The sequence below is a fragment of the Nocardioides sp. genome, assembly GCF_036274455.1.
In the GTDB taxonomy this organism is placed as follows: domain Bacteria; phylum Actinomycetota; class Actinomycetes; order Propionibacteriales; family Nocardioidaceae; genus Nocardioides.
In genome coordinates, this window is sequence record NZ_DASUFR010000127.1 from 1 (window position 1) to 52,391 (window position 52,391).

At 70.2% G+C, this 52,391-nt stretch carries 47 protein-coding genes and 1 tRNA gene; 27 read left to right on the forward strand and 21 right to left on the reverse strand.

The genetic code is table 11. The annotated features are described in order from the left end of the window. Positions 1 to 167 precede the first annotated feature (167 nt). Positions 168 to 257: transfer RNA gene (locus VFV89_RS12045), tRNA-Ser, on the forward strand. Between the two features lie 43 nt (positions 258 to 300). On the opposite strand, the gene VFV89_RS12050 is transcribed toward VFV89_RS12045, so the two are convergent. From VFV89_RS12050 to VFV89_RS12080, 7 genes are all read right to left on the reverse strand, one after another. After that, the gene (locus tag VFV89_RS12050; protein ID WP_329706183.1) at positions 301 to 693 is read right to left on the reverse strand and encodes a hypothetical protein; all 393 of its coding nucleotides are present in this window, start codon (positions 691 to 693) and stop codon (positions 301 to 303) included. 182 nt (positions 694 to 875) lie between these two features. Beyond that, a complete protein-coding gene (locus VFV89_RS12055; RefSeq protein WP_329706184.1) occupies positions 876 to 1,313 on the reverse strand; it encodes a hypothetical protein in 438 nt (145 codons plus the stop codon). Between the two features lie 179 nt (positions 1,314 to 1,492). Next, positions 1,493 to 2,059 carry a hypothetical protein gene (locus VFV89_RS12060; RefSeq protein ID WP_329706185.1) on the reverse strand — a complete coding sequence of 189 codons (567 nt, stop codon included), beginning with the start codon at positions 2,057 to 2,059 and terminating at the stop codon, positions 1,493 to 1,495. A 976-nt stretch (positions 2,060 to 3,035) separates the two neighbouring features. Further along, entirely contained in the window at positions 3,036 to 3,233 is a 198-nt protein-coding gene (locus VFV89_RS12065) for a helix-turn-helix domain-containing protein (protein WP_329706186.1), read from the reverse strand. Then, complete coding sequence (locus VFV89_RS12070; RefSeq protein ID WP_329706187.1) at positions 3,226 to 3,549, reverse strand: hypothetical protein; 324 nt, start codon at positions 3,547 to 3,549, stop codon at positions 3,226 to 3,228. The genes VFV89_RS12065 and VFV89_RS12070 overlap by 8 nt, the downstream gene beginning before the upstream one ends. 96 nt (positions 3,550 to 3,645) lie before the next feature. Continuing rightward, a complete protein-coding gene (gene mobF, locus VFV89_RS12075; protein WP_329706188.1) occupies positions 3,646 to 6,345 on the reverse strand; it encodes a MobF family relaxase in 2,700 nt (899 codons plus the stop codon). 814 nt (positions 6,346 to 7,159) lie between these two features. Further along, positions 7,160 to 7,675, reverse strand: coding sequence for a MauE/DoxX family redox-associated membrane protein (locus tag VFV89_RS12080; RefSeq protein ID WP_329706189.1), 516 nt, complete (start codon positions 7,673 to 7,675; stop codon positions 7,160 to 7,162). Between the two features lie 35 nt (positions 7,676 to 7,710). Between VFV89_RS12080 and VFV89_RS12085 the strand changes: the two genes are divergently transcribed. Together VFV89_RS12085 and VFV89_RS12090 are read left to right on the forward strand one after the other, a co-directional pair. Then, the gene (locus tag VFV89_RS12085; RefSeq protein WP_329706190.1) at positions 7,711 to 8,307 is read left to right on the forward strand and encodes a SigE family RNA polymerase sigma factor; all 597 of its coding nucleotides are present in this window, start codon (positions 7,711 to 7,713) and stop codon (positions 8,305 to 8,307) included. Further along, a complete protein-coding gene (locus VFV89_RS12090) occupies positions 8,304 to 9,497 on the forward strand; it encodes a hypothetical protein (RefSeq protein ID WP_329706191.1) in 1,194 nt (397 codons plus the stop codon). Before VFV89_RS12085 ends, VFV89_RS12090 begins: the two co-directional genes overlap by 4 nt. Here the strand turns inward: VFV89_RS12090 and VFV89_RS12095 are convergent. The 6 genes from VFV89_RS12095 to VFV89_RS12120 all read right to left on the reverse strand — a co-directional run bounded on the left by VFV89_RS12095 (position 9,482) and on the right by VFV89_RS12120 (position 17,761). After that, positions 9,482 to 9,877, reverse strand: a complete 396-nt coding sequence (locus VFV89_RS12095; protein WP_329706192.1) for a hypothetical protein — start codon at positions 9,875 to 9,877, stop codon at positions 9,482 to 9,484. The two genes, VFV89_RS12090 and VFV89_RS12095, sit on opposite strands and share 16 nt — an antisense overlap. A 927-nt stretch (positions 9,878 to 10,804) precedes the next feature. Further along, on the reverse strand, positions 10,805 to 11,302 hold the full coding sequence (locus VFV89_RS12100) for a hypothetical protein (protein WP_329706193.1): 498 nt from the start codon (positions 11,300 to 11,302) through the stop codon (positions 10,805 to 10,807). Between the two features lie 9 nt (positions 11,303 to 11,311). Further along, positions 11,312 to 12,001: a hypothetical protein gene (locus VFV89_RS12105; protein ID WP_329706194.1), complete on the reverse strand. Its 690-nt coding sequence runs from the start codon at positions 11,999 to 12,001 to the stop codon at positions 11,312 to 11,314. 150 nt (positions 12,002 to 12,151) lie between these two features. Beyond that, on the reverse strand, positions 12,152 to 13,420 hold the full coding sequence (locus tag VFV89_RS12110; protein ID WP_329706195.1) for a site-specific integrase: 1,269 nt from the start codon (positions 13,418 to 13,420) through the stop codon (positions 12,152 to 12,154). Positions 13,421 to 13,700: 280 nt separating this feature from the next. Next, positions 13,701 to 14,573: a PhzF family phenazine biosynthesis isomerase gene (locus VFV89_RS12115; protein WP_329706196.1), complete on the reverse strand. Its 873-nt coding sequence runs from the start codon at positions 14,571 to 14,573 to the stop codon at positions 13,701 to 13,703. 14 nt (positions 14,574 to 14,587) lie between these two features. Beyond that, positions 14,588 to 17,761, reverse strand: a complete 3,174-nt coding sequence (locus VFV89_RS12120) for a BTAD domain-containing putative transcriptional regulator (protein ID WP_329706197.1) — start codon at positions 17,759 to 17,761, stop codon at positions 14,588 to 14,590. Positions 17,762 to 17,962: 201 nt separating this feature from the next. On the opposite strand from VFV89_RS12120, the gene VFV89_RS12125 reads away from it, so the two are divergent. Both VFV89_RS12125 and VFV89_RS12130 read left to right on the forward strand, forming a co-directional pair. Further along, positions 17,963 to 18,628, forward strand: a complete 666-nt coding sequence (locus VFV89_RS12125; protein ID WP_329706198.1) for a hypothetical protein — start codon at positions 17,963 to 17,965, stop codon at positions 18,626 to 18,628. Between the two features lie 130 nt (positions 18,629 to 18,758). Then, positions 18,759 to 20,957 (forward strand): MMPL family transporter, encoded by a 2,199-nt coding sequence (locus tag VFV89_RS12130; RefSeq protein ID WP_329706199.1) that lies wholly within the window; start codon positions 18,759 to 18,761, stop codon positions 20,955 to 20,957. A 70-nt stretch (positions 20,958 to 21,027) separates the two neighbouring features. Here VFV89_RS12130 and VFV89_RS12135 read toward each other — a convergent pair whose 3' ends face one another. Further along, positions 21,028 to 21,375 (reverse strand): hypothetical protein, encoded by a 348-nt coding sequence (locus VFV89_RS12135; protein WP_329706200.1) that lies wholly within the window; start codon positions 21,373 to 21,375, stop codon positions 21,028 to 21,030. 83 nt (positions 21,376 to 21,458) lie between these two features. Between VFV89_RS12135 and VFV89_RS12140 the strand changes: the two genes are divergently transcribed. From VFV89_RS12140 to VFV89_RS12195, 12 genes are all read left to right on the forward strand, one after another. Then, positions 21,459 to 22,226, forward strand: coding sequence for a crotonase/enoyl-CoA hydratase family protein (locus VFV89_RS12140; RefSeq protein ID WP_329706201.1), 768 nt, complete (start codon positions 21,459 to 21,461; stop codon positions 22,224 to 22,226). Positions 22,227 to 22,342: 116 nt separating this feature from the next. Continuing rightward, entirely contained in the window at positions 22,343 to 23,209 is an 867-nt protein-coding gene (locus tag VFV89_RS12145; protein WP_329706202.1) for a MoxR family ATPase, read from the forward strand. After that, positions 23,206 to 24,573 (forward strand): vWA domain-containing protein, encoded by a 1,368-nt coding sequence (locus tag VFV89_RS12150; RefSeq protein WP_329706203.1) that lies wholly within the window; start codon positions 23,206 to 23,208, stop codon positions 24,571 to 24,573. The genes VFV89_RS12145 and VFV89_RS12150 overlap by 4 nt, the downstream gene beginning before the upstream one ends. Before the next feature lie 470 nt (positions 24,574 to 25,043). Continuing rightward, positions 25,044 to 26,099, forward strand: a complete 1,056-nt coding sequence (locus tag VFV89_RS12155; RefSeq protein ID WP_329706204.1) for a 5'-3' exonuclease — start codon at positions 25,044 to 25,046, stop codon at positions 26,097 to 26,099. Between the two features lie 12 nt (positions 26,100 to 26,111). Further along, the gene (locus VFV89_RS12160) at positions 26,112 to 27,020 is read left to right on the forward strand and encodes a glycosyltransferase family 2 protein (protein ID WP_329706205.1); all 909 of its coding nucleotides are present in this window, start codon (positions 26,112 to 26,114) and stop codon (positions 27,018 to 27,020) included. Further along, complete coding sequence (locus tag VFV89_RS12165; protein ID WP_329706206.1) at positions 27,017 to 27,943, forward strand: glycosyltransferase family 2 protein; 927 nt, start codon at positions 27,017 to 27,019, stop codon at positions 27,941 to 27,943. Before VFV89_RS12160 ends, VFV89_RS12165 begins: the two co-directional genes overlap by 4 nt. Before the next feature lie 34 nt (positions 27,944 to 27,977). Beyond that, complete coding sequence (locus VFV89_RS12170) at positions 27,978 to 29,345, forward strand: pyridoxal phosphate-dependent decarboxylase family protein (RefSeq protein WP_329706207.1); 1,368 nt, start codon at positions 27,978 to 27,980, stop codon at positions 29,343 to 29,345. Positions 29,346 to 29,393: 48 nt separating this feature from the next. Further along, positions 29,394 to 30,599, forward strand: coding sequence for a UDP-galactopyranose mutase (glf, locus tag VFV89_RS12175; protein WP_329706208.1), 1,206 nt, complete (start codon positions 29,394 to 29,396; stop codon positions 30,597 to 30,599). Beyond that, positions 30,596 to 32,689, forward strand: a complete 2,094-nt coding sequence (locus VFV89_RS12180; protein ID WP_329706209.1) for a glycosyltransferase — start codon at positions 30,596 to 30,598, stop codon at positions 32,687 to 32,689. The genes glf and VFV89_RS12180 overlap by 4 nt, the downstream gene beginning before the upstream one ends. After that, positions 32,686 to 33,645 (forward strand): ABC transporter permease, encoded by a 960-nt coding sequence (locus tag VFV89_RS12185; RefSeq protein ID WP_329706210.1) that lies wholly within the window; start codon positions 32,686 to 32,688, stop codon positions 33,643 to 33,645. Before VFV89_RS12180 ends, VFV89_RS12185 begins: the two co-directional genes overlap by 4 nt. Beyond that, positions 33,645 to 34,433, forward strand: a complete 789-nt coding sequence (locus VFV89_RS12190; RefSeq protein WP_329706211.1) for an ABC transporter ATP-binding protein — start codon at positions 33,645 to 33,647, stop codon at positions 34,431 to 34,433. The genes VFV89_RS12185 and VFV89_RS12190 overlap by 1 nt, the downstream gene beginning before the upstream one ends. A gap of 421 nt (positions 34,434 to 34,854) precedes the next feature. Further along, positions 34,855 to 35,166, forward strand: coding sequence for a hypothetical protein (locus tag VFV89_RS12195; RefSeq protein ID WP_329706212.1), 312 nt, complete (start codon positions 34,855 to 34,857; stop codon positions 35,164 to 35,166). On the opposite strand, the gene VFV89_RS12200 is transcribed toward VFV89_RS12195, so the two are convergent. The 5 genes from VFV89_RS12200 to cofD form a co-directional block, all read right to left on the reverse strand. Then, complete coding sequence (locus VFV89_RS12200; RefSeq protein ID WP_329706213.1) at positions 35,147 to 35,875, reverse strand: TIGR03089 family protein; 729 nt, start codon at positions 35,873 to 35,875, stop codon at positions 35,147 to 35,149. The two genes, VFV89_RS12195 and VFV89_RS12200, sit on opposite strands and share 20 nt — an antisense overlap. Positions 35,876 to 35,888: 13 nt before the next feature. Further along, complete coding sequence (locus VFV89_RS12205) at positions 35,889 to 36,371, reverse strand: adenylyltransferase/cytidyltransferase family protein (RefSeq protein ID WP_329706214.1); 483 nt, start codon at positions 36,369 to 36,371, stop codon at positions 35,889 to 35,891. A gap of 2 nt (positions 36,372 to 36,373) precedes the next feature. Beyond that, a complete protein-coding gene (locus tag VFV89_RS12210) occupies positions 36,374 to 37,138 on the reverse strand; it encodes a DUF3105 domain-containing protein (protein WP_329706215.1) in 765 nt (254 codons plus the stop codon). A gap of 84 nt (positions 37,139 to 37,222) precedes the next feature. Then, entirely contained in the window at positions 37,223 to 38,206 is a 984-nt protein-coding gene (gene cofE, locus VFV89_RS12215; RefSeq protein ID WP_329706216.1) for a coenzyme F420-0:L-glutamate ligase, read from the reverse strand. Beyond that, entirely contained in the window at positions 38,203 to 39,222 is a 1,020-nt protein-coding gene (cofD, locus tag VFV89_RS12220; RefSeq protein WP_329706217.1) for a 2-phospho-L-lactate transferase, read from the reverse strand. The genes cofE and cofD overlap by 4 nt, the downstream gene beginning before the upstream one ends. 240 nt (positions 39,223 to 39,462) lie before the next feature. Between cofD and VFV89_RS12225 the strand changes: the two genes are divergently transcribed. The 3 genes from VFV89_RS12225 (at position 39,463) to VFV89_RS12235 (ending at position 44,092) form a co-directional block, all read left to right on the forward strand. Beyond that, a complete protein-coding gene (locus tag VFV89_RS12225; protein ID WP_329706218.1) occupies positions 39,463 to 39,717 on the forward strand; it encodes a WhiB family transcriptional regulator in 255 nt (84 codons plus the stop codon). Between the two features lie 92 nt (positions 39,718 to 39,809). After that, positions 39,810 to 42,728, forward strand: coding sequence for a glycosyltransferase family 2 protein (locus VFV89_RS12230; protein ID WP_329706219.1), 2,919 nt, complete (start codon positions 39,810 to 39,812; stop codon positions 42,726 to 42,728). After that, on the forward strand, positions 42,725 to 44,092 hold the full coding sequence (locus VFV89_RS12235) for a DUF5719 family protein (protein ID WP_329706220.1): 1,368 nt from the start codon (positions 42,725 to 42,727) through the stop codon (positions 44,090 to 44,092). The genes VFV89_RS12230 and VFV89_RS12235 overlap by 4 nt, the downstream gene beginning before the upstream one ends. Positions 44,093 to 44,102: 10 nt before the next feature. Here the strand turns inward: VFV89_RS12235 and VFV89_RS24855 are convergent, their stop codons facing one another. Continuing rightward, positions 44,103 to 44,528, reverse strand: coding sequence for an EF-Tu/IF-2/RF-3 family GTPase (locus VFV89_RS24855; RefSeq protein ID WP_329706221.1), 426 nt, complete (start codon positions 44,526 to 44,528; stop codon positions 44,103 to 44,105). Next, complete coding sequence (locus VFV89_RS12245; protein ID WP_329706222.1) at positions 44,529 to 44,969, reverse strand: metallopeptidase family protein; 441 nt, start codon at positions 44,967 to 44,969, stop codon at positions 44,529 to 44,531. Between the two features lie 33 nt (positions 44,970 to 45,002). Here VFV89_RS12245 and VFV89_RS12250 point away from each other — a divergent pair, with 33 nt between their 5' ends. The 7 genes from VFV89_RS12250 to ahcY all read left to right on the forward strand — a co-directional run bounded on the left by VFV89_RS12250 (position 45,003) and on the right by ahcY (position 51,701). After that, positions 45,003 to 45,377, forward strand: a complete 375-nt coding sequence (locus VFV89_RS12250) for a DUF3499 domain-containing protein (RefSeq protein ID WP_329706223.1) — start codon at positions 45,003 to 45,005, stop codon at positions 45,375 to 45,377. 30 nt (positions 45,378 to 45,407) lie between these two features. After that, positions 45,408 to 46,781 carry a phosphomannomutase/phosphoglucomutase gene (locus tag VFV89_RS12255; protein WP_329706224.1) on the forward strand — a complete coding sequence of 458 codons (1,374 nt, stop codon included), beginning with the start codon at positions 45,408 to 45,410 and terminating at the stop codon, positions 46,779 to 46,781. A 5-nt stretch (positions 46,782 to 46,786) separates the two neighbouring features. Continuing rightward, entirely contained in the window at positions 46,787 to 46,963 is a 177-nt protein-coding gene (locus VFV89_RS12260; RefSeq protein WP_329706225.1) for a Trm112 family protein, read from the forward strand. 5 nt (positions 46,964 to 46,968) lie between these two features. Further along, positions 46,969 to 48,000 carry an SIS domain-containing protein gene (locus tag VFV89_RS12265; RefSeq protein WP_329706226.1) on the forward strand — a complete coding sequence of 344 codons (1,032 nt, stop codon included), beginning with the start codon at positions 46,969 to 46,971 and terminating at the stop codon, positions 47,998 to 48,000. A gap of 29 nt (positions 48,001 to 48,029) precedes the next feature. Then, positions 48,030 to 49,175 carry an acyltransferase family protein gene (locus VFV89_RS12270; RefSeq protein WP_329706227.1) on the forward strand — a complete coding sequence of 382 codons (1,146 nt, stop codon included), beginning with the start codon at positions 48,030 to 48,032 and terminating at the stop codon, positions 49,173 to 49,175. 23 nt (positions 49,176 to 49,198) lie between these two features. Then, positions 49,199 to 50,131, forward strand: coding sequence for a DUF808 domain-containing protein (locus VFV89_RS12275; protein WP_329706228.1), 933 nt, complete (start codon positions 49,199 to 49,201; stop codon positions 50,129 to 50,131). A gap of 127 nt (positions 50,132 to 50,258) precedes the next feature. Continuing rightward, on the forward strand, positions 50,259 to 51,701 hold the full coding sequence (gene ahcY, locus VFV89_RS12280; protein WP_329706229.1) for an adenosylhomocysteinase: 1,443 nt from the start codon (positions 50,259 to 50,261) through the stop codon (positions 51,699 to 51,701). Positions 51,702 to 52,391 lie beyond the last annotated feature (690 nt).

Here is a 52,391-nt window from a genome sequence, read left to right on the forward strand (position 1 = left end):
CGCCCTCCGCGTCCGGCCCGAGCCCCACCGAGGCGTCCTCGTCGCCGGCGGGCTCGCCGTCGACCAGCCCGAGCGGATCGAGCAACGGGTCCGCGTCGCCGAGCGACGCCGCGTCGACGCCGTAGCGAATTTCAGCGCCCCCGCAGTGCCGGGGTACCCTCTCCGGCGGTGGCGTGTCCGAGCGGCCTAAGGAGCACGCCTCGAAAGCGTGTGTGGGTGCAAGCCCACCGTGGGTTCAAATCCCACCGCCACCGCCAAGTCATTAGTTCGCTGACCTGCAAACATACGGCCCGGGGATGCTCAGGGGTCTAACACGTGCCAGATACGTGCCAGATTGTTCCCTGCGCACGCAGCCCTCCACCTGAGAACGGTTCTCACAACGATGGGGCCGATCGCGCCGGCCAAGTAGAGGTGGTAGGTGAACTCGCCGCCGGCCACGCCGGTGACCTGCAGCTCGCGGCCCGGATCGGTGGCCAGGCCGAGGCCCTGTGCGCGGTCGTCTCCGGGCCGACCGAGGACGAGTTGGCCACACCCGTGCCAACGGTCCCCGTTGTCCGCGCCACCCTCCTGGTCGAACTGGTCCTGCCGCTGCGCGACCTCATCGTGGGCGGTGTTAGCCATCGCAACCACACGCACCGGCCTGCTGGTCAGTCCAGCGATGACGTGTCGGCCAAGCGCATCGAACGCGTGCACGTTTCCTGGGTGAACGACCGGCAGGAATGTGCGCAACTTCGACGGGGCCTGCACCCGAACAAGACCCGATCTACGGCCTGTTGCCGGCCTTCGACGTTGTCGATGCGTCGAGGCACTCGTCGCCAAATCAGGTTTTCAGGGCGCGCCCTATCCACACTCTCGATCGTGAAGGGCCCCTTCAGTCAGTCACCCAGCGGGTTATCCGCGTCGACCGACGTTGGCAAGTTGGGCGCGCTCTTAGCCGTTAGTTTAAACCTTCCCTCCTGCAACTGATACGCGCCGACCTCCCCGGTGATGATGAACTCACCAGTATCGGGCCCCTTTGGGTCGAAGCTAAACGGCTTCAAGAACAGGATGTACTCGTCGCCGGGCACAAGCAATTCTGCAAGGCCGTCGAACACCATTCCCTTAGACCCGCTTTGCCGAATGGTGAGGCTACTGTCCGGTGAACCAACGTAAGTTTCCAAGACCTTGACGGTCGTAAGCGTCGACGCCAACTTGTCGGTGCCCGCTGAGTCCGCACTGACCTCCTTTTGGTCCGCGCTCGCTTGGACCCTCACCACCAGGGTGCTCTCGGAGAGGAGTTCGTCGATGCTGTCGTATGTCTTGACCAAGCTCACCTGTACATGCTGAACGATAGACGGCGTGGTGGACGTGTCAGCGGACTCGCCCGTCGCATCTTGAGCCGACTGGTCACCACATCCAGCAAGCGCGGCAACACAAGTGGCCAGTAGAACGAGTACTGCACTGCGTCCGCTTCGCATCGGATGCTCCTTCCATGTCTCTCTACCTATGACGGCTAGTAGAGGGTGTTGGCTCCCTGAATGTCGTCAGCTTGAACCGTAAATATTCCACACACGTCGTAGCGTCCAAATGTGTCGCCCCACATGATAGAGCGATTGGGACATTGGCCGATGTTGCGGTCAGCGAGGCCCACAACGTGGCCCAGTTCGTGGCCAATCACAGCCCGCTTCTTCTGACCGGAGTACGCGTCCGCGTAATATCCGTTAATTCGGACCAGCATTCCCTTAACGAATATTCCGCCGGAGCAACTGTAATAGGTAATGCCATCCCAACCCGTGTTCCCGAAGCCTCCGTCAGTGATGCTGAAGCCAGGATTGGACCCACCCGCATTGAACGACATGTCGGTCTGGTTGCTCCAATTGACCAGGGCAGCACTAGTCAGGCTTTGGTATGCGCTCGAGGTGTTATTCACGTAGGAGATACCGGGGTGGCCCCAGCTACAGCCCTCGTAGTTCGTGGCTTGCGCGGGAACCGCAGGAAGAGCGGCGACCAAGCCGAAGGCACACAAGATCGCCAGTGCGAAGTGAACCCCTCGACGAAGCAGGGCGCTACGGTGCTCCATATTGAACTCCGCCTATCTCCAATGACTGGCGGTCGCGCCCCGTCGCAACCTGACGACGAGATGATGTTGCACTAGGTTCTTGACTCTGACAAGGCCGGTCTGACGGGCGCCGACGCAACCCGCCGCCTCGCCTCTATCGAGGCGACCAAACCATCGGACGGCGCCCGCCACCGCTCAGACGTCGGGCATCGCGACATCGAGCGCTGGAGAGCCGGGACTCAGTCGAAATCGCGGGTGTCGACGGCCGGCGCCCCGAGCGCTCGCGCATGGGCGAAGTACGGTCGCGACGAGCCGCTCGCGGGCCGGCTAGGACCGCCTGATGGGAGATTGCATTCGCCTCGACGAGATCCGCGCATCCTCCGCCTTGAGCTCGCGTAGGTCCGCGCCCCGGATTGTGCCGACTTCCAGGCCGAGGTCATCGACCAGCTGGCGCGGCGGACGCAGGAGGGCCCAGGCTCGAGTCCTGCCAGCCGATGGCCCAGCGCTTCACTGGAACTGCTCAGGACGGCGGTGTTGGCCATAAGCATCGATAGTGAGGTTCTGTTCGTGGGCTCGTCGCCCACAAGTCGAGTGTCACGCGCCATTTCACCCCATGACCGTCAAGGCGACGTGCCGACCCCTCGGCGAGGGTTGTGACGTCGGCGGCAGCGATGGGCATGCCCAGATTGCTCACCAATTGCCCGGCACATAGAGCGTCCGCACAACTGCAGAGAACCACTGCCGCGACCCCACCGAGCGATGCCGATCGACGTTGAATCGCTGAACACCGCTGAACATTGCTGACTGCTCAGACTTCTGACTCGCACGCCTTTCGACACGCCATTTCGACCCACAAGTCGTCGGGACGCATGCCACGGAGATCGAGCTCGGTTGGGCCGCCTGTCGGGTCGGTAGGGGAGCGCTTGGTGCCGATCGGATGAGGATTCGAGTTTCGGCCGGGGCGCCCGGAGCTCGTATGCGGCAGGCCCGAGCCTCGTCACCACCGCGCGGATGGGATCTTGCGTGGTGTGGCCTCGAGGTCCTCGACTCTGATTCGGATGGCGCGTTTGCCGCAGCGGTAGGCCGGGAGGGTGCCGGCTGCGATCCAGCGTCGGATGGTTTTGACCGAGACGGACATGGTCTCGGCCGCTTCCTCGAGGCTGAGGTAGACCGGGATGGGGCGGCGGTCAGCCATCGGAACGGACCTCCGCCCGGGTGATGGTGGCCGAGGCGAGGAAGCGTCGGGCTTCGGCGACGGTGATGTAGAGCCGGCCGACACCTTGGAAGCGCGTCCAGCGCGGGCCGACGCCGCGTCGGCGCCAGTCGCGGACTGTGCGTTGCGGTGTGCGGATGAGTTCGCAGAACTCCTCGAACAGGATCAGGTTGTGGTCGTCCCAGTCATCCGGGATGCCGATGGGTGTCGCCATCGCTTTGCCTCTCGCCGTGGCCGCCGACGGGTTCGGCGACTCTCTCACCTGGAGAAGCAACATCGCGGTCAGCGGATCGGACACCTGTGACCGCCGCTGTCGAGACCTGACCCCCTGACAACAGATGTCTTCTGGGCCGCTGCGGCGATCCTTCGACGCGAGAAGCTTGCGAGAAGTCGGTCAGCGGCCGATCCCAGGCGTGGTGGTGGGTTTGGGGGCCGGGATCGGTGCGGGTGGGCGCCGAGGACCCCGGCGTAGTGCCGCGGCCTGCAATACGACGCCGGGCGGCCGGGCGCTGGGTCCGTAGCGGTCGATGGCGTCGGCGGCTCGCTCGGCGGCGTGGGTGGGGCCGAGGTCGGCGCGGTCGCGGTTGAAGGTGTCGACCCATTGGCTGCGGGCGTCCTCGATGGTTTCGGCGACCAGGTGGGCGACGTTCCGGTGGCGGCCGCGGGTCATGCCCACGTACGCCGAGGCGGCACCGGTGGTCTCGCCGAGCGCGAGGTGCGCGGTGTCGACGGTCTCGCCCTGGGCCCCGTAGGCGGTGGTGGTGAAGGCGAGCTCCACGTGCTCGCGGACATACTCGGCCGGGAGTGCCCGGTGGCCGGCGCGGCCGGTGACGAGCATGCTGCCGTCCTCGCCGAGCCCGGCCACGGTCCAGGTGTCGCGGTTGGCCACGGCGAGGTCACGGTCGTTGCGTCGGGTAGCGACCCGGTCGCCCAGACCGATCCGCTCACCGCGACGCGTGATGGGCTCACCAGCACGCTCACCAGACCGCTCACCGGGTCGGTTTGGGGCGGCGTGGCGGTTGTCGTGGATGGCTGCGTTGAGCGCGCGGATCTGGTCGCGGGTGTCGGCGATGACGAGCTGGTCCCCCGTGTCAGCACTGTCGGCGCCGCGGGCGCCGATTGCGGCGAGGGCTGCGGTGCGTTCGACGTCGCTGGCGTGGAGGACGATTTGGCCGCGGTCGAGGAGCGCGTCGAAGACCTCACCAGGCCGCTCACCAGTGCGCATGAGGAGGCTGAGGTCGGCGTAGGCGGGGTCGGTGAACCGGTGGACCGATTCGAGCTCGTGGCGGGCTGCGGGTGGCGCCCAGCGTGCGGCGAGGTCGAGGACGCCGCCGCGGCCGACGGCCGGCAGCTGGTGGCGGTCGCCGAGGAGCGCGACGGTGGCGTGGGCCTGGTCGGCGATGGTGAACAGTGCGCTGGCGGTGTCCTGGTCGAGCATCCCGGCCTCGTCGACGAGGAGGACGTCGCCGGGGAGTAGCCGTGCGCGGGCCTCGGGGATCGCGTCGGTGTGTGACCAGTGACCGTCCTGGTCCCAGCGGTGGCCGTGTTGGTGGATGAGCCAGGCGGCCGAGAACGCGTCGGTGCCGACCTGCTGCTCCGCCGCCTGGGCGGCTTTGAGGGTGGGGGTGACGACTAGGAGTCGGCGGCCGGTGTCGTCGAGTGCGTCGCGGGCGGCGGCCAGGGTGGTGGTCTTGCCGGTGCCGGCGGCGCCTTCGATCACCAGCAGACGGGCGTCGCCGGCGAGGGCCGCGACGACGCTTTGTTGAGCGGGGTCGAGGTGGTCGATGCCGTGGACCCGGCGGGCGGGGTTCACGGGTCGTGCGGAGCGTGCCGCGATGCTGTCGATCAGGTCTGCTTCGACGTCCAGCACCCGCTGCGAGGTTAAGGCGCGGACGTGCTGGGGGACGTCATCTCGTTCCAGCAGCGGCACGCAGCGGGTGCGGGCACGGTCGGTGATGTCCTCGACCAGCTCGTGCCGGACCAGTCGCTCGGCGACCACGCCGAGAGAGGCGACCAGTCGTTCGATCTCGCCGCGGATGTCTGCCGCGTTCCAGGCGGACCGCTTCGCGCCGAGCCGGGTGAGCACCAGGTCGGCGGCGACGTCGCGGTTGAGCCGGCCGATCGGCAGGCCGGGCACTGTCACGGTCGCGGTCGCCGGGCTGGCCGGAGGGGTGAAGCCGAGTTCGCGTAGCTGGTGGTTCCAGGCGGCGATGAGGTCCGCGCCGCTGCGTGGTGCGATCTTGTCGGGCCGCGCGTCGGCCCAGGCTCGCCGGTCCCAGGCCTGCCGGAGCCGTGGCCCGGGTTCCTGGCCGGGGTGGCCGGCTCGCCAGGCTGCTTCGTATCGGTCGGTGTTGCGGTTGATCTGTGCGGCGCGGTGGCTGAAGCGCCCGATGTACGGCTTGAGCTGGTCGATCTCTCCGTCGTTGTCGAGGGTGTAGCCGCGGGCAGCCAGAGCGGCCCGGAACTGCGGGTCGCACATCACCGCGGCGTGGCCGATCCCGTTGATCGCCTCGATGCTGTCTCGGACCCCGACCGAGTGCAGCCCGCGCCACGCACCGTGCGCGTAAACGCGTGCGTTGATCTGGACGTGAAGGTGGCGGTGCGGGTCACCGGCCCGCGAGGTGTAGTGACGCACCACCGCCGCTTCGAGCTGTTCGACAGACACCTGCACCTGTCGGCCCTGTGGCCCGAGCCGGGTGGTGGCGTGCTCGGCCACCCACCCGATCACCTCACCCGCCGCCCGATCCATCGCCGCGTCATAGGCCGCCGCGACATCAGGGTGGAGTGCCGCGGCCAGCGACCAAGACTTCGGCCCGTTCACCACGGCCTCGACGAACCGCAACGCCCGCGAATTGTCCTCGCGCCGCCTGTCCTTGGCCGCGCCGGTGGTCACGTCGTAGCCGGCCACCCACCGCTCGTAGGTTGCCACGTCCAGGTCACCGACCCGGCGTACCGCACCCGGGCCGGCGAGGTAGCGCTCGGCGACACCGGAGCCCTCTGCCAAGTAGTAGTCGTCGGCCCGCGAATGATCGGCCTCCACATAGGACCGCGCCGCGGCCGCGGACCCGCTGTAGAACTTGATCCCACCGTGCATCGGCCTCGTCACCGCCCGTCAGCACTCGTCACCTAGCCTTGAAATGCCGCTCGGCCCGCCCCGAGGGGCGGACCGATCTACGGACCTTCGTAGCATGCGTGCCGCTTGGTTCGAGGCCTATGAATCGCATTGCGTTGAGCCGGGCTTTCGGACTTGTCAGCGGCCGTCAACGCTCGTCATCGCGGCTGCTGTGGAGACGACGGCGGGACGTCGACACGGTGACGTCGTAAGGGCCCTAGTAAGTGCGGCCGCAGGTGGCGGTGCACACCTCGCACAGCGGCGCGACTGTCACCCGGTGAAGTCCACGAGCGCGTGGATCGACCATGGGGCCTGGAGGTCTCTTGGCATCCGCACGTGACACACTGCGTAGCGCCCTCTCGGAGGAAGGTTTCGTTCGGCGTTAGCCCGAGTGGCGGAGATGGGAGCGAGGTAGAGGGACCGAACTCGGCCCCGCTTGAGCCTGAGTGACCGCGAACGCGGCGCGCGTCAGTGCCCACCTTCATCGACGCCTCCCGCGTCGCTGAAGTTGAAGAGGGCGTTGCCGAGGGCGTCGTCCTTCAGCCACACGAGAACGTCGATCTCGGATGCTCAGGAGGTTCGTCCACGCCCTCAACCGCCACACACCATGATCGGATCCATACGTCGCGGCGCGGCACCGGCCTTTGCGCTGCGACGGAGTCCTTCCTTTCGCTGCTTCAGAAGACGTCCTTGATCGTCAGCATTGGGGCCACCAGCACTGGAACCTTTCTGGTGGGGCAGGTCAAACCTGTCACCAGCTCGTGCAGCAGACCCGCAGTCAGGCTGACTCTGCTGCTCAAGGAGCCGCGAAGATCAGGCGAGGCAGGGTGATCAGTACCAGGCACTCACCCGCCCCGGCCGCCAGAATGCTGACCGTCGGGACGTCGCCATTGGCGTTGAGCGCGCTCAGGCACATCAGGCCTACTGCGGCGATCAACGTGCGGAAGACGGAGAACCAAGTCAGCGGTTCGGTCGCGCCGAAGCAGTGGCATACCGCCGGCGCGCGGCCGGGCACCAGGACCCGCAACAGGTACGCGGTCATGAGCAAGTAGAGAACGGTCGAGCTCCAGGCGGCCACCCGAAGAGGCCACGCGGTTGCGTCGCCGGCAGTGAAGCCCGCCAGAACACTCGCGCCCAGCATGATTTCCAGACGTGGCAGGTTTCGCGCAGCGAATCGCGCCCGTTCGTACCGCAGGACCCCGTGAGCGAGCAGCGAGGCCATCAGCGTCCTCCAACGCAGGAGTGTCTGGGCTCCGCTGATCAAGAACATCAGCGCGGCCGCGATCCCAACCGTGCCGAGCGCCTGTGTCATCGTCAGTCTCCAAGGATGGTCGGACCTCGCAGAGCGTGAAGTTGGACCGTCATCGTGTCAACCTGAGAGAGCCTTCTCGGGCTCATAGAGGTAACAGACGACCATGGAGGTCCTGGTTGGCCACATCAATCGACGCTGAGTTCACCGACTACGCGAGGACGCGTGCGTCGGTACTCATCGCCACGGCCCTGCGTCTGTGTTCGGGCCGCCGACAGGCGGCCGAGGACCTCGTACAAGAGACGTTGATCCGTACCTATCTATCGTGGACGCGTGTGAAGGATCCGCAGTTGCGGGACGCCTACTCGCGCCGAATCATGGTCCGCCTGGCTCAACGAAAGGCGTTCGCCGAGCCCTCCGACCATGTTCACCGCGACGGCGATCGGCCGGTTATCGACGAGTCCGACCGAGTCGCTGACCGGTCGAGCTTGTGGGAGTTCCTGCAAGTCCTGCCGGCTAGACAACGCGCTGTGGTCGTCCTCAGATTCTACTTGGACCTCAGCGAGGAACAGACTGCCGAAGCGCTCAACATCTCGGTTGGGAGCGTCAAGACACACACCTCTAGAGCCTTGAGTCGGCTCCGAGGCGAGCCATTGATGCGCACCGAAGGTGCCCACAGAGGAGAGCTGCAATGAGCGAAGAGACTCGTCTCCGAGAAGCCCTACAAATGTCAGAGATCGCGCAACCCACCCTGCGTGACGATCAAATCGCCGCCTTGCTGTCGTCTGGACATGCTCGGCGACGCAGGCGCACGAACGTGATCTCCCTGATCGCCGTGGGCTGCGCGATTGCCGTGTCCGCCGGGTCCTTCAGCGTATGGCGACACGTCGGTGATCCCTCGTCGAGTCCACCGGCGGCAGGCCAAACCAGCGAGCACTCCTCCGGGCCATCGACGGACCAAACGACCGACCCGACCGCGGTCCAAGAGCCCTCGGAGAGCGAGTACGAGTGGGCAGAGGCGCTCGCCAAAGGCACAAGCACCCCGTTGGTCTACCTCGCAGGCACGACTCTGGTCACACCCACAGGCTCGGTTTCCTTGCCTGGTACCGGAGCGGGGCTAGTCGGCCAGACCGTCAACGGCATCGTTGTACTCCTAGAGTCCGATCACACCGGAAGCGGCGGCGCTTTCACCAGCAAGTACGTGATTGTGGCACCGAACGGCCACATCGCAGACCTTCCAGCGACGAAGAACTACACGCTGCAGAACGAAGCGATCTCGCCGGACCGCACGCAAATCGCGTACGGGGATTCTGTACGCGATGCCCGAACCATGGAACTGATCGCTCCGGTGCCCGCCAAGGCGGTCAACATCATCTCCTGGACTCCCTATGGGATCATCTACTCGACGATGGAGAGCGACCTCTATCTCTGGGATCCCGGTTCGTCACCCGTGGAGCTTCAGGCAAACCCGGGCGTGTACCCATCCCAGACCTTGTATGGGTTCCGCAACGACAATCCGTGCACCGACATTGTCCGACTCGAGTCGGATGGCAGCGCGACTCGGATTAGCAGCGGCTGCAACGACAAGCCGTTCATCACAGTGTCGCCGGACGGCAGAACCGCCATCGACAACGACCTTGGGATCGTTGACGTTCAGTCCGGTGATTCACGGTCCTTCGCGTCTAACGGAATTCACGACTTGTTCGCATATACGTCGCTCGTGTGGACCAGTGACTCGGTGTTTGAATTCCCCGTTCAGGGACCTCGAGTGGGCAAGAATCGGCCGACCATCATCGTCAGCTGCGATACAGCGGCTCTTAGCTGTGTCCGTGCCGGCGACGCGGTGGACGTGCCAGCCTCTGCCGAGATTCAGCTCACGAGGTAGAGGGCTAGCAGGCCGAGAAATGCAACCAGTCCGGCAAGGGACCACGCCCGCAATCGGTGGAACTGGAAGTCCCAGGTTGTTGCTTCGCCCGACATCACGCTGAGCACTGTCATGAGCGCCCGCCCAACAGCAAATCCGACCGCCGCGTAGATGGCCACGACCAAGCTGCGGGACAACAGCGCGTCGACCAAGAGAATGTAGGGAACGGAGCTGGTTACGAAAGTTCTCATCCCGGTCCCCATCTCAATCCCGAACTGCATCGATCCGAAGACCGGCCCCAGCCGGAACACCGTCTCCGGCACCAGTCGCCTGTTCTCAGGCAACCAGAACTTGAGGACACCGAGTTCGCGCAGGGCCAGGGGAACGGCAACTGCAGCCAAGAGGAGATCCCACGCGCTTTCGCGAGGGCGTGGAAGCCAGCCGATCGCAACGGCTACAGCTGCGCTTCCAACCACAGCGACAAGCACGGCCCCGATCTGGAGCCCGACCGCGAATGACGGGAGAACGACTGCGCGCCGACCTGACGCGCTCAGCACGGCGGCTGAGTTGTGGCTTCAAGTGGAGCCGCTGAGGCTGTAGCCAGCGATCAGTCCAAGTGGCAGCCAGAGGAGCGCCCACCACCCGCGCTCTACCGCCACAGCGCCGCCGACCGTGGCGGCTGCAAATGCCACCGCCCAACCGATTCGCGGATCCGACCAGGCCCGAGCGGACATCATTCGATTCTCAGCGGCGCGGCTAGTCCTTCTTGAAGCGGCAGACCGTGTCGTAGGGTGTCGAACCGCCAGCAGTGATAACGATGACCTTGCCGTCCGAGCATCGGAAGGGATGCTGAGTCCCGCTGCCATTGCGGTTTGCACTGGCCGACCACGTCCACGAATTGTGGTTGTCGCTGGCGGCCCAGCACCGGTCACTTGAGGCGATGTAGTCGTACGTGACCGTAGGAGTGCCTGAGCTATCCTGACGGTGCCACCCATTGACGTTGCAATACTCGCTGCTCCGATACGTACCGCCGTGGCAAGCGTTCTGCCAGTTGTAGTAGAGCCCGCTCGTGTCTCTGACCGGCTGGTAGCCCTGGTGACAGTCGTCCCACCCCTGCAAATTGCCGCCGGGGTTGGTTTCGGCTGCCGCAGGCTCCGCCCTCGTCACCATTCCTAGGAACGATCCCCCGAGGGCGACCGACGCCGTGGCGACAGCCTTAAGGACCGTCCTCCGTTGTGACGGCACGTTGAGGTTGCGCAAGCTTGTGCGGGTGCCAGCGTGCGATGGAGGCTGGGTGCTGGCTGAGACGATTGACCGGACATCCAAGGTCATGACCGAACCTCCGCGTTGTTGGGTAACCACTGTTGAAGTTTGCTTCGAGCGTCCTCGATGCTGACCGGCGCGAAAATCTCGGCGACCTGGCCTGCCGCGCTGACCCGCGCCAGGACTGGCGGCGACAGCGGTGCGAACGAGCTCCAAGCGTCGGCTGACTGGACGACTGGCACACCGGGTGCACCGTCGCGCCACGTCGACTCGGGTTCGTAGGTCAGAATCGCGACCCGACCCGCTGAGATGTTCAAGCCGATCTCGTCAGCGAGTTCCCAGCAATCGCGACAGGTCGAGTCCAGCACAGCGACGACTTCGACCGAGCTTGGCAACGAAGCAGGCAGCCTGGCGTCGGGCTCTGCGGCTCGTGTCTGACTGGCCTGGAGTTGGTGAACCGTTGTCCTCAGGGATCGCACTTCGGTCAAGACGCGGGCTAACCCCAAGTAGAGCAGGAGGAGGAAGATCCACGCGAAGATGAGGAGTCCCGTCGTACTGTCCACGATGTCCCTTTACGCCGCTTCCAACTTCAGCTCGTAGAGCCACTCAGCCCAGTCGGCGCTCGAGTCGTCACCGAAACTGCCGGGGGTGAGCTGCGCGGCTACGGTGTCGAACCCTACGAAGTATTCGTAGCCGGTAGCCTCGTCGTCCGGTGAGAGGTCGAGCTTCCGGCGCCAGACTTCTCCGTATCGGGTCGGTGTGCCCTGCCACGCAGGGAGTGCCGCCAGAGCGCCCTTTCCGACCAACGCGGTCAGTACGCCTCGTCCCTCGACGATGACAGTGGTGTCCTCGGCGATTAGAACGGAATCAGAGCGTGTCGGCTTCATCGTCATGCCGGTGGCCGTGTCGGACACCGTAAAGTCCGCAAACGCCAGGGCCGCCTGCGCTGCCTCAATCGGTGGCCCACCAATGACGGCGATTACGTCGTGATGTGGACCGCGCAGGCCGGCGGTGGTGACCAGGCCGTGATCACCGACAGCCACCAGTAATTCAAGGTCCTTAAGCACCGATCGGCTCTGCAGGGTGGACTTGATCATGTCAGTGCAGGCCGACTCGAAGTAGCCACGGCGCCCGAGCTGGAAACTCAAGGCGGCTTTGCCGTTGGCGAACCGCGCCGACGCATTGACGTTGAGGATGGGACTATCGTCAGTGAAGCTGAAGGTGACGGTCTTGCCAGACGGGCATGTCGATACAAGGTCCATGGGGGCTCCTGCGACGTTCCGAGATTGGTCGCACGGTGTCACTTGGCAAGATCGATGCGCCATGACCTGTTCGACCTATTGACCGGGGATTGCCGTCGCTGTATAGCTCCGCACTTGAGAAACCGCTATGACCGATCAGCCGCTGGCGCGTCAGTCGCCGCTCGCTCGTTCGGCCCTCGCGGACAAGCGGCGTCCGAGCTCACGGTCGCGGTCGAGCCGGCTGTGCTGGTATCTCATCGCCATCGAGGGCGTGGAGTGACCGAGGCGGTACATAAGTTCGGCCATACTGGCGCCCTCCTCGCCCGCCATGGAAGCGCCGGTATGCCGCAGGTCGTGCAGGTCCAGATCCTCTCGTCCCGCCAGTCGCCGTGCTTCTCGCCAGCCGAAGCCCGCCTTGCACACGTTGCCGTCGTTGTCCAGGATGGCGGCTCGGCCGTTGAGGGTCGCCTCGGACAGGTGGGCCTCAGGGTCGCGCTCGGACGAGAAGACCAGGCCGTTCTCTCCTGGCGAGGCGTGCTGAAGGAGATGCTCGCGCACGGTGGGCAGTAGGAAGGTTGGGATGGACACCGTGCGGATGCCCGCATCGGTCTTGGGCCGCCCGACATGCACAGCCGTGCGAGTTCCCCGGGCCGTTTCGCCGGTGCTCGCACGCACGACGCCCCTGCGGACGTGCACCCATCCGAACGGCTCGCCGGCGTCGTCACGACCGAGCACCATGTCAGCACGCCTCAGCTCACGGAGCTCACCAGAGCGGAGAGCGCACCAGGTGGCCAGGAGGAGGAGCAGCCGCCGTCGCGCCGGCATTGCAGCGACCATGATGGCCAGTTCGTCCAGCGTTGCTGGCTTGACGTCTCTGCGGCTTGACCGTGCGCCGGCGCCGCGGATGTAGGCCGGGTTCTTGTCGAGGAGCTCGTCGTCGGTCACCGCGGTGTTGAAGATCGTGCGAAGCGTGCTGTACACATGCGCCTTCGTCACAGGGCTCGCGTCGAGATTCGCGTGCCAAGAGCGGACGGCGGCGCGGGTGACTTCATTGAGGGGGACGTCTCCGAAGGTGGGGTAGATATGCACGCGCAATGCGGACAGGTACCGGTCCCGGGTGGTCGGGCGAAGCGGCTCACCCCTGCTGTTCCGTCGCGATTTAAGCCAGGCTTCGGCGTACTCACGCAGGGTCGGCAGGCGATCGACTTCGGCCGCCCGCCGCGCCAGCTCGAGTCGCGCCTTCGGTGACGCCCAGGTCTCTGGTGCCTCGACGTGGCGCCGCTCGGCGGCGAGCCAAGCCTCAGCGTCGATGCGCGCGGTGAACGTCGCGGGGGCGGTCACGGTCTGTCCGCTGGGACTGGCGTAGCGGGCCTGGAAGCGCCCACTCGGAAGCCTCCTGATGTTGCCGAAACCGCGTCTGCCGGTGCTCTTCGTCGCCATGGCCACCCGCCTCTGCCGTGCCAGATACGTGCCAGATCTAAGCACACTCAAGTCCGGACCTGCCCAGGCAATGCGGGAGCGGAACTCCGTGATACTGCAGGTCAGAGGCCTAGTGGCCCCTTCTGTCCACGCAAGGATGCACTTGTCCAACACGCCTTGCGGGCGCTTCAAATCCCACCGCCACCGCCAGCCTCACGACCGAGCGCAAGCCGGTCCGTCGATGGGCGGAAGGACCCCAGGAGGTGGGTGTCCTTCTGTCCATCGTCCTCGTGCGTCCGGTTCAGCGAGACCACTCGAGCTCGTCGTAGGGCGACAGTGCCAGCCGGGTGGCCGCGCCCGACACCTCGATGTGCTCACCCGATCCGGGGACACCGACCTCGATCCGGCTCGGCGCGCCCATCTCCACCCCTTGGTGGATCGTGAAGCGGCTGGGCCGGGCGACGAGGCCGAGCTCGCGAAGATACCCACCGAACGCCGCGGCCGCGGCTCCGGTGGCCGGGTCCTCCCGCACTCCGCCGGGAGGGAACGCGTTGCGGGCCCGGAACTCCGTGGGCCGCTCGCGCACGAAGGCGTGGACGGTCGTCCAGCCCTCGCGCTCCATCAGCGCCGCGAGCGCGTCGTAGTCGTAGTCGAAGGCGGCCAGCGTCTCCAGGCCCGCCAGGCCGAGCATGAGGTGGTCGTTGCCTGCGTTCGCGACGTGCACGGGGAAGGCCGGGTCGAGGAGGGCCGACTCCCATGCGAAGGCGGCGAGCGTCTCCGCCACCAGCTCGGCGGACGCCTCGCGCGTCGACGCCGGCGGTGAGGTCAAGGTGGCCTCCAGGCCGCGGCCGGTGGTGCGGGTCTCCACCGAGATCCGGCCCGCCGCCGTGACCAGGTCGCGGGTGCCGGTGCCGTCGCGCTCGGCGAGCGCCACCGCAGTGGCCACGGTCGCGTGGCCGCAGAACGCGACCTCGGCGCGCGGGCTGAAGAAGCGCAGCCGTCGCCCGTCAGCGCTGACGAAGGCGGTCTCGGAGTAGCCGATCGCCGCCGCGATGGCGAGCATCTGCTGGTCGGTGAGCCGGTCCGAGTCGAGGACCACGCCCGCGGGGTTGCCGCCGGTCCCGTCGTCGGTGAACGCGGCGTACTTGAGGACCTGGGCGTTCATCGGGTGCATGCCGAGAGCATGCGTCACCTCCCTTGCGTCCGGGTTGCGCCGCCGTTGGGCGCATCCGGGGCGGCCAGGCGCCGGTCGACCACCTCGACGACCAGGCCGCGGTAGGGGCCTGGGACGGCCCGCGCGCGCAGCAGGGAGTCGCGCGCGTCGTCTCGCCGTCCCTGGAGGACCTGGACGTCGGCCAGCAGGAGGTTGAAGACCGCGATGTTACCGCGGTGCCCGCCTGCCACCACCTCGCCCAGCGCGCGTTCGATCAGCTCCGCGGCCGCATCGGGATCGCCGTCGGCGTGGGCGTCCGCCCAGGCGAGGTGGCTCTCCGCGAGCATCGCGAGCCAGCCGAACCCGAACCGCTCGTCCATCTCCAGCGCCGACCGGGCGAGGTCGCGCACACCGGCCGGGTCATGGAGGTAGACCGCGCTGGCCACGCCCAGGGTGCGCGCGACGGCGCGTGGGAACGGCCGGCCGTCTGCGTCGGCCAGGGCGACCGCCGCGCTCACCGCGGCGGCCTGGGCGAGGCGATCGTCGTGCAGGGCTGCCCAGTAGGCCTCGATGAGGAGCAGCATCACGTGCAGGTGCTCGTCGTACGCCGCCAGCTCGTCGTGGGGGGCCGCCTCGACGTGGACCCGAGCCTGGGTGAGATGCCGGCGCGCCGAGGCCCGGTCGTCGCTGTCGAGCTCGGCGAGCACGCTGCCCAGGTGGACGGCGGCACGGGTGGCGTGCCCGACGTGGTCGACGGTCGCGTCCACGCCCTCGAGCGAGGAGGACAGCGAGTGCACGACATCGACGAAGGACGGGTCGTCGCGGTCGAGCAGGAAGAAGAAGAGCGACCACCACAGCTGGGCGGTGTCGTCGGAGATCGCACCTGCTCGGCTCAGCTCGAGCGTCCGGTCCACCACCGCTCGGACCTCCTCGTCGCCCCAGCCCCGGGTGGCCGTGATGACCCTGAACAGGCTCAGCAGCACCGTCAGCTCGGTCGGCGGGTCGGGGGGTGAGGCCGCGCGCGCCAGCTCGAGCGCGCGCCGCAGGTAGAGCTCCGCGCGCTCGTGGGCGAAGACCGCCACGGACGCCTGCGCAGCCGCGAGGTGCGCGGGCACCCCCTGCGCACCCACGGTGTCGCGGGCCGCCCAGAGGTGCTCGGCGAGCAGCTCTGGTGATGCGGTCCCTTCCTCCTCGAGGTGAGCCGCGACGGCAGCGTGCAGCTCGGCGGCGACGCGGGTCGGCAGTCCTTCGACGACCACCTCCTGGACGAGGGAGTGCACGAACCGGCGCGCGCCTGCGGCAGCTGTGGACGGCTCGAGGAGCCCGTGCCGCGCGGCCTCGTCGTACGCGTCGAGGCCCTGCTCGGTCGTGACCCTGGCGCACGTGGCCGCGAGCCGCAGGTCGAAGTCGCGACCGATGACCGCAGCGGCCGCCAGCAGCTCGCGCGTCGGCTCGCGCAGCACCTTGAGCCGTTGCGCAATGACATGCCGGACCCCGGGAGGCAACGGCGTCGTGCTCGGGTCCGCCGTGGAGAGGTCGGCCTCCAGCATGAACCGCGCCAGCTGTCGCACGAAGAACGGGTTGCCGCCCGTGCGTTCGTGGAGGAGATGGGCGAACCGCTGCCGGTCAGCGGGATCCGCCGAGCCCGTCCCGAGCAGGTCCTGGGTCAGCGTCGCGATGTCGACGGGATCCATGCCGGCCAGGGTCAGCTCCACCGCCGCCTCCTCGCGCGACACGGTCGCCAGCGTGTCCGCCAGCGCCTCGGTCCGGTCCGCGGGCAGGTCGCGGTAGGCGGCCACGAGGAGCAACGGGCGAGAACCCAGCGTCGGGGTCAGGTAGGACAGGAGCTCCAGGGACGGCTGGTCGGCCCAGTGGATGTCGTCGAGGGTGATGACCATCGGGCGCTCCCCGCCGGCCTGCCGGACGAACGACGAGACCGCCTCGTAGAGGTGGAACCTGAGCGACTCCAGGTCGTCTCCGGTCATGGGCAGGGGGTGACCTGTGCGTTCGGCCACGCTCGACGAGAGCTGCGCGACGGCTCGAGCGGACCCTGCGGTGGCGCGACCGAGCGCCTCGTCGTCCAGGGTGGCGGCGATCGACGCCACCACCTGCGACCACGGCCAGAACGACGGTGCCCCGGCGGCAGCGGGGGCTCGTCCGCCGTGCACGGCGAAGCCGCGCTCGCGCGCAGTCGTCTCGAGCCACTCGAGCAGCGTGGTCTTGCCGATGCCGGGCTCGCCGGCGAGCAGGAGCAATGCGCCGGTGCCTGCGTTCGAGAGCCTGTCCAGACAGGCGTCCAGCACCTCGAGCTCCTTGCGTCGACCGATGAGGCTGCCGTGGCTCCTCCGGGCCGACCCGGTTGCGGCTTCGCTCACCTCCGACGAGGCATCGCCCTCCGGTTCCGCAGGCGGCACGGCTGGAGCCGGCGCGGCGAGGTCGGGGTGTCGGGCCAGGACCTTCTGGAGGAGGTCGTCCAGCCGGTCCGACGGGTCGATGCCGAGCTCCTCCTGCAGCAGCAGCCGGAACCGGCGGTGCACCTCGAGCGCCTCCGGCGCTCGGCCGGAGCGGTACAGCGCCAGCATCTGCAGCGCTCGAGGCTCCTCGCGCAGCGGGTGTTCGGCGACGAAAGCCTCGAGGCCGGGGATGGCGTCGACGTGGCGCCCCGTCGCCAGAAGCGCCTCGAACCTGCCCTCGACGGCACTGAGGTAGGTCTCGGTCAGCTGAGTGATCGTGCTCTGGACCGCCTCGTGGTCCGCGACCTCGGCGAGGGGATCCCCGGCCCACGAGCGGACCGCACTCTCGAACGCCGTCAGCGCGGCGTCCGGCTCGTTGCGGCGGAGGTGCTCTCGCCCCTTCTCGGTGAGCCGCGTGAGGTTGACCGCGTCCACGCTCTCCGGCGGCACGTCGAGGCAGTAGCCCTGCGCTCTGGTCGTCAGGGCCGCACCCAGGCCGTCCTTGCCGCCGAGCGTCTGGCGCAGGTAGGAGATGTAGGAGCGCAGCGTGACCGCCCCCTGCGGCGGCGGCGACCCGTCCCAGAGCTGGTCGATCAGCCGCTCGGCGGGCACCACGCGCCCGACGTTCAGGAGCAGGAGCACGAGCAGCGCGCGCTGACGGCGGGTCGAGATCTGCACCTCAGTGCCGTCCACCACCACCCGCAACGGACCGAGGATCGCGAAGGACGCCGGTGGGTCCGTGGCGACGGTCTGCACGGTCGGCACCCTCCAAGCCCCCTGTTGAGCGAGCGTTGAACGCAGGTTGCGCACGCTACTACCGGGGTGCCGGCGCGCGGTCGCCCAGGCGAGGCGGTTCCTCATCGTGGACCCGTCCCGTCGTCGCGCCACGCCCGCACAACCCCGGCGCAACGGCGGGTCGGGACGGTCTTGCCTCCACTCACGAGGAAAGGCACGCCCATGAACACCAAGCGCACCGCGCTCCTCTTCGCCCTTGTCGTCGCCGCGTTCGTGGCGATGGCTGCGTCCTCCTCCCGCGACGAGACCCACCCGGTCGTCTCGGACCGCTCCGGCGCGGCCGGACCGAAGCTCCACGTCGGCCCCGGGCCGGTCGTCGTGAGCGACGCCCGAGGCGACGTGGCCAGGCCGAAGCTCGACCTCTGGAGGGTCCGGGTGGTCAACAAGCCGCACAAGCTCAAGGTGCGCGTCCACTTCCCCGGCGTCGCCGAGACCTACGACTTCCCGACCGGCGCCGTCTCGGTGTTCCTCGACACCGACGCGAGCCGGCCCGGCGCGGAGTACGGCCACTTCATGGACTTCTGGAGCGACTACCGCTTCGCGGAGGTCAGCCGCTGGCGGGAGCAGCCCACCGCAGCTTGGGGACACGCGCCCGAGGGTGAGTGCGTCGCCACCGCCGGGGTGCAGAGCGACAAGCGGAGCAGGCTCCGCTGGTTCGAGTACGTCGTCACCCGCGCCGTCGGCTGCTTCGAGGCCGGACCGGTCCGAGTGGCCGTCACGACCATCAACACCGGTGACCTCGACCCGACAGTCCAGTACCCGCGGCCCAGCTACGACCACCTGACCGGCAGGCACGCGTGGACCGGGTGGATCCCGGTCGCGGGCTGACCCGCCGGACGGCCATCGATGAGCGGCCGGTCCACCGAGACGCAACGCCGCACCAACACCGCCGGCGCAACGTGCCGGACGACCCAAGACCCGTGCGGGGACACCCGCACCCCACACCAGGAGCAGCCCGATGTCCACCTTCCTCTTCCACCTCGGCCGCAGCGCGGCTCGGCATCCGTGGCGCGTCGTCGCCCTGTGGCTGGTCGCCGCCATCGCGGCGCTGTTCGTCAACTCGGCGGTCGGTGGTGACAGCGACGACACCTTCCGCCTGCCCGGCGCCGAGTCACAGCGTGGTGCGGACCTGATCGAGGAGCGCTTCCCCGAACAGTCGCTCTACACCTCCAACGTGGTCCTCCACGACGACCGGGGGCTGACCGACCCCGGACGCAGGCAGGACATCGAGCACGCCGTCGCCGTGCTGGGTGCCGGAGCGCACGTCGTGTCGGTCGCCGACCCGTTCGCCACCAACACCTCGGGCGTCAGCCAGGACGGGACGACCGCGCTGGTCACGATCGCCTATGACCAGGAGGTCGTCAGCGATGCGATGGTGCGGTCGGCCGACGACGCGGTGGCGGAGCTCCGGCAGTCCGGCGTCCAGGTCGAGTACGACGGCTCACTCGGCTACGCCACCGCCCGCGAGGGCGGCGGCGACAACGGCGAGGTGCTCGGCGTCCTCGCCGCGGTGATCGTCCTCGCCGTGGCCTTCGGCTCGCTGGTGGCCCTCAGCCTGCCCATCGGCGTCACCCTCCTGGCGATCCTGATCGGCACCAGCACCCTTGGTGTCCTGGCCGGGTTCCTCCCCGTGCCGCAGATCGCCAACGTCATCGGGCTGATGCTCGGCCTCGGGGTCGGCATCGACTACGCGCTGTTCATCCTCAGCCGCCATCGGCAGAACCTCGATGCCGGCCTCCCCGTCCCCGAAGCGGTCGGCCGCGCCAACGCGACCGCCGGGCTGTCGGTGCTGTTCGCGGGGGTCACCGTGGTGCTCGCGATCGCCGGCGTCCAGGTGTCGGGCATCCCGATGCTCGCGATGATGGGCTGGGGAGCCGCGGTGATGGTGGCGGTCACGATGCTGGCGGCCCTGACCCTGCTCCCGGCCCTCCTCGGGATCCTGCGGACCAGCGTCAACAGCCTCCGGATCCCGCTCACCGGGCGACGTCGGGCGGGCGCGAGCCTGTCCGAGCGCTGGGCCGGCAGGGTGGTCGCACGCCCCCGCACGTACACGGTGGCGGCCGCGCTGCTGCTCGTCGCGATGGCGGTCCCGGCGCTGTCGATGCGGCTGGCCTTCCCCGACGCCGGCAACGACCCGCAGCAGTCGACCACCCGGCGCGCGTACGACCTCGTGGCGGACGCCTACGGAGCCGGCACCAACGGCCAGCTCCTGATCGTGCTCGAGAGCCGAGCCGGTGAGCTGCCCGCGGGTGTCGCCGAGCGCGCGGCCGACGGCGTGGCCGCGGAGGCCGGCGTCGCCGCCGTCGGCGAGCCGGTGGTCAACCCCGCGGGTGACCTGGCCGTGATCGCCGTGACGCCGACGACGGCACCACAGGACGAAGAGACGGCCGAGCTGCTGGACCGCCTTCGGCGCGACCGGCTGCCGGGCCTGTCCGAGGACGGTGCCGTGACGGCACACGTGACCGGCGGGACCGCGCTGACCGTCGACGTCTCACGACGCCTGCAGGACCGCATGCCGGTCTTCCTGCTGGTCGTCATCGGACTCTCGTTCGTGCTCCTCACGGTCGTCTTCCGCTCGGTTCTCGTCCCGCTGAAGGCCGCCGTCCTGAACCTGCTGAGCATCGGTGCGGCGTACGGCGTCGTCGTGGCCGTCTTCCAGTGGGGATGGGCCGCGGGCCTCATCGGGGTCGAGGAAGCGATGCCGATCATGCCCTTGGCGCCGATGCTGATGTTCGCGATCCTCTTCGGCCTGTCGATGGACTACGAGGTCTTCCTGCTCAGCAGGGTGCGCGAGCAGTTCGTGCAGCACGGCGATGCGCGCCGGGCCGTCGTCGAGGGTGTCGGGGCCACCGGCCGCGTGATCACCAGCGCCGCAGTCATCATGATCGCGGTGTTCGCCTCCTTCATCCTCGCGGCCGATCCGACGACCAAGCTGTTCGGCGTCGGTCTCGCGGTCGCGGTGCTGCTGGACGTCACGGTCGGCCGGATGGTCCTGGTCCCGGCGGTGATGAGCCTGCTCGCCGAGCGGGCCTGGTGGCTGCCTCGCTGGCTGGAGCGCCGGGTCCCGTCGGTCGACCTGGAGCCAGACGTCTTCGAGCCCGACGTCCTCGACCCGGCCGCGCTGACGGGCGAGACGCGCCTCGAGCACGTGCACTGACCGCGACCGGATCCGGCCGACCGGCCGGGCCGCCGCCGGCGGTGGCCCGGCCGGCGTACGCCCACACAGGTCAGGACCGCAGGCCGAGCGCGAGCGAGAGATCGGAGTCCGGTTCGGAGGCGTCGGCGTCGTCACGCTCGCCGCCCCGCGTGGCGCCCACGACCAGGACGGTCGCCCCACCGACGAGCACTGCGAGCGCCAGGACCAGCCCCGGCGTACGGGGCGCGTCGTCCGAGGCGACCGACAGGCTCTGCTTCGTCTGGGCGCTGACGGCCGAGATCGAGTAGCCACCGTCGTGGTCCGTGCCCTGCGAGCTCATCCCCATGAAGAGCGCACCGAGGACGGCGAGCACCCAGACCAGGCCCACCATGGCCATGGCGTGGACCACCGTCTCCCGAAGTCCCCGAGATTGGTTCATGCCTCCAGTGTCCGGCACGAGCCGGCCCTCGCACTCGGCCTTTCGGACATTTGGCCTGGGCTCGCCTGGTCTAGCGTGCCGCCATGGAAGACCCCGTCTCCATCCACCACGACGGGCCGGTCACCACCGTCGTCCTGCACCGGCCCCACGCGCGCAACGCCGTCGACGGCCCCACCGCGCGGGCCCTGGCCGACGCCTTCCGCGCCTTCGACGCCGACGAGAGCCGCTCGGTGGCAGTGCTCTACGGCGCGGGCGGCACCTTCTGTGCCGGCGCCGACCTCAAGACGATCGGGACCGACGCCGGCAACCGGGTCGACGAGAGCGGCGACGGACCGATGGGTCCGACCCGGCTGCGGCTCGGGAAGCCGGTGATCGCCGCCGTCGAGGGGTACGCCGTCGCGGGTGGCCTCGAGCTCGCGATCTGGTGCGACCTGCGGGTAGCGGCCCAGGACGCGCGGTTCGGGGTCTTCTGCCGGCGCTGGGGCGTGCCGCTGATCGACGGAGGGACCGTGCGGCTGCCGCGGCTGATCGGGACCGGCCGGGCCCTCGACCTGGTGCTGACCGGCCGCGAGGTGCTGGCCGAGGAGGCCCGGCAGATGGGGCTGGTGGACCGGGTGGTGCCGGCGGGCACGACCCGCGAGGCCGCCGAGGCGCTGGCCCACGAGCTCAGCGCACTTCCTCAGGTCTGCCTGCGTCAGGATCGGCTCTCGGTGCTCGAGCAGCACGCCCTGTCGGAGGAGGAGGCGATGGCCAACGAGCTGCGTCACGGCCTGGCCAGCCTGCAGGCGGGTGCGCTCGAGGGTGCCCAGCGGTTCGCGTCGGGCGAGGGGCGGCGCGGCCGTTCGACCTAGGGCCCCGCCCCGGTGCACCGCATCCTGCTGACCTGTCCGGCGAAGTGCGGTGCAGTCGTGGTCTCAGGGCAGACCACCGCGGCTCGGCCGATGGACGGATACGGGAGACTGTCGAGGTGTCCTGGTTCGCCTCCCCCGACGAGGTCACCGAACGGCTCGCCTCGACGGGCTACCTGGCCGACCCGGCCACCTCGACCACGGCCTACCTCGCCGGGGCGCTCGAGAAGCCACTGCTGGTCGAGGGTCCCGCGGGCGTCGGCAAGACCGAGCTCGCCAAGGCGGTGTCCCGAGCGACCGGCGCCGAGCTGGTGCGGCTGCAGTGCTACGAAGGACTGGACGAGGCCCGGGCGCTCTACGAGTGGAACTACAAGAAGCAGCTGCTCCGCATCCAGGCCACCCAGGGTGACGACCACTCGTGGGCCGAGACCCACGACGACATCTTCACCGACGAGTTCCTGCTCACCCGGCCGCTGCTGACCGCGATCCGTCGCCAGGAGCCGACGGTGCTGCTCATCGACGAGGTCGACAAGACCGACGTCGAGGTCGAGGGGCTGCTGCTCGAGGTGCTGTCCGACTTCCAGGTGACGATCCCCGAGCTGGGCACGCTGGCCGCCGTACGCCGCCCCTACGTCGTCCTCACCTCGAACGCCAGCCGGGAGCTCTCGGAGGCGTTGAAGCGGCGCTGTCTCTACCTTCACCTCGACTACCCCGACGAGGAGCGCGAGCGCGAGATCGTGCTGTCTCAGGTCCCGGACCTCGAGGAGCGGGTCGCCGGGCAGCTGGTCGCCACCGTCGCCCGGCTGCGCGACCTCGAGCTGAAGAAGCCGCCGTCGATCGCCGAGTCGGTCGACTGGGCCCGCACCCTGATCGCGCTCGAGGTCCGCGACCTCGACGACAAGGCGGTCGACGACACCCTCGGTGTCGTGCTCAAGCACGCCTCCGACCACGAGCGCGCGGTCCGAGAGCTGCGGCTGCGCAAGTGACCGCCAGCGGCCTGGTCGAGCGGCACGTCGCCTTCCTGGAGGCACTGCGCGGAGCCGGGCTGTCGGTCTCGCTCGCCGAGGGGCTCGACGCGGTGGCCGCGCTGAGCGCGCTGCCGTGGGACCAGCGCGAGACCGTGCACGCGGCGTACGCCGCCACGCTGGTCAAGAAGCAGAGCCAGCGGCCCACCTTCGACGCGCTTTTCGACGTCTACTTCCCGCGGCTCGTCGGCGAGGGCGCGGCGCGCGAGGAGACCGACGAGACCGTGCGGGACAACGGGCAGGCCCTCGGCGAGTTCCGGGAGCGGCTGGCCGAGGCCCTCGCGGCCGGCGACCAGCAGGCGCTGCTGCGGCTGGCCGTCGAGATGGTCGGCCGCTTCGGCGCCATGCCGGGCCGCGGTCCCGGACTGTCCAGCTGGTCGGCCTACACCGCGCTGCAGCGGGTCTCGCCCGCGGAGCTGACCGAACGGATCGTCCAGAGCCTGCTGGCCGAGGGCCGGAGCGAGGAGGAGGCCGCCCGCGTCGCGGGCCGGAGGATCGGCTCCTTCACCCGGCAGGTCGAGGACGACGCCCGCCGGCGGATCGCCGAGGAGAAGGGCCCCGACCACGTCGCCGACGTCGCGGTCCGGCCGACCATCGACCGGCTCGACTTCACCGCGGCGCGCAAGAGCGACCTCGAGGAGATGCGCCGGGAGATCTACCCGCTGGCTCGCCGTCTCGCCACCCGGCTCACCCAGGAGCACCACTCGCGCAGGCGCGGGCCGCTGGACTTCCGGCGTACCGTCCGCGCCTCGATCTCGACCGGCGGCGTACCCCTCGTCACCCACCAGCGTCCCAAGCGCCCGCACCGCAGCGAGCTGGTCGTGCTCTGCGACGTGAGCGGCTCGGTCGCCAGCTTCGCGCAGTTCACCCTGCTGCTGGTCTTCGCGCTGCGCGACCAGTTCCAGAAGGTGCGCGCGTTCACCTTCATCGACCACGTCCACGAGGTCACCGAGAACTTCACGCCCGGTGCGGACGCGGCAGACGTGATGGCCGAGCTGGCCGCCAGCACCGCGCACGCCGCCCTGTGGGGGCGCACCAACTACGGACGTGCGTTCACCAAGTTCATGGAGCAGCACGCCGACGCGCTCGGCCCCAAGTCGTCGTTGCTGATCCTCGGCGACGCCCGGTCCAACTACTCCGACCTGGCGCTCGACTCCCTCCGTGCGATGGAGCGCGACACCCGGCACGCGTGGTGGCTCAACCCCGAGGCCCGCCGGCACTGGGACACCGGCGACTCCGTGGCCGGGAGGTACGGCGAGATCGTGCCGATGGTCGAGTGCCGCAACCTGACCCAGCTCGGGGAGTTCGTGCACGACATCTTGTGAGTGGGTCGGTGCGAGGTCGCCTCCGGGTTGCAGGGGTCACCTGATATCCGGCTCGTGTGACGTGTCCGTGGGTGGGCGGCCGCGCGCGTAGCACGCCGCGCGTGTTGCGGGATGTGCACCGCATATTGGCCAGCCAGGACGCCGAGATGTGCTGCATATCCGCTGGACCCGGGCTTTGCCGAAGATCTCCGGCACCAGGTGCCGATTTCCCTCCGCAAACCCACCGTCCGGTGGGCGCGCGGGCACCCACGGGAAACGTCGGGGTCACCGGATATCCGGTGACCCCTGAGCTTCTGTACCGAGATCTCGGCACAGAAGCGGATGGGTCGCTACAGAACCCCGGCCCTGCTTCTGGCGCGGGTGAAACGAGCAGGTGCCTTCGCCGCGGCGGGGCCGGCCGGGTGCGTCGCTGCCGTGAGCCGGGGTGGGTCCGTCATGTTGTCGCCGCGCGGACTTAGGGTGGTCGAAGCATGTCCGACCTGTCCGCTCCCACCGTGCTCGCCGTCGACGGCAACTCGCTGCTGCACCGCTCGTTCCACGCCCAGGCCAGCACGATGTACCGCACCCCCGACGGGGTGCAGGGGTGGGCGGTCCGCGGGCTGCTGAGCCAGCTGTTGACCGCGGTCGACCGGGTCTGCGCCGACGTGGTGGTGGTCGGGTTCGACGACCGCGGCAACAGCAGCCGCAAGAAGCGGTGGCCGCACTACAAGGCCCAGCGGGCCCCCAAGCCGGAGAGCCTCGAGCGCCAGCTCGACCTGGCCGTCCAGGTGCTGCGCGAGCTCGGCGTGGTGGTCGTGGTGCCCGAGGGGCTCGAGGCCGACGACGTGCTGGCCAGCGTGGCCGCGCAGGCACCGGCCTGGGGCGCGCGGACCGTGGTGGCGACCTCCGACCGGGACAGCTTCGCGCTCATCGACGCCAACACGAAGATGCTGCGGATCCTCAACGGTGGGGTCGATGCCTCCCCGCTGCTCGACCCCGAGCGGCTCGCCATGGTGACCGGTGTCCGTCCGGAGCAGTACCTCGACCTGGCCGCACTCCGCGGGGACAGCTCGGACAACCTGCCCGGCGTGACCGGCTTCGGCACCAAGACCGCGGTCAAGCTGCTGCAGGCACTCGACACCGCGCAGGCCGCGTTCGACGACGCGGAGTGCGGCGGTGGGCGCTGTGCCGCGGCGGTCGGCAAGGCCCGCGCCAACGCGCTGGCGGCCCCCGGTGCCCGGGACCGCTGGAGCCACAACTGCGAGGTGATGGCGATGGTCACCACCGCCGACCTGGGCCTCGACGCGTCCCTGAGCCGCGGCCGGCTGCCGCTCGACGAGGACGCCGTCCGGTCGACCTACTCCCGCTTCGAGCTCCACCTGCCCGGCGCGATCCGCGCCCTCACCCTGCGCGAGCCGGCCAAGACCGTCACCGAGCCCTTCTTCGACCCTCGTTGGAGGGCCGCCCCACGACCGCACCCCGGCCCGCTGCCCAAGCTGGTCCCCGCCCCGGCGGGACCGGCGTACGTGCAGGAGACGCTCTTCTGAGACGGTTGGCGCGTGACTGACCAGCACGGACGCCGCATCGTCGCCGTGGTCGTCACCTTCAACCGGCTCGAGATGCTGCGTCGCCAGCTCGAGCGGCTGCAGGAGATCGGCGAGCTCGACGAGGTGCTGGTCGTCGACAACGCGAGCACCGACGGCACCGGCGCATGGCTGGCCGGCCAGGACGTGGTCGCCGAGACGCTGCCCGAGAACACCGGCGGCGCCGGCGGGTTCAGCCACGGCCTCCGCGCGGCCGTCGACCGGGGTGCCGACCTGGTCTGGCTGATGGACGACGACGGGCTCCCCGAGCCCGACTGCCTGAAGCTGCTGCTCGAGCGGGACGACCTCGACTTCTGGGGGCCCGCGGTCCTCGCCGCCCAGGACCCGGGCCGGCTCTGCTTCCCGATCCGGCTGCCAGGTGGCACCCGCGTCGTCCACGACGTGGCATCGGTCGAGCGAGCTGCCGTCGACGGGCTGATCCGCGGTGTGGTGATCCCGTTCAACGGCGTGCTCGTCACCCGCGAGCTGGTGGAGAGGATCGGCTACCCGCGGGCCGAGTTCTTCATCTGGGGCGACGACGTCGAGTACCTCTGGCGGGCCGAGGCCGCGGGTGCCCGGATCGCCACGGTGGTGGCAGCCCACGTCCTGCACCCGGCCACCGACGACCTCGGGACACCGATGATGTTCGGCCGGACGACCTACAACCACAGCCCCAGCGACCTCAAGCACTACTGCATGGCCCGCAACAACACCGTCAACCTGCGCCGCTATCGGGGGTGGCCGCACGTCGCGATGTTCTGGGCCAAGACGGTCTGGTTCTACCTGTTCACCCGTCCGCGGCCGGGCCGGATCCCGATGAGCGCCCGGGCGGCGTACGCCGGCCTGCGCGGCGACTTCACCGGCCACCGGAGGTACCTGCGTTGAGTGCCGACGCCGCGGAGGTCTCGACAGGCTCGACCAGCGGGGCCGAGACGGTGGCGGTGGTCGTGGTGACCTACAACCGGGCCGCGCTGCTCACCCGGATGCTGGCGGGCCTGGCCGCGCTGGAGCGGCAGCCGGACGCGGTGATCGTCGTCGACAACGCGAGCACCGACCACACCTCGACCGTCCTCGACGGCGTCACGGACCTCCCGCTCCAGGTGATCCGGCCCCAGGAGAACCTCGGCGGTGCGGGCGGCTTCAACCGCGGGGTGCAGGCCGCCTACGACCAGGGCTTCGACCGGATCTGGCTGATGGACGACGACGTGGTCCCGGCGCCGAACAGCCTCGACGTGCTGCTCTCGGTGGACGACGAGGTGAGCGACTGCCTGCTCACGGTCCGGGAGGACACCCAGGGCCGGCTGGTCGAGAAGGCGGCGGTCATCTTCGACCTGCGCAACCCGCTGCGGATCAAGCCCAAGACCGCGATGGTCGAGACGACCTACCGCACCCGCGAGGCGATGCCCGCGCTGGTGGAGATCCACAACGTCCCGTTCGAGGGGTTCATGGTCCGGCGCCGGGTGGTGGATGCCATCGGTCTGCCCGACCCGGACTTCTTCATCTTCTACGACGACGTCGACTACGCCCTGCGGGCCCGGCGCGCCGGCTTCCGGATCTACGCCGTCCGCGACGCGGTCCTGGTCCGCCAGCTCGACTTCGACCAGCAGCACGACCTGTCGGGGTGGAAGGGCTACTACATGTACCGCAACCTGTTCCGGGTCCACCTGCGCTACGGCGAGAACGCGCTGGTCCGGGCCAAGCCGTGGCTGATCACCGCCGGCGTGGTCGCGCTGTCACCGGTGCGCGGTGGCCGCGCCGAGGCCCGCAACGTGCGCCGGGCACTCAAGGACGCCCGGGCTTCTCGCTAGCGCCGCCCCCCGTTCGACCGCCAGAGTGGGGGCCGTGAACGACGAGCGCGCGGCCGCCCTGCCCGTCGCGGTTGACCACGCCCGGAGCTGGCTGGAGTCGCTGGCGGACCGGCCGGTCCCACCGCAGGCGCCGGTCGAGGAGGTCGTCGAGCGGCTCGGCAGCGAGCTGCCGGACGGACCGCAGGACCCGGCGAAGGTGGTCGAACAGCTCGCCACGGCCTGCGAGCCCGGCCTCACCGCGATGCCGTCCGGGCGGTTCTACGGGATGGTCATCGGCGGGACACATCCGGCCGCGCTGGCCGCGGACTGGCTGGTCAGCGCCTGGGACCAGAACGCCGGGCTGGCCAGGGTCACCCCCGCCATGACCGCCGTCGAACAGGTCGCCGGCACCTGGCTGCTGGACATCCTCGGGCTGCCCGCGGGGAGTGCGGTGGGGTTCGTGACCGGCGGGACGATGGCCAACTTCACCGGCCTGGCCGCCGGCCGGGACACCGTGCTGCGGCAGGCCGGCTGGGACGTCTCGTCGCGCGGGCTGGTCGGCGGCCCCGGGGTCAGGGTGCTGGTGGGGCTCGAGCGGCACGACACGGTGGACCTCGTCCTGCGCTACCTGGGCCTGGGCGCGCCCACCGCCGTCGAGGCCGACGCCGAGGGCCGGCTGGTCGTGGCCGACCTCGAACGCCGGCTGCTCGAGCACAACGGCCCCACCGTCGTGTGCCTGCAGGCCGGCAACGTCCACTCCGGCGGCTACGACCCGTTCACCGACGCGATCGAGGTCGCCCACGACCACGGCGCGTGGGTCCATGTCGACGGCGCGTTCGGGCTCTTCGCGGCCGCGACGACGGCGTACCGCCACCTCCTGGCGGGCGTCGAGGGCGCCGACTCGTGGGCCACCGACGCCCACAAGACGCTCAACGTGCCCTACGACTGCGGGATCTCCGTCGTCCGCGACCCCGCCGCGGTCAAGGCGGCGATGGGCATGCACGGCGACTACCTCATCCACGACGAGGCCGGCGACCCGTTCGAGAAGGTGCCCGAGCTGTCCCGCCGGGCCCGCTCGGTCCCGGTCTACGCCGTCCTCGCCGCGCTCGGCCGCACGGGCGTGTCCGACCTGGTGGAGCGGATGGCCGGCCACGCCGCGGCGTTCGCCCGTGGGATCGAGGAGATCCCAGGCGCCGAGGTGCTCAACGACGTGGTCTTCACCCAGGTCTGCGTCAGCTTCGGGGACGACGAGCGGACCCGGGCCGTGGTGGCCCGGCTCCTCGCCGACGGCGAGGCCTGGATGAGCGGCTCGGTGTGGCGGGGCCGGGCGGTGCTGCGCATCTCGGTCAGCAACTGGTCGACCACCGAGAGTGACGTACGTCGCAGCCTCCGCGCGGTGGCCCGGGCTGCGCAACCTGAGTGAGCGCGCCGAATCGGGCCCGGCGGCCTTGCGTCCGTAGACTGATCTGTCGTGTCGTCGGAGAACTCCCCAGCTGGCCACGGGCCTGATCTCGTCGTCGTCGGCTCTGGTTTCTTCGGGCTGACGATCGCCGAGCGCTGCGCCAACGAGCTCGGGCTGCGGGTGCTCGTCCTCGAGCGCCGTCACCACCTCGGCGGCAACGCCTACAGCGAGCGGGACCCCGAGACCAACATCGAGGTGCACAAGTACGGCGCGCACCTGTTCCACACCTCCAACGAGAAGGTGTGGGAGTACGTCAACCGGTTCACGACCTTCACCGACTACAAGCACCGCGTCTTCGGCAAGTACCAGGGCCAGGTCTACTCGCTGCCGATGAACCTCGGGCTGATCAACCAGTTCTTCGGCAAGAGCCACACCCCGCAGGAGGCTCGCGAGCTGATCGCCAGCCAGGCCGCCGAGATCAAGCCCGAGGACGCCACCAACCTCGAGGAGAAGGCGATCAGCCTGATCGGGCGCCCGCTCTACGAGGCGTTCATCAAGGGCTACACCGCCAAGCAGTGGCAGACCGACCCCACGGAGCTCAGCGCGGACATCATCACGCGCCTCCCGGTCCGCTACACCTTCGAGAACCGCTGGTTCAGCGACACCCACGAGGGGCTGCCCACCGACGGCTACACCGCCTGGCTGAGCCGGATGGCCGACCACCCCAACATCGAGGTGCGCCTCGAGACCGACTTCTTCGACGTCGCTGAGGACTACAAGGGCCGGGTCCCGCTCGTCTACACCGGGCCTGTCGACGAGTACTTCGGCCACTCCGAGGGCCGGCTGTCGTGGCGCACGGTCGACCTCGAGGAGTCGGTGGAGGACGTCGACGACTTCCAGGGCACCGGGGTCGTCAACTACAACGACCAAGAGGTTCCGTTCACGCGGATCATCGAGTTCCAGCACTTCCACCCCGAGCGGGTGAAGACCCACCTGCCGGGCAAGACCGTGATCGTGCACGAGTACTCCCGGTTCGCCGAAGAGGGCGATGAGCCCTACTACCCGATCAACACCGCCGACGACCGCACCAAGCTGATGAAGTACCGCGAGCTGGCCAAGCAGGAGCCGATGGTGCTGTTCGGCGGCCGGCTGGGCACCTACAAGTACCTCGACATGCACATGGCGATCGGGTCGGCGCTGTCGATGTTCGAGAACAAGCTCCGCCCCCACTTCGCCGAGGGCACGGAGCTCACGTCAGGGGGAGTGGACGAGTGACCGAGTCGACGCAGCCCACCGCGAAGAAGACGGCCGCGCGACGCCGTACGACGAAGAAGGCGGCCGCGTCCGCCCCCGGCGCCCACCGGGCAGAGACCAACCGCCGGGTGCTGCAACGGCAGATCATGCCGATCGACCGCGACTTCGACGTCTTCGCCCTCTACGTCGACCCCGAGGAGGCCCACCTCGACGCGGACCGCTACGAGATCGGCGGCAGCCGGGCGGCCAAGGACCTCAACAACGCCGCCATCCGGCAGTCGACGTCGACCGGCAAGGGGCTCCACCCCGACCAGATCGAGTCCCGGACCGCACTGCGGGTCCGCTCCGGGGAGCGCCTCTCCCTGGGCACCTACTTCAACGCCTTCCCGGCGTCCTACTGGCGGCGCTACAGCGTGGTCAGCGACGTCCGGCTCACCGTCGAGGTCTCCGGGCGCGGTGCAACCGTCATCGTCTACCGCTCGCTGGCCAACGGGCGTGCGCAGCGCGTCGACTCGGCGAGCACCGGCGCCGAGGCCAAGGGCACCTTCGTCTTCGAGCTGTCGCTCAAGCCGTTCGTGGACGGCGGCTGGTACTGGTACGACGTCGTCGCCGGTGACGACGACGCCGTGGTCGAGTCGGCGGAGTGGTCGGCCGAGGTTCCCGACGACCGGCTCGAGCACGGCACGGCCGATGTCGCGATCACGACCATGAACCGGCCGGACTTCTGCGCCCAGCTGATCGGCCAGCTCGGCCGGGACGAGCTGCTCAAGCCCTACCTCGACACCGTCTTCGTGATGGAGCAGGGCACCCAGAAGGTCGTCGACTCCTCGTTCTACGGCGAGGCGCAGGCCGCCCTCGGAGACAAGCTGCGCGTCGTCGAGCAGGGCAACCTCGGCGGCTCCGGGGGCTACGCCCGCGGCCAGCTCGAGTCGCTGCGCAAGGGCACCGCGACCTACGCCCTGATGATGGACGACGACGTCGTCTGCGAGCCCGAGGGCATCATCCGCGCGGTCACCTTCGGCGACCTGGCCCGCCGGCCCACGATCGTGGGCGGCCACATGTTCAGCCTCTACAACAAGTCCGAGCTGCACAGCTTCGGCGAGATCGTCCAGCCGTGGCGGTTCTGGTGGATGACCCCCCAGGACGGCTACAGCCGTTGGGACCTCTCGGCCCGCAACATCCGCTCGGCACGGTGGCTTCACAAGCGCGTCGACGTGGACTTCAACGGCTGGTTCATGTGCCTGATCCCGCGGGAGGTCATCGACCGGATCGGGCTGTCGCTGCCGCTGTTCATCAAGTGGGACGACGCCGAGTACGGCCTGCGCGCCAAGGACGCCGGCTTCCCGACCGTGACCTTCCCCGGCGCCGCGGTCTGGCACGTGCCGTGGACGGACAAGAACGACGCGCTCGACTGGCAGGCCTACTTCCACGTCCGCAACCGCTTCGTGGCGGCACTGCTGCACTCGCCCTACCCCCGCGGCGGCAAGCTGATCCGCGAGGACTTCTCCTACTCCATCGCCCATCTGGTCTCGATGCAGTACTCCACCGTCGAGCTGCGCAACCTCGCCCTCGAGGACGTGCTGGCCGGGGCGCAGGCGCTGCACGCGCAGCTGCCGACCCGGCTCGCGGAGGTCAACGCGCTGCGCAAGCGGTTCACCGACGCGCAGCTGGAGGCCGACCGCGAGGCGTTCCCGGAGATCCGGCGCAAGAAGCCGCCGCGCAAGGGCCGCGACGTCATCGAGATCCCCGGCCGGGTCTCCCGCCTGGTCACCGCCGGGCTGGCGCCGATCCGTCAGCTGCGGCCCGCGCGCGAGCTCTCGGCGTCGTTCCCCGAGGTGGAGATCCGCGCGATGGACGCCAAGTGGTACCGCCTCGCGTCCTACGACTCGGCGATCGTCTCGATGAACGACGGCACCTCGGCGGCGTTCTACAAGCGGGACACCGCGAGGTTCCGCGAGCTGGTCAAGCGGACCGCGGAGCTGCACCAGCGGCTGGTGCGCGAGTGGCCGCAGCTCGCCGAGGCCTACCGCGCCGCACTCTCCGACGTCACCTCGCCGGAGCGGTGGGAGGAGACCTTCCGTCCCTGGACCGAGGAGTCCGCCGAGGGATGACCGACCAGCTGAGCCCCGCGAGCGATACGGCGTCCGTCGCCGTACGCCACGACCTCGAGCACGTGCCGCTCGTCGACCCCGCCGCGAAGGGCGGGCTCGTCGGCGTGATGAAGCGGCGCTACCTGCTCACGCTCATGGTCAAGCGCGAGCTGCGGGCCCGCTACATCGGCTCGAAGATGGGGCTTGCCTGGTCCTACATCGACCCGTTCAGCCGGTTCCTGACCTACTTCTTCGTCTTCGGGATCATCCTGGGCCGCGGCCAGGTCCCGCACTTCGCGATCCACCTGTTCGCCGGCATGGTCGTGGTGAACCTGTTCAGCACGTCGTTCAACTCCGGCACCCGCTCGATCATGCAGAACAAGTCGATCGTGCAGAAGATGCCGCTGCCGCGCGAGATCTTCCCGATCGCCTCGATGCTGGTCAGCCTCTACCACACCGGCCCGCAGCTGGTGATCCTCCTCGGCGCCTGCCTGCTCACCGGCTCCTTCACACCCGACCTGGGCACGCTCGTGGCCACCCCGATGGCCTTCGCCATCGTGATCCTGCTGGGGACCGGCATGGGGCTGATGTTCTCGGCCATCAACGTGATGTACCGCGACTGGACCCGCGTGGTGCAGATCTTCACCGGCATGCTGCCGTTCAGCGTCCCGATGATGTACCCCTACACGCTGGTGCAGCAGCGGTTCGAGGCCTTCCCGATCATCGCGCACCTCTACCTGCTCAACCCGATCACCAGCGCCGTGCTGCTCATGCAGCGGGCGTTCTGGATCACCACCGTCAGCCCCGAGGACGCCAAGGAGGCCGGCACGGAGTGGGGCTTCAAGCTGGACGGCAGCTTCCCGCCGCACCTCTGGGAGCGGGGGCTGATCTTCATCGTGTTCGGGATCGCGTTCCTGCTGTTCGCACAGTTCGTCTTCACCCGGCTCGACGACAAGATCCCCGACAGGCTCATGTGATGGTCACGTCGATCGAGGTTGACCACGTCTCCAAGCTGTTCCACAAGCACTACCAGCGGACTCTCAAGCAGACGTTGGTCGCCCGGATGCGCGGCCGGAAGATCAAGGACACCTTCTGGGCGCTCGACGACGTGGCCTTCAACGTCGAGCAGGGCGAGGCCATCGGGCTGATGGGGCTCAACGGCTCCGGCAAGAGCACTCTCCTCAAGCACATCATGGGCGTGATGAAGCCGACCTCGGGCCAGGTCCGGACCCGCGGCCGGGTCTCCGGGCTGATCGCGACGGGCGCCGGCTTCCACCCCGAGATGACCGGTCGCGAGAACATCTACATGAACGCCGCGATCCTCGGCATGACCAAGGCCGAGACGGACGCCAAGTTCCCCCAGATGGCGGATTTCGCGGAGCTCGACGACTTCATGGACCAGCCGGTCGGCAACTACTCCTCGGGGATGTCGGCCCGCCTCGGCTTCTCGGTCGCCGTCCACGTCGACTGCGACGTGTTCATCGCCGACGAGGTGCTGGCCGTCGGTGACCAGCCGTTCAAGCGCAAGTGCATGAAGAAGATGGAGGAGATCCGCGACAGCGGCGTCACCCTCTTCTACGTGAGCCACGCAGCCGCCTCGGTGCGCAAGATGTGCACCCGAGTGATCGTGCTCGAGAAGGGCCGGGTCGGCTTCGACGGCGACGTCGACGAGGGCATCCACTATCTCCACTACGACAACGACGACGACGAGCCGGACGTTGCCGAGGAGGAGTCGGTCGCCGCGGAGCTGGGCTCGGAGATCTAGCGGATCGTCCACCCGCGCGAGCTTGTCCTCGGGCCGACCGTCGACCGACCGCGGACGGGGTCACCGGATATCCGGTGACCCCTGAGCTTCTGTACCGAGATCTCGGCACAGAAGCGGATGGGTCGCTACAGAAGCCAGCTCTGCGGAGCCTGATCGGCCTGCCGAGGGGCGCGCACGGGGAGCAGGTCCACCCCGTATGCGTGGCGGCCCCCGGGGAGGTCGCCGGCTGAGCTGCTCGGGTCGAGCTATCGCTCTCGGGCAGTGCAATGCCCGAGAAGTGCAGGGATCGCCCCCGGGCCGATGAGCCCGAAGGACTTGACAAATCCGGAAACCACCGGCGTGTCGACTGGCAATTACAGCGCTGTAGTTACTCAGTTTCCCTACCGCGTGGCCTGTGACGCGTGTGAAGGTTGCAACCAGTGTGACCTTCCCCCGCCACCAGGAGCACCCCGAGATGTCGGCGATGCGCGCCCGCTACGTGACCGCGTGCCAGCAGCTGCTGGCACTCGGAGTCGTGGTCATCGCGCTCGTGCCGGCCACCCGGGTGGTGTCGCTCGACGTGGTCGGCGTACGGCCGGGGCAGGGAGTCGCACAGCCGACGATCTCCGTGGCGCCCACCGAGGCCCGCGAGCGGCAGCACTGCGAGGTGCGCAGCCCGCGGGTCGCGGAGCGCGAGGGCAGGCACGCGGGGGGCCGGGAAAGGGGCCACTCGGTCAGCCGAAGCGGCGGGTGACCCGTTCGGCCTCGGCGATCTCGTCGAGCCGAGCCTCGGAGGCGCCCGTCACAAGGACCAGCGAGCCACTCGTCGCGAGCGGCCGCGCAACGGCGGCGACACCTGGTGGGGAAGCCGGGTTCGCCGTCACCAGGAGCCGACCGCCGTCGGTCGCAGTCCCAGGACTCCCGGCGGCGGTCGGGATCCTGAACAGCTCGTCGTGGGTCACCTGCCCGTCGACCAGGGCGAGGTCCGCGCCGGTCGGCGGGTCGTACGGCATGAAGGCGTCCGGCTGGCCCCAGACCTCGACGCCGACGTCGTGCGCGCCCGGTGGGAGCGGCTCGGCGAACCGCACCCCCATCGGGAGCAGCGAGCAGGCCAGGACCGGGAGCTGCTCCGCGCGCTCGGCCCAGGCATCCAGGCCGGCCGGGCCGCAGACGACGGCCGACGGCCGGCCGGCCGACGAGGGGAACGCCACGGCCAGTCCCGCGGTCCACGCAGCGCCGAGGAAGACCGGCCCCAGCCAGTGCGTCGGGAGGTCCACCAGCAGGACGTCGCCGCGCTCGAGGCCGTGTTCGTCGACGAGCAGCGATGCCGCCTTGGCCACCCAGTTGGCGTAGGTCGTGACGGAGAGCTCGATGCGTTCCCCGGTCGTCTCGTCGTAGAAGGTGACCAGGGGCCGGCCCGGCTCGCGCCGCAGCTCCGCGGACAGCAGGTCGGCGAACGTCACCGCGACGCCCGGGTCAGGAGGTCGGGGACGCCGGGGAGGCCGGGCTGTCGGCCAGGCTGAGCTCGGCGTTGATGCGGGTGCTGGAGTCGGCCTTGTCCTCGCCGCCGACCCCGTAGACCATCTGCAGCCCGATCTCCTCGGTCAGCACCGCCTCGGGGGCTGGGTCGCCGGTCGGCGACCGGTCGCCGCCGTTGCAGAACAGCAGCTCCGCGTCGGGGTAGAGGTCGCGCACCCGGCGCAGCGACGCCACCACGGTCGGGTCGTCGTCGACCGCGATGAACGCCTCGTCGACGCAGCGCAGCTCGGCCACGATCGCGTTCCGGTCGTCCTCGGTCATGAGGATGCGGCCCTTCTTGAGCAGCTGCTGCCGGTCGTTGTTGACGATCACCAGCAGGTGCGGGGCGAGCGTCCGGGCCTCCTTGATCATGCGCAGGTGGCCGATGTGGATCGGGTTGAAGTACCCGCTGACGATGGCGATGCGGTCGGGTCCGGTCACCGTTACATCGCGTCCGGCTCGGGGGAGTCGGTGTAGGGGTACTTCAGCATGAAGTCCTTCAGCGCCGCACCGCTGGGCTGGCTGCAGTACTGGAAGACACCGACCTGCTTGGAGGTGTCGGTCTCGCCCGAGCCGCCCGCCGACCAGTGCGAGAGCGCGACATGCATCCCGTCGGGGAACTTGCCGCTCTCCTTCTCGTCCTGGGCGGTCCACGGCGCGGCGATGAACTTGTAGCGCAGGTTGTTGGAGTCGGAGCGGAACTTGTCCGCGATGCCGTCGATGACGTTGAGCTCGTCGCCGTCGTCGGCGATCGACTGGTCGTACCAGAGGATCGTGTAGCCGTGCTCGAGGTTGTGGACCAGCGCCTCGAGCTCGGGGCGGTCCTTGTCGGTGTAGAACTTCCGGTTGAACGGCGCGGGCGCGGTGCCCTGCTCGTTCCAGTGCGAGCCGAACGCCGGCGGCGCGGTCGTGTAGGTGACCTGCGAGCCGGTCGGGACGTGCTGCTGGTTGCCGTCCGCCTTCTTGGTCGTGATGTCGTCGCAGGCCGAGGCGGGGGCACCGATCGAGGCGAGGTTGAGGTCGCGGAACTTGCGCAGGTCCCACCAGTTCTTGACCGGGCGGTAGGCGGCCGCCACGACGAGCAGGATCGCGATCGTGGCGCAGACCCCGACGATGGCGAAGCCGCGGCGCCGCTCGGCGCCCTTCTGCTTCTTGCGGAGCTCGTCGATGACCGCCTGGCGGTCGGACTTGGTCGGCTTCTTGGCCACGGCTGCGGAGTACCTCGGAGTACGGTGCACAGGAGCTGTGCTGGACAGGGGGTCGGCGGACTCACGGGAGCCCGACGGTGGAGTCTACGGAGTCACCGGGCGGATCACTGCTTTCTCAGCGCCTTCTTGGCGACTGGCAACCAATCCGTGATCCACGCTCCAGCCGTGGGCGAAGGCCAGCGGTGCCAGCCGCGGGTCGGGGCGCACGGCCAGGCCGCCGTCGACCGGCTCGGGCGCGGTCCCGAGGACGACTGCGACCGCGGCGGCCACCTCCTCGGCGCTCGCGGGCGCCCCGAACGGCGGCCGGTCGGCCGGGTGCCCGGCCAGGGCCCGAACCACCGCCTCGCGGGCGCCGTACCCGAACAGGTCCTCTCCCTCGCCCCGGACGAGGGCGGCGGCCCCGGGCCCGTCCTCCGTGGCGGCCAGGACGAGGTCGGCGCGACCCCGGACCAGCGCGAACGGCCGGCCGGCGAGCTTGCCCTGGGCGAGCTCCGCCGCGCCGGCCAGCTCGTCGGCCAGCGCCGGTGCGGTCACCACGAGTTCGTTGCCGTAGCGGTCGCTGCGCCCGGAGTGGTCGTCGAGGACCACCAGCCCGGCCGCGCCGATCGCGATGTCGGTCTGGCCGGTGCGCCAGGCCCGCCCGGCGGTGTCGGTGACCACGACGGCCACGTTGGCGCCGGTGCGGGCGGCGATCTCCCGGCGCAGGAGCCGCGCGGTGCCGTCGGGGTCGGCAGGGAGCAGGAGGACGCTGCCCGGCTCGACGTTCGAGGCGTCGACCCCCGCCGCGGCCATGGTCAGGCCGAGCCGGGTGCGCACGATCGTGGTGGGCCCGCGGCGGGCGACCACGCGGGCGCCCGGCGCGGCCAGCTCGGACTCGACGGCCGCGGCCCGGTCGGTGCCGGGGCGCAGCCGGCCCTCGGCCTTGCTCACCACCTTGCTCGTGACCAGCACGACGTCGCCGTCGACGGGCGCGAGCGCCGCCACGACCAGCGCCGCGAGGTCGTCGCCGGGCCGGATCTCGGGGATGCCGTCCGGTGCCAGGACGCTGAGCCCCAGGTTGCTCGTCACGAGACCAGCTCGACCGCGGCGGCCGCCATCGCGGCCGTGGCCTCTGGGTCGGTCATGTAGAGCGGGACCGCCGCCGCGGCCAGCCCGGCCTCGTGGAGCCCGGGCAGCTCCCCGGCATCGGACTCGTCGACCAGCCAGCCGTCGAGGACCCCGCCCTGCGAGCGTGCGCCGTAGTGGCGGCCCACGGCCCCGGCGGCGACGGCAACCCCGATCGTGGTGAGGAGCTGGTTGGCCATGCCGCGCACGTGGCTGCCGCCGATGATGGGCGAGACCCCCACCACCCGCGCCGAGGTGGCGACCACCGCCTCACGCACCCTCGGGACGCCCAGGATCGTGCCGATCGAGACCACCGGGTTGGACGGCGGCAGCAGCACCAGGTCCGCGTCGGTGATCGCGTCGATCACCCCCGGTCCGGGCGTGGCCTCGTCCAGCCCGACCACCACGACCGCCTCGGCGGGCACCTCGGCGCGGAGCTTGACCCAGTACTCCTGGAAGTGCACCACCCGGCGGCCGCTCGCCGACTCCGCGTCCGGGACGGCGACGTGGGTCTCGACCCGGTCGTCGGTCATCGGGAGCAGGCGGACCCGCCCGCCGTGTCCAGGGGCGAGCCAGCGCCGGCACAGCGCCTCGGTCACCGCCGAGAGGGGGTAACCCGCGTCGAGCATCTGGGTCCGGACCAGGTGGGTGGCGACATCGCGGTCTCCCAGCCCGAACCAGGTGGGCTCCACGCCGTACGCCGCGAGCTCCTCCTTCACGCTCCACGACTCGTCGCGCCGGCCCCAGCCGCGCTCGGGATCGATGCCGTCGCCCAGGGTGTACATCACCGTGTCGAGGTCGGGGCAGACCTTCAGGCCGTGCACCCACAGGTCGTCGGCCGTGTTGGCGATGACGATCACCTCGGCGTCCGGCGAGACCCCCGGCAGCCGGCCCCCTGCGACGCCGTGCAGGAGCCCCTGGAGGAACTTCGCGCCGCCCATGCCACCGGACAGGACGGTCAGGTGCTGCAGCCCGGGCATGGCCCCACCTTGTCGCATCGTTTTCCCCATACCAGACCAGGGCTTGACGTGGGGCGTACGACAGGCATGTAATTCCATCAGTGTCGTTGGGTACTTCTCGGGAGAAATCCAGTCGACACGCTGGTCGAGCAGGGTCGAGCTCAACACACTCCACAAGAAATCTCGGGAGGGGGGAGATGAGGTCGGTCGACTGGGTCGAAATCCGATTGAGCTGGATTACATGGGTCGAAGGGCAGTCACATGCGAGAACTCTTTCTCCTCGACGGGGACGCAGATGAGGCGAGCTGGCAAGAACGTGCTCTGTGTGCTCAGACGGACCCCGAGGCGTTCTTCCCAGAGAAGGGCGGTTCCACCCGGGAGGCCAAGAAGGTCTGCCTCACGTGCGAGGTCCGGACCGAGTGTCTTGACTCCGCGCTGATGAACGACGAGCGGTTCGGTATCTGGGGCGGCCTCTCCGAGCGGGAGCGCCGCAAGCTGAAGAAGCGCGCCATCTAACCTCTGGTTCGTCCACCGAGAGTGCCCGGGCTCCGGCCCGGGCTTCTCTCGCATTTCGGGCCGCTGGGCGCAGCCCCCTACGCTGAACGATCGTGTCCGCCGCCGATCCTCGCCACGCACCGGTGTCGGTGCGGACCCGCGAGGACGTGTCGGTGGTGCTCGTCAGCCACGACGGTGAGCGCTGGCTGCCGACGGTGCTCGAGGGGCTCGCCGCCCAGCTGGCACCGATCGCGCACTGCGTCGCGGTCGACACCGGCAGCAAGGACGCCAGCGCCGACCTGCTCGACCGGGCCTTCGGCCGGGACTGCGTCGTCGCTGCGCCGTCCTCGACGAGCTTCCCGGCCGCGTTGCGGCTGGGGCTGGACCGGCTCGACCTGCTCGACGTGCGGACCGAGTGGGTGTGGGTGCTCCACGACGACTCCACTCCGCACCCCGAGGCGCTCCTGGCGCTGCTGGCCGGTGCCGCCGACGACCCCGAGGCCGACGTGCTCGGCCCGCTCCTGCGGGAGTGGCCGTCGCTGAAGCGCCTGCTCGAGCTCGGCATCACCATCTCGCGCACCGGCCGTCGCGAGACCGGCCTCGAGCGGGGTGAGTACGACCAGGGCCAGTACTCCGAGCCGAAGCACGTCCTCGCGGTCAACACCGCCGGCATGCTCGTGCGCCGCAGCGTCCTCGACGAGCTCGGCGGGCTGGACGACGAGCTGCCGATCTTCGGCAACGACGTCGACTTCGGCTGGCGGACGGCCGCGGCCGGCCACAAGACCGTCGCGGTGCCCCAGGCAGTCGTCTTCCACGCCGAGGCGGCGCACCGAGGGCTGCGGCGTACGCCGTTGACCGGCCGGCACACCCACTACCAGGAGCGGCGCGCCGCGCTGTTCACGCTGCTGGCCAACTCGGCCTCGCGGCTGTGGCCGTTGCACGCGCTACGGCTGTTGTTCGGGACCCTCGGCCGGATGCTCGGCTTCCTGGTGGTCCGGTCGCCGGGCGAGGCGCTCGACGACCTGGCCGCCTACGTCAGCGTCGTCGCCCACCCCCGCGGGCTGCTCGCGGCCCGCCGGGCCCGGCGACAGTCAGCCGCCGCCGACCCGGACCGTGTCAAGGCGCTGCTCGCGCCGCGCTGGCTGCCCTACCGCCATGCGCTCGACGCCCTCAGCGACCTCACCACCGCGCTGACCCAGTCCGCCACCGACGTGGCCGACCGCCGCCGCGCCGCGGCGGCGGCCGCCGACCCCTCGTCGTTCGCGGCCCGGCGCACGGCCGAGCGGGAGCGGCTCGAGGACGAGGACGTGGTCGAGGACACCGGCATCGTCGCGCGGTTCCTCACCAACCCGGTGGCCGTCCTGCTCGCGCTGACGGTGCTCGCGATGCTGGTCGGCGCCCGCTCGGCCCTCGGCCACGTCTCCGGCCCCGGGTTGTCCCCGGCACCGGAGGACTGGCGCGACTGGTGGGTGCTGCACCTGTCCTCCTGGCACGAGCTGGGGCTCGGTACGCCGGTGCCCGCGCCGCCGTACGTCCTCCCGCTGGCGCTGTTGTCCACGCTGCTCGCGGGCAGCCCGGCCGCGGCCGTGTCGGCACTGCTGGTGCTGGCGGTGCCCTTCGCGATGTGGGGCGCCTGGCGGTTCCTGCGGGTGGCCGGCCGGCTGGCCACCCCCGCCGGAGCCAACCGCTGGCTGATCCTGTGGGGCGCGTCGGCCTACGCGCTGGTGCCGGTCGTCTCCGGTGGGTGGGGCGAGGGCCGGATCGCCGTCGTGCTGGCCGCCGCGGTGCTCCCGTGGCTGGCCCATGCGGCGCTCGGCTTCGCCGACCCCGAGCCCGACCGGCGCTGGCGGGCGGCCTGGCGCACCGGGCTGCTGCTGGCCCTGGTCAGCTGTGGCACGCCGCTGGCCTGGGTGGTGGCGACCGTGGTCGGCGTCGTGGTGGTGGTCCTCGCGTTCATCCTGCTGCCGGGCATCGGCCGCGACCGATCGGCCTGGGGACCGCCCGTCGTGGCCCTGGCCGTGGTCCCGGTGCTGCTGAGCCCGTGGTGGCTGCCGGCTCTCCTGCACGGCGCGGGAGAGGGGCTGCTCCTCGACGGCGGGCTCCTCCCGATGCCGGTCCCGGACGGTGTCGAGCTCGGGCTGGGCCGCTTCCACGACGTCGGGGCGCCGTGGTGGCTGGGTGCGGCGCTGCCGGTCCTGGCCGCCCTGGCGCTGGTCCCGCGCCGGACCCGGATCCCGGTGCTCATCTGCTGGGTGGTCACCCTGCTGTCGGTGCTGGTGGCGGTCGGGCTGGGCGCGGTGACGCTGCACCTGGCCGCGCTGTCCACGCCGCCGGGGCTCGGCTTCCTGCTCGTCGTCGTGCAGGCCGCGCTGATCACCGCGGTGGTGCTGGGCGCGCTCGGCGTCGAGCACCCGGGCCGAGCGGTGCGCGGGGTGGTGGTCGTGCTCGCCGTTGCCGCGGCGGTGGTGCCCGTGGCTGGCCTGGCGTGGTTCGTGGTCGAAGGCAGCGACCTCACCGACGACCGCGACGCCGGCATCCCGGCGTACATGGTCCAGAGCTCCGAGCAGGGTCCCGAGCACGGCATCCTCGTGGTCGAAGGTTCCGTCGCGGACGGGCTCACCTACGCCGTACGCCGCGACGACGGCGTGACGACCGGCGAGGACGAGGTGCTCGTCCTGTCCGAGGAGGACCACGAGTTCACCAGGCTGGTGCAGGAGCTCGCCTCCCAGCCCACGCCCGAGGCGGTCGACCAGCTGGCGTCGCGCGGCATCGAGTACGTCGTGCTGCCGGCGCCCGCCGACGGCCAGGTGTCGGCCGCGCTCGACGCGACCGCCGGGCTGGAGCAGGCCAGCGCCGAGAGCCGCAGCACCCGCGCCTGGCAGGTCGACCGCCCGTTGTCGGCCGACGACCTCGACGGGCCGCGGTCCAGGCTGCGGGTCGGCCTGCTGGTGCTGCAGGGCGTCGCGCTCCTGGCAGTGCTGGTGCTGTGCGCGCCGACCACGGAGCGCGGTCGTGAGCGGGGCCGGCGATGACCCGCCGGTTCGGGGCCGACGTGGTCCTCGCGGTCGTGCTCCCGGTGGCGAGCGCGCTGGCGCTCGTCGCGCTGCAGCCCGACCGCGGTCAGCCGCAGGGCCAGCCCCCGGTCGAGACGCCGCTGACCTCTGCGTCGGTGATCTGCCCGGGCCCGCTGCCCGGCTCGGGAGACGTGCTGGGCGTGAGCACGGTGGGCGCCGACCCCGGTGCCAAGGTTGCCGGCGACGTCCAGGTCGGCCTGGGCCCGTCGACCACGCCGCTCAAGGTGCGCAGCGACAAGGTGAGCACCGCGCCCGCGGAGGAGGGGCCGACCGTGGTGAGCGGCTCCGGTGACCTCGCACCCGGGCTGGTGGCCGGCCGCTCGCGATCCGCGCCGCTGGCCGCCACCGACTGCGGCCCACCGATGGCCGACCAGTGGTTCACCGCGGCGGGCGCCGACGCCACGCACCACTCGGTGATCGAGCTGGTGAACCCGGACGCGGGGCCGGCCATCGCCGACATCACCGTCCGCTCGCCCAGCGGCGTGCTCGACGTGCCCGCCCTGCGCGGGATCTCGGTGCCGGGGCACACCAGCACCGAGGTCGATCTCGGCCAGGTCGTGCCGCGACGCGGCGAGCTCTCGGTCCTGGTGCACACGAGCCGGGGTCGGATGGCGGCCCACGTCGTCGACTCCTACGACGAGCTCGGCAAGGGCGTCAGCGTCGAGGACTGGCTCCCGGCCCAGGACGCGCCGTCCACCTCGTCGGTGCTGATGGGGCTGGTCAAGGGTGCCGGCGACCGCACGCTGGTGCTCGCCAACCCGGGAGCCGACGAGGTGCGCGCCTCGATCAAGGTGGTCACCGCCTCCTCGGTCTACGAGCCGTCGGGTGTCGAGCCGGTCCGGGTGGCGCCGGACACCACCGAGGCGGTGTCGCTCGACGACGTCCTGAAGCAGGCCGCTAAGGGCGGCGCGCTGGGCGTGGTCGTCGAGGCCACCGGGCCGGTGACCGCGTCGCTGCGTCAGGTGGTGGGTGACGACCTGTCCCTGCTTGCCGCCGCTCCCGCCCTCGACGCGACCACCGCCGCGGTGGTGCCGACCGGTCCGAAGCGGCTGCTGCTCGGTGGGCCGGACGCGGTCGGCGTCGCGACCGTGACGTCCTACTCCGCGAAGGGGAAGCAGCTCGACCAGCAGCGGGTCGAGCTCGTGCCCGACGCGGGTGCCGACGTGGCGATCCCCGACGACGCCGCGCTCGTGACACTGACGCCGGAACGGACGACCGTGCGTGCGGCCGTCCTCCTCTCCGGCACCGGGACCGCCGTGGAGGCGATGCGGCCGCTGGTGCTGACCGGGCTGGTGCCCGACGTGCGTCCCGGAGTCCCCTAGCAGTCTCCTTCTAGGACTCGCCCTGGGTCGGCTGGCCCTGGATCACGTCGCCCTGGCGGAGCTGCTCCTTGTCCAGCCCCTCGAGCAGCAGCCCGACGTTGTCGCCGGCGCCGGCGCTGTCAAGCACCTTCCGGAACATCTCGACGCCCGTCACCCTCGTCGTCGCCGCGACACTGCCGTCGCGGATGACGTCGACCTGCGCCCCGACCCGGACCGTGCCGGACTCGATCCGTCCGGTCACGACGGTGCCCCGGTTGCGGATGGAGAAGACGTCCTCGACCGGCATCCGGAAGGTCCCGTCACCGACGACCGGGGCAGCCACGACCGGGGCAGCGCCGGGGTCGTGGCCTGTGGGGCTCGCTGCGTTCGCCTGCTCGAGCAGGGTCTCCACGCTCATGTCGTCGGCCTTCTTGCGGCCGAACGGCCACAGCCCCACCTACGCCTCCCCCTCGTAGCGCGGGTCCACTTCGTCGGGGTCGATGCCGAGCAGCTCGGCGACCTGCTCGACCACGACGGTCAGCAGTAGCGCCTCCAGGTCGGCTCGGGTCTCGGCGCGGTGCTCGATCGGCCTCCGGAACAGCACCAGCCGGGTCGGCCGGGCGCCGCTGCCGCGCACCAGTGAGGACAGCGGCACCTGGTCGGTCTCCCAGTCGTCGGGGATCTGAGGGGCGTCCTCGACGGCGTACTCCACCAGGCCGAGCCGGTCCTGCCAGCGCCGGTCGACGCTGGTCACGATCGCGAGCGCCAGGTCGTCGAACCGCTCCCGCCGTGTGGGGAGCTCGGGCCGGCCGGGCTGGCGCGGGACCACACCCGGGCCGCGCATCCCCCGGCCGCGCCGGTCGCGGCGGCGCGAGGGCCGGGCCCGGCGGTTCTCCACGGCCAGACACTAGTACGGCGGTACGGTCCAGACGTGAGTCCTGCCCGCCGTTGCTCGCGCACCGCCTGCGACCGTCCAGCAGTCACCACTCTCACCTACGTCTACGCCGACCAGACCGCGGTGCTCGGCCCGCTCGCGACCTACGCCGAACCACACGCCTACGACCTGTGCGACAAGCACGCAGAACGTCTCTCCGCGCCACGAGGCTGGGAGGTCCTGCGGCTGGTCTCGGACCTCTCGCCACGGGGGCCGTCCGACGACGACCTGCTCGCCCTGGCCAACGCGGTCCGGGAGGCCGCGCGCCCGGTGCCGGCCGCCGCGCCACCGGCCGCCGAGGAGGGGATGCGCGAGACGTTCCGCCGCGGCCACCTGCGGGTGCTCACCCACGACGAGGCTCCCACCTCCTGACCGCGGTGAGAGTCATCTAGGGTCTCGCCCATGGGAGGTCCGGACCCGGAGGTCGTGCGCGCCGTCTTCAAGGCCTACGACGTGCGCGGGCTGGTCCCGGACCAGATCGACGAGCCGCTGGCCCGCGCCACCGGACGGGCGCACGCCCAGGTCACCGGCGCCGCCACCGTGGTCGTGGGCCACGACATGCGGCCGAGCTCGCCCGGGCTGGCGGCGGCGTTCGCGGCCGGGGCCACCGAGGCCGGCGCCGACGTGGTGATGATCGGGCTGGCCTCGACCGACATGCTCTACTTCGCCTCCGGTCACCTCGGTGTGCCGGGCGCGATGTTCACGGCGAGCCACAACCCCGCCCAGTACAACGGCATCAAGCTGTGCCGCGCCGACGCCGTACCGCTGGGGATGGAGTCCGGGCTGGCCGACATCCGTGACCTGGTCGTCGAGCCACGTCCCGTGTCCGGGCCGGCCGGCGAGGTCCGGAGCGTTGACCTCCTCGACGCGTACGCTGCCCACCTGTTGGAGCTCGTGCCCCTGACCGGCGCCCGGCCGCTCACCGTCGTGGTCGACGCCGGCAACGGGATGGCCGGCCACACGGCCCCTGCGGTGTTCGGCCGGCTGCCCGAGGGCCGGGTCGCGCTGGTGCCGATGTACTTCGAGCTGGACGGCACCTTCCCCAACCACGAGGCCAACCCCATCGAGCCCGCGAACCTGCGCGACCTGCAGGCTCGGGTCGTCGAGACGGGTGCGGACATCGGGCTGGCCTTCGACGGTGACGCGGACCGCTGCTTCGTCGTCGACGAGCGGGGCGTCGCGGTCTCGCCATCGGCGCTGACCGCGCTCATCGCCCGCCGCGAGCTGGCCAAGGAACCGGGCGCCACGGTGATCCACAACCTGATCACCAGCCGAGCGGTGCCCGAGCTGGTCCGTGAGCTCGGCGGGGTGCCGGTCCGCACCCGGGTCGGGCACTCCTTCATCAAGGCGACGATGGCGGAGACCGACGCGATCTTCGGCGGCGAGCACAGCGGCCACTTCTACTTCCGGGACTTCTGGCGGGCCGACTCCGGGATGCTCGCCGCCCTCCACGCGCTCGCCGCGCTCTCCGAGACGGACCGACCGCTCTCGGAGCTGATGGCCGAGCTCGACCCCTACCCGCTGAGCGGCGAGATCAACTCCGAGGTGGCCGACACAGCGGCGGTCACCGCGGCGGTCGCGGCGGCGTACGACGGACGGGACGGGGTCACCCTCGACCGGCTCGACGGGCTCACGGTCAGCCACGCCGACTGGACCTTCAACGTCAGGCCCTCCAACACCGAGCCGCTGCTGCGGCTCAACGCGGAAGGCCGGGACCGCGCCATCATGGAGCGGGTGCGCGACGACGTGCTCGCGTTGATCAGGAAGGAGGACTGAGTTCGATGAACCTGTCTGCCGAGCTGCTGGCGATCATCGTCTGCCCCGACTGCCACGGCGACCTCGAGCCGGTGGAGACCGAGGACGGCGGCGAGCTGGTCTGCCAGGTGTGCGGCCTCGCCTACCCGGTCCGTGACGACATCCCGGTCCTGCTGGTCGACGAAGCCCGACGCCCGGGCTGAGCGGCGTGGTCACCTGGTTCGACGAGTCCCGACTCGATGACGAGTCGGTGCTCGCGGCCCACGACGCCCGGCTGCGGGCACTGGCCGAGTCCGGCGCGCGCGTACGCCGCGAGGCCGGCGCCGCCGCGGGCGCGATCGACGAGGCGGTGACCAGCGCCCGTGAGCAGGGCCGGCCCCGTGCGGTGATCGCGGCCGGGCCCGACTCCCGGCTCTTGCGCGCGGTGCTCGAGCCGTGGTGCCCGGTGCCGTTCGTGGCGTGGCCCGGCATCGCCCTGCCGGGCTGGGCCGGGAGCCTCGACCTCGTCGTGGTGCTCGCGCCGGACGGCTCGGACACCGGGACGGCCTCCGGTGTCGCCGAGGCGATCCGCCGCGGCTGCCAGGTCGTGGTCGCCTGCCCGCCGGGCTCGCTGGTGGCCGAGCACGCGGCCGGACGCTGGAGCACGATCCTGCCCACCTCCACCCGGGACCAGCTGGCCACCGCCGTGGTGATGCTGACCTACCTCGACCGGGTCCAGCTCGGTCCCGCCGCCGACGCCGAGGACGTCGCCACGGCCCTCGACGACGTGGCGATCGCGTGCTCACCGCAGCGCGACCTGGCCGTCAACCCCGCCAAGATGCTGGCGATCGCCCTGGCCGACTCCAACCCGCTGGTCTGGGGGGGCACCGTGCTGGCGGCCCGGGCCGCCCGGCGGGTGGCGGAGTCGATCCGGCGGGCCAGCGGCCGCACCGCGCTGGCCGGGGACGCCGAGCACCTCCTGCCGGTGCTCGAGGCGACACCGCCGCGCGATGTGTTCGACGACCCGTTCGCGGACGCCCAGCCCGAGCGCAGGCCGATGCTGCTGGTCCTCGACGACGCCTCGGAGGACCCCGTGGTCCGCGAGCACCGCGGGCGGCTGCTCGCCGCGGCGTCCTCGCGCCGCGTGCGGGTCGAGACCGTGAGCAGCGACGCGCCGTCCGAGGTGGCCCGTTACGCCTCGCTGGTGCTCTCGGGGACCTACGCCTCGACCTACCTCGGCGTGGGCCTCGTCGAGGAGTAACCCCTCACCCGTTCGGGTAACGGGCGGACGTGGCCGTCCCCACGACTACAGCCCCGTCTGTCCGCGACCCCTGGTTCGACAACGCCAAGATGGCGTTGGTCCTGCTGGTCGTCGTGGGCCACTCCTGGACGCTGCTCCCGCACAACGGCGTCGACGACCACCTCTACGACTTCCTCTACGCCTGGCACGTGCCGGCGTTCGTGTTCGTCACCGGCTACCTGTCGCGCTCCTTCACCTACGAGCCGCGGCGGCTGTGGCAGCTGGTCCGCACCGTCGTGGTCCCCTACGTCCTCTTCGAGTGCGCCCTGGCGCTGTTCCGGATCTACGTCGGCGGCGAGCGGCTCGAGGACCTGTTCCGGGACCCGCACTGGCCGATGTGGTACCTGTCCGCGCTGTTCTTCTGGCGGCTGCTCACCCCGGTCTTCAAGCGGATGCCGTGGCCCCTGGCCGTTGCCGTCGCCCTCGCCACCTCGCTCGTCGCCGGTCTCTACGCCGGCGACACGCTCGACCTGGCGCGTGTGCTCGGGCTGCTGCCGTTCTTCGTGCTCGGGCTGGTGTCGACCCAGGAGCGGCTGGAGCGACTGCGCGCGCCGTGGGTCCGCAACGCCGCCCTCGTGGTCTTCCTCGCCATCGCGGTCGTGACCACGTGGACCGACCGGTTCGCGCAGACCGAGTGGTTCTACTACCGCTCGCAGTACGGCGAGCTCGACGTGAGCGACGGCCGGGCCCTGCTCACCCGCGGCGTCCTGCTGGTGATCGGCACGCTCGGCGCCTGGTCGTTCATGGCGCTGGTGCCGCGGGCAGGCGGCTGGTTCACGCGGATGGGCGCGGCGACCCTGGTCGTCTACCTCTTCCACGGCTTCGCCATCAAGGGCGTCGAGTACGCCGGCTACCCCGGCTGGGCCGACGAGCACGCCGCGGTCGCGCTGGTCCTGACGACGGCCGGTGCGGCGGGGCTGGCCCTCCTCCTGGCCTGGCCGCCGGTGGCGAGGGTGCTGGTGCACGCGGTCGACCCGTTCGGCACCGCCGAGCAGCACGTGCGCCGGGCCGTCCGCCTCGCAGACGCGCCCGCGCAGGCCGAGGAGATCGCCGTGGTGGTCGAGGAGGCGGCCGAGGAGAGGGTCGAGGAGAGGGTCGAGGACGAGGCGGCAGGGCCGCCGTTGGTCGCGCGTTAGGTCTCCTGACTAGCCTTCCGGCCATGAGTGCCGGCCTCTTCGGGCTGTTCGACGACATCGCGACCCTGGCCCGGATGGCCGCCGCCTCGGTCGACGATGTCGGCGCGGCCGCGGGGCGCGCCAGCGCGAAGGCGGCCGGCGTGGTGGTCGACGACACCGCGGTCACGCCGCAGTACGTCTCCGGCGTCGCCGCCCAGCGCGAGCTGCCCATCATCCGCAAGATCGCGGTCGGCTCGCTGCGCAACAAGATCGTCTTCATCCTCCCGGCCGCGCTGCTGCTCAGCCAGTTCGTGCCGTGGCTCCTCGCGCCGATCCTGATGCTGGGCGGTACCTACCTCTGCTACGAGGGCGCCGAGAAGGTCTGGGAGAAGGTCAGCGGCCGCCACCACGACGACCACCTCGCCGTCGAGGGCGGACCCGAGGCCGAGAGCTCATTGGTGTCGAGCGCGATCCGCACCGACTTCATCCTCTCCGCCGAGATCATGGTGATCGCGCTCAACGAGGTCGCCGACCAGTCGCTGGTCCCGCGGGCGCTGATCCTGCTCGTGGTGGCGGTGGCGATCACGATCCTCGTCTACGGCGTCGTCGGCCTGATCGTGAAGATGGACGACGTCGGGCTCCACCTGGCCGAGCGGCGCTCGCCGTTCGCCCAGCGGCTGGGCCTGGGCCTGGTCCGCGCGATGCCGCGGCTGCTCACGGTGATCTCCGCGGTGGGCGTGGTCGCGATGCTCTGGGTGGGTGGCCACATCCTCCTCGTCAACAGCGCCGAGGTCGGCTGGCACTGGCCCTACGACACCGTCCACCACTGGGAGGAGGCGGTCCACGACGCCGTCCCGGGCGTGGGCGTCGTCGTCGGCTGGCTGCTCAACACCGCGGTGTCGGCGCTCGTCGGCCTCGTGGTCGGGTTCGTCGTCGTCGGGCTCATGCACCTGCTGCCGCGGCGCAGGGCCCACTGAGCCTGCCCCGAGGATTCCCCCTTCCGGCGGCCACCGTCCTACGCTTCGAAGGTCCGCGTCGGGAGATCCCGCCAACGCGCAGATGCGCGGCGCAGACCTGGCTCCACCGTTTCCCAGGAGATAGCTGATGGACTTCAAGGTCGCCGACCTCTCCCTGGCCGACTTCGGCCGCACCGAGATCACCCTCGCCGAGCACGAGATGCCCGGCCTCATGGCGATGCGAGCGCGCTACGGCGACGCCAAACCGCTCGCCGGCGCCAAGATCGCCGGCTCGCTGCACATGACGATCCAGACCGCGGTCCTCATCGAGACGCTGGTCGCGCTCGGCGCCGAGGTCCGCTGGGCCTCGTGCAACATCTTCTCCACCCAGGACCACGCGGCCGCCGCGGTGGTCGTCGGCCCGAACGGGACCGTCGACGACCCGCAGGGCGTGCCGGTCTTCGCCTGGAAGGGCGAGACCCTGGAGGAGTACTGGTGGTGCACCCAGCAGATCCTCGACTGGCCCGCCAAGGATGGGCAGAGCGACTTCGCGAACATGATCCTCGACGACGGCGGTGACGCGACCCTGCTCGTCCACCTCGGCCTCGACGCGGAGAAGAACGGCGTCGCGCCCGACCCGGCCACGGCCACGAGCCACGAGCAGCAGGTCATCTTCCAGGTCCTCAAGGACTCGCTTGCCCAGAGCAGCGACCGCTGGACCAAGATCGGCGAGCACATCAAGGGCGTCACCGAGGAGACCACCACCGGCGTGCACCGGCTCTACGACATGATGAAGGAGGGCTCGCTGCTCTTCCCGGCCATCAACGTCAACGACTCGGTCACCAAGTCCAAGTTCGACAACAAGTACGGCTGCCGCCACTCGCTGATCGACGGCATCAACCGCGCCACCGACGTACTGATCGGCGGCAAGGTCGCCGTCGTCTGCGGCTACGGCGACGTCGGCAAGGGCTGCGCGGACTCCCTGCGCGGCCAGGGTGCCAGGGTGGTCGTCACGGAGATCGACCCGATCTGCGCGCTGCAGGCGGCCATGGACGGCTACCAGGTCTCGACCCTCGACGACGTGCTGGGCGAGGCCGACATCATCATCACCGCGACCGGCAACAAGGACGTCGTCACCGTCGACCACATGTTGCGGATGAAGCACCAGGCGATCGTCGGCAACATCGGCCACTTCGACAACGAGATCGACATGGCCGGCCTCGAGGCGTTCCCGGGCGTCGAGCGCAAGAACGTCAAGCCGCAGGTCGACAAGTGGACCTTCCCCGACGGCCACGCCGTGATCGTGCTCTCCGAGGGCCGGCTCCTCAACCTCGGCAACGCGACCGGCCACCCGTCGTTCGTGATGTCGAACTCCTTCACCAACCAGGTGCTGGCCCAGATCGAGCTGTTCACCAAGCCCGACGACTACCCGACCGGCGTCTACGTCCTGCCCAAGCACCTCGACGAGGAGGTCGCGCGGCTGCACCTCGACGCCCTCGGCGTGAAGCTCACCAAGCTCTCCGACGAGCAGGCGAGCTACCTCGGCGTCGCGGTCGAGGGTCCCTACAAGTCGGACCACTACCGGTACTGATCGTCTACCCCGGCGAGTGACGGCCGGGGGCCACGACGGACGCCGAACCCAGTGACAGGGTCACCGGATATCCGGGGACCCCTGAGCTTCTGTGCCGAGATCTCGGCACAGAAGCGGATGGGTCGCCACAGAAGTAGGCCGCCAGGTGTGGCGCTGGCGAGCGGCCGCGGCCGCCGAAGGCGATCCTTGACGGCGAGACGCGATCCGGTAGGCGCGCGGGCACCCCACGGATGGGTCCCCGGATATCCGGCTCTTCTGACTGATCCGTGGGTGGGCGGCCGCGCGCGTAGCAGGCCCGCACCCGCCGTCAAGGATCGCCCTCGGCGCCCCTGCCATGCGCGGGCCAGGGCAGCGGTGAGCAATCAACCGCAGCCTGGCCCAGGGTGGTTGATCACCCACCGCCACCTCGGCATGTCGGCGGGACACGACGAGACGCCGGTGGTCGGTGAACCCCTGGGCGGCTCAGACCGGTTGAAAGGTCACCGCTGCCCGGCGTGGGCAGCCACCCACCCACGGAAGCGTCAGGAGAGCCGGATATCCGGTGACCCCGCAGGGGCCGGAGAGACTGACGCCCACCCGGCCCTGAGGCACACTTTCATCATGGTTGAGCACGCCCCGGTCGCTTCCGACGTCCCGACGAAGGGCAGAGTCCTCGTCGTCGACGACGACGCGTCCCTGGCGGAGATGCTC

Bases quoted from the DNA above. Each gene is read 5' to 3' on its own strand.
- ahcY (WP_329706229.1), top strand. From the start codon at position 50,259: ATGGACTTCAAGGTCGCCGACCTCTCCCTGGCCGACTTCGGCCGCACC.
- VFV89_RS12110 (WP_329706195.1), bottom strand. From the start codon at position 13,420: ATGGCGACGAAGAGCACCGGCAGACGCGGTTTCGGCAACATCAGGAGG.
- VFV89_RS12090 (WP_329706191.1), top strand. From the start codon at position 8,304: ATGAGCGAAGAGACTCGTCTCCGAGAAGCCCTACAAATGTCAGAGATC.
- VFV89_RS12080 (WP_329706189.1), bottom strand. From the start codon at position 7,675: ATGACACAGGCGCTCGGCACGGTTGGGATCGCGGCCGCGCTGATGTTC.
- VFV89_RS12225 (WP_329706218.1), top strand. From the start codon at position 39,463: ATGCGAGAACTCTTTCTCCTCGACGGGGACGCAGATGAGGCGAGCTGG.
- VFV89_RS12260 (WP_329706225.1), top strand. From the start codon at position 46,787: ATGAACCTGTCTGCCGAGCTGCTGGCGATCATCGTCTGCCCCGACTGC.
- VFV89_RS12155 (WP_329706204.1), top strand. From the start codon at position 25,044: ATGTCCGACCTGTCCGCTCCCACCGTGCTCGCCGTCGACGGCAACTCG.
- VFV89_RS12190 (WP_329706211.1), top strand. From the start codon at position 33,645: ATGGTCACGTCGATCGAGGTTGACCACGTCTCCAAGCTGTTCCACAAG.
- VFV89_RS12060 (WP_329706185.1), bottom strand. From the start codon at position 2,059: ATGGAGCACCGTAGCGCCCTGCTTCGTCGAGGGGTTCACTTCGCACTG.
- VFV89_RS12065 (WP_329706186.1), bottom strand. From the start codon at position 3,233: ATGGCTGACCGCCGCCCCATCCCGGTCTACCTCAGCCTCGAGGAAGCG.
- VFV89_RS12115 (WP_329706196.1), bottom strand. From the start codon at position 14,573: ATGCACCCGATGAACGCCCAGGTCCTCAAGTACGCCGCGTTCACCGAC.
- VFV89_RS12140 (WP_329706201.1), top strand. From the start codon at position 21,459: ATGGAAGACCCCGTCTCCATCCACCACGACGGGCCGGTCACCACCGTC.
- VFV89_RS12135 (WP_329706200.1), bottom strand. From the start codon at position 21,375: ATGAACCAATCTCGGGGACTTCGGGAGACGGTGGTCCACGCCATGGCC.
- VFV89_RS12130 (WP_329706199.1), top strand. From the start codon at position 18,759: ATGTCCACCTTCCTCTTCCACCTCGGCCGCAGCGCGGCTCGGCATCCG.
- VFV89_RS12125 (WP_329706198.1), top strand. From the start codon at position 17,963: ATGAACACCAAGCGCACCGCGCTCCTCTTCGCCCTTGTCGTCGCCGCG.
- VFV89_RS12105 (WP_329706194.1), bottom strand. From the start codon at position 12,001: ATGGACCTTGTATCGACATGCCCGTCTGGCAAGACCGTCACCTTCAGC.
- VFV89_RS12185 (WP_329706210.1), top strand. From the start codon at position 32,686: ATGACCGACCAGCTGAGCCCCGCGAGCGATACGGCGTCCGTCGCCGTA.
- VFV89_RS12275 (WP_329706228.1), top strand. From the start codon at position 49,199: ATGAGTGCCGGCCTCTTCGGGCTGTTCGACGACATCGCGACCCTGGCC.
- VFV89_RS12255 (WP_329706224.1), top strand. From the start codon at position 45,408: ATGGGAGGTCCGGACCCGGAGGTCGTGCGCGCCGTCTTCAAGGCCTAC.
- VFV89_RS12235 (WP_329706220.1), top strand. From the start codon at position 42,725: ATGACCCGCCGGTTCGGGGCCGACGTGGTCCTCGCGGTCGTGCTCCCG.
- cofD (WP_329706217.1), bottom strand. From the start codon at position 39,222: ATGCCCGGGCTGCAGCACCTGACCGTCCTGTCCGGTGGCATGGGCGGC.
- mobF (WP_329706188.1), bottom strand. From the start codon at position 6,345: ATGCACGGTGGGATCAAGTTCTACAGCGGGTCCGCGGCCGCGGCGCGG.